Annotated in this window: 49 protein-coding genes, 5 tRNA genes and 1 pseudogene (2 of these 55 running past the window's edge); 37 read left to right on the forward strand and 18 right to left on the reverse strand. The window is 34.9% G+C overall.

Going from position 1 to position 57,671, the window contains the following annotated elements; all coding sequences use genetic code 11:
• Positions 1 to 505: the 5' portion of a 23S rRNA (uracil(1939)-C(5))-methyltransferase RlmD gene (rlmD, locus tag VB264_RS05805; RefSeq protein ID WP_323247572.1), read on the reverse strand. Its footprint begins 908 nt before the window's first position; the window shows 505 of its 1,413 coding nt (coding positions 1-505); its start codon is at positions 503 to 505; the stop codon falls past the left edge of the window.
• Positions 506 to 822: 317 nt separating this feature from the next.
• Between rlmD and VB264_RS05810 the strand changes: the two genes are divergently transcribed.
• A complete protein-coding gene (locus VB264_RS05810; RefSeq protein ID WP_323247574.1) occupies positions 823 to 1,632 on the forward strand; it encodes an SDR family oxidoreductase in 810 nt (269 codons plus the stop codon).
• 56 nt (positions 1,633 to 1,688) lie between these two features.
• Here VB264_RS05810 and VB264_RS05815 read toward each other — a convergent pair whose 3' ends face one another.
• The gene (locus VB264_RS05815) at positions 1,689 to 2,426 is read right to left on the reverse strand and encodes a hypothetical protein (RefSeq protein ID WP_323247576.1); all 738 of its coding nucleotides are present in this window, start codon (positions 2,424 to 2,426) and stop codon (positions 1,689 to 1,691) included.
• Positions 2,427 to 2,519: 93 nt separating this feature from the next.
• Between VB264_RS05815 and VB264_RS05820 the strand changes: the two genes are divergently transcribed.
• The 20 genes from VB264_RS05820 (at position 2,520) to VB264_RS05915 (ending at position 24,331) form a co-directional block, all read left to right on the forward strand.
• Positions 2,520 to 2,592, forward strand: a tRNA-Lys gene (locus tag VB264_RS05820).
• A gap of 69 nt (positions 2,593 to 2,661) precedes the next feature.
• Positions 2,662 to 2,734, forward strand: a tRNA-Lys gene (locus tag VB264_RS05825).
• A gap of 71 nt (positions 2,735 to 2,805) precedes the next feature.
• Positions 2,806 to 2,878 (forward strand) — tRNA-Lys (locus VB264_RS05830).
• A 69-nt stretch (positions 2,879 to 2,947) separates the two neighbouring features.
• Positions 2,948 to 3,020: transfer RNA gene (locus tag VB264_RS05835), tRNA-Lys, on the forward strand.
• A 375-nt stretch (positions 3,021 to 3,395) separates the two neighbouring features.
• Positions 3,396 to 6,398: a type I restriction endonuclease subunit R gene (locus VB264_RS05840; protein ID WP_323247578.1), complete on the forward strand. Its 3,003-nt coding sequence runs from the start codon at positions 3,396 to 3,398 to the stop codon at positions 6,396 to 6,398.
• Between the two features lie 10 nt (positions 6,399 to 6,408).
• On the forward strand, positions 6,409 to 7,440 hold the full coding sequence (locus tag VB264_RS05845) for a PDDEXK nuclease domain-containing protein (protein ID WP_323247580.1): 1,032 nt from the start codon (positions 6,409 to 6,411) through the stop codon (positions 7,438 to 7,440).
• On the forward strand, positions 7,433 to 8,683 hold the full coding sequence (locus tag VB264_RS05850) for a restriction endonuclease subunit S (RefSeq protein WP_323247582.1): 1,251 nt from the start codon (positions 7,433 to 7,435) through the stop codon (positions 8,681 to 8,683). Before VB264_RS05845 ends, VB264_RS05850 begins: the two co-directional genes overlap by 8 nt.
• A 158-nt stretch (positions 8,684 to 8,841) precedes the next feature.
• Positions 8,842 to 10,491 (forward strand): type I restriction-modification system subunit M, encoded by a 1,650-nt coding sequence (locus VB264_RS05855; RefSeq protein WP_323247583.1) that lies wholly within the window; start codon positions 8,842 to 8,844, stop codon positions 10,489 to 10,491.
• 230 nt (positions 10,492 to 10,721) lie between these two features.
• Positions 10,722 to 10,907 carry a DUF2188 domain-containing protein gene (locus VB264_RS05860; protein WP_323247585.1) on the forward strand — a complete coding sequence of 62 codons (186 nt, stop codon included), beginning with the start codon at positions 10,722 to 10,724 and terminating at the stop codon, positions 10,905 to 10,907.
• Positions 10,908 to 11,090: 183 nt separating this feature from the next.
• Entirely contained in the window at positions 11,091 to 14,327 is a 3,237-nt protein-coding gene (locus tag VB264_RS05865) for a PAS domain S-box protein (RefSeq protein WP_323247586.1), read from the forward strand.
• Positions 14,328 to 14,800: 473 nt separating this feature from the next.
• Entirely contained in the window at positions 14,801 to 15,700 is a 900-nt protein-coding gene (locus tag VB264_RS05870) for a LytR/AlgR family response regulator transcription factor (protein WP_323247588.1), read from the forward strand.
• A gap of 122 nt (positions 15,701 to 15,822) precedes the next feature.
• The gene (locus VB264_RS05875; protein WP_323247590.1) at positions 15,823 to 16,965 is read left to right on the forward strand and encodes an acyltransferase; all 1,143 of its coding nucleotides are present in this window, start codon (positions 15,823 to 15,825) and stop codon (positions 16,963 to 16,965) included.
• Positions 16,966 to 17,081: 116 nt separating this feature from the next.
• Positions 17,082 to 17,942 carry a helix-turn-helix domain-containing protein gene (locus VB264_RS05880; RefSeq protein WP_323247592.1) on the forward strand — a complete coding sequence of 287 codons (861 nt, stop codon included), beginning with the start codon at positions 17,082 to 17,084 and terminating at the stop codon, positions 17,940 to 17,942.
• An 86-nt stretch (positions 17,943 to 18,028) separates the two neighbouring features.
• Positions 18,029 to 18,937 carry an NAD(P)/FAD-dependent oxidoreductase gene (locus tag VB264_RS05885; RefSeq protein ID WP_323247594.1) on the forward strand — a complete coding sequence of 303 codons (909 nt, stop codon included), beginning with the start codon at positions 18,029 to 18,031 and terminating at the stop codon, positions 18,935 to 18,937.
• Positions 18,938 to 18,951: 14 nt separating this feature from the next.
• On the forward strand, positions 18,952 to 19,545 hold the full coding sequence (locus tag VB264_RS05890) for a short chain dehydrogenase (protein ID WP_323247596.1): 594 nt from the start codon (positions 18,952 to 18,954) through the stop codon (positions 19,543 to 19,545).
• 253 nt (positions 19,546 to 19,798) lie between these two features.
• Entirely contained in the window at positions 19,799 to 20,821 is a 1,023-nt protein-coding gene (locus VB264_RS05895; protein ID WP_323247598.1) for a sensor histidine kinase, read from the forward strand.
• A complete protein-coding gene (locus VB264_RS05900; RefSeq protein WP_323247599.1) occupies positions 20,818 to 21,597 on the forward strand; it encodes a LytR/AlgR family response regulator transcription factor in 780 nt (259 codons plus the stop codon). Before VB264_RS05895 ends, VB264_RS05900 begins: the two co-directional genes overlap by 4 nt.
• 162 nt (positions 21,598 to 21,759) lie before the next feature.
• A complete protein-coding gene (locus tag VB264_RS05905; protein ID WP_323247601.1) occupies positions 21,760 to 22,152 on the forward strand; it encodes a hypothetical protein in 393 nt (130 codons plus the stop codon).
• A gap of 46 nt (positions 22,153 to 22,198) precedes the next feature.
• Positions 22,199 to 23,248: an alpha/beta hydrolase gene (locus VB264_RS05910; protein WP_323247602.1), complete on the forward strand. Its 1,050-nt coding sequence runs from the start codon at positions 22,199 to 22,201 to the stop codon at positions 23,246 to 23,248.
• Between the two features lie 18 nt (positions 23,249 to 23,266).
• Positions 23,267 to 24,331 (forward strand): serine hydrolase domain-containing protein, encoded by a 1,065-nt coding sequence (locus VB264_RS05915; protein ID WP_323247604.1) that lies wholly within the window; start codon positions 23,267 to 23,269, stop codon positions 24,329 to 24,331.
• A gap of 1 nt (position 24,332) precedes the next feature.
• On the opposite strand, the gene VB264_RS05920 is transcribed toward VB264_RS05915, so the two are convergent.
• The 4 genes and pseudogenes from VB264_RS05920 to VB264_RS05935 all read right to left on the reverse strand — a co-directional run bounded on the left by VB264_RS05920 (position 24,333) and on the right by VB264_RS05935 (position 27,046).
• Positions 24,333 to 25,580 carry a Na+/H+ antiporter gene (locus VB264_RS05920; protein ID WP_323247606.1) on the reverse strand — a complete coding sequence of 416 codons (1,248 nt, stop codon included), beginning with the start codon at positions 25,578 to 25,580 and terminating at the stop codon, positions 24,333 to 24,335.
• A 113-nt stretch (positions 25,581 to 25,693) separates the two neighbouring features.
• Positions 25,694 to 26,021, reverse strand: a pseudogene (locus VB264_RS05925) (DMT family transporter).
• A 141-nt stretch (positions 26,022 to 26,162) separates the two neighbouring features.
• Positions 26,163 to 26,588, reverse strand: a complete 426-nt coding sequence (locus VB264_RS05930; protein ID WP_309916507.1) for an organic hydroperoxide resistance protein — start codon at positions 26,586 to 26,588, stop codon at positions 26,163 to 26,165.
• Between the two features lie 23 nt (positions 26,589 to 26,611).
• Positions 26,612 to 27,046 (reverse strand): MarR family winged helix-turn-helix transcriptional regulator, encoded by a 435-nt coding sequence (locus VB264_RS05935; RefSeq protein WP_323247609.1) that lies wholly within the window; start codon positions 27,044 to 27,046, stop codon positions 26,612 to 26,614.
• A 172-nt stretch (positions 27,047 to 27,218) separates the two neighbouring features.
• On the opposite strand from VB264_RS05935, the gene VB264_RS05940 reads away from it, so the two are divergent.
• Positions 27,219 to 28,217: a phosphotransferase enzyme family protein gene (locus VB264_RS05940; RefSeq protein ID WP_323247611.1), complete on the forward strand. Its 999-nt coding sequence runs from the start codon at positions 27,219 to 27,221 to the stop codon at positions 28,215 to 28,217.
• 187 nt (positions 28,218 to 28,404) lie between these two features.
• Here the strand turns inward: VB264_RS05940 and VB264_RS05945 are convergent, their stop codons facing one another.
• Positions 28,405 to 28,704 carry a thioredoxin family protein gene (locus VB264_RS05945; RefSeq protein ID WP_309916497.1) on the reverse strand — a complete coding sequence of 100 codons (300 nt, stop codon included), beginning with the start codon at positions 28,702 to 28,704 and terminating at the stop codon, positions 28,405 to 28,407.
• Between the two features lie 260 nt (positions 28,705 to 28,964).
• Here VB264_RS05945 and VB264_RS05950 point away from each other — a divergent pair, with 260 nt between their 5' ends.
• Together VB264_RS05950 and VB264_RS05955 are read left to right on the forward strand one after the other, a co-directional pair.
• Positions 28,965 to 29,567 (forward strand): TetR/AcrR family transcriptional regulator, encoded by a 603-nt coding sequence (locus VB264_RS05950; RefSeq protein ID WP_323247613.1) that lies wholly within the window; start codon positions 28,965 to 28,967, stop codon positions 29,565 to 29,567.
• A 78-nt stretch (positions 29,568 to 29,645) separates the two neighbouring features.
• Positions 29,646 to 30,395, forward strand: coding sequence for an SDR family oxidoreductase (locus tag VB264_RS05955; RefSeq protein WP_323247614.1), 750 nt, complete (start codon positions 29,646 to 29,648; stop codon positions 30,393 to 30,395).
• A 94-nt stretch (positions 30,396 to 30,489) separates the two neighbouring features.
• On the opposite strand, the gene VB264_RS05960 is transcribed toward VB264_RS05955, so the two are convergent.
• Positions 30,490 to 30,870, reverse strand: a complete 381-nt coding sequence (locus tag VB264_RS05960; protein ID WP_323247615.1) for a winged helix-turn-helix transcriptional regulator — start codon at positions 30,868 to 30,870, stop codon at positions 30,490 to 30,492.
• Positions 30,871 to 31,000: 130 nt separating this feature from the next.
• Between VB264_RS05960 and VB264_RS05965 the strand changes: the two genes are divergently transcribed.
• A complete protein-coding gene (locus VB264_RS05965) occupies positions 31,001 to 31,360 on the forward strand; it encodes a DoxX family protein (protein WP_323247617.1) in 360 nt (119 codons plus the stop codon).
• A gap of 238 nt (positions 31,361 to 31,598) precedes the next feature.
• Here the strand turns inward: VB264_RS05965 and VB264_RS05970 are convergent, their stop codons facing one another.
• From VB264_RS05970 to VB264_RS05980, 3 genes are all read right to left on the reverse strand, one after another.
• Positions 31,599 to 33,950, reverse strand: coding sequence for a M1 family metallopeptidase (locus VB264_RS05970; protein WP_407654645.1), 2,352 nt, complete (start codon positions 33,948 to 33,950; stop codon positions 31,599 to 31,601).
• A 152-nt stretch (positions 33,951 to 34,102) separates the two neighbouring features.
• A complete protein-coding gene (gene holA / locus VB264_RS05975; RefSeq protein WP_323247618.1) occupies positions 34,103 to 35,122 on the reverse strand; it encodes a DNA polymerase III subunit delta in 1,020 nt (339 codons plus the stop codon).
• Positions 35,109 to 35,720 carry an acyl carrier protein phosphodiesterase gene (locus VB264_RS05980; protein ID WP_323247620.1) on the reverse strand — a complete coding sequence of 204 codons (612 nt, stop codon included), beginning with the start codon at positions 35,718 to 35,720 and terminating at the stop codon, positions 35,109 to 35,111. Before VB264_RS05980 ends, holA begins: the two co-directional genes overlap by 14 nt.
• 108 nt (positions 35,721 to 35,828) lie before the next feature.
• Here VB264_RS05980 and VB264_RS05985 point away from each other — a divergent pair, with 108 nt between their 5' ends.
• Positions 35,829 to 36,341, forward strand: a complete 513-nt coding sequence (locus tag VB264_RS05985) for an FKBP-type peptidyl-prolyl cis-trans isomerase (RefSeq protein ID WP_323247622.1) — start codon at positions 35,829 to 35,831, stop codon at positions 36,339 to 36,341.
• A gap of 143 nt (positions 36,342 to 36,484) precedes the next feature.
• Complete coding sequence (locus VB264_RS05990; RefSeq protein WP_309916470.1) at positions 36,485 to 36,943, forward strand: deoxycytidylate deaminase; 459 nt, start codon at positions 36,485 to 36,487, stop codon at positions 36,941 to 36,943.
• A 177-nt stretch (positions 36,944 to 37,120) separates the two neighbouring features.
• Here VB264_RS05990 and VB264_RS05995 read toward each other — a convergent pair whose 3' ends face one another.
• From VB264_RS05995 to VB264_RS06015, 5 genes are all read right to left on the reverse strand, one after another.
• Positions 37,121 to 37,984 carry a sigma-70 family RNA polymerase sigma factor gene (locus tag VB264_RS05995; protein ID WP_109744482.1) on the reverse strand — a complete coding sequence of 288 codons (864 nt, stop codon included), beginning with the start codon at positions 37,982 to 37,984 and terminating at the stop codon, positions 37,121 to 37,123.
• A 150-nt stretch (positions 37,985 to 38,134) separates the two neighbouring features.
• Entirely contained in the window at positions 38,135 to 40,264 is a 2,130-nt protein-coding gene (pnp, locus tag VB264_RS06000; RefSeq protein ID WP_323247625.1) for a polyribonucleotide nucleotidyltransferase, read from the reverse strand.
• A gap of 223 nt (positions 40,265 to 40,487) precedes the next feature.
• Positions 40,488 to 40,763, reverse strand: a complete 276-nt coding sequence (rpsO, locus tag VB264_RS06005) for a 30S ribosomal protein S15 (RefSeq protein WP_184135770.1) — start codon at positions 40,761 to 40,763, stop codon at positions 40,488 to 40,490.
• A 73-nt stretch (positions 40,764 to 40,836) separates the two neighbouring features.
• Positions 40,837 to 42,324 (reverse strand): LptF/LptG family permease, encoded by a 1,488-nt coding sequence (locus tag VB264_RS06010; RefSeq protein WP_323247627.1) that lies wholly within the window; start codon positions 42,322 to 42,324, stop codon positions 40,837 to 40,839.
• A gap of 112 nt (positions 42,325 to 42,436) precedes the next feature.
• Complete coding sequence (locus VB264_RS06015; protein ID WP_309916462.1) at positions 42,437 to 42,829, reverse strand: START-like domain-containing protein; 393 nt, start codon at positions 42,827 to 42,829, stop codon at positions 42,437 to 42,439.
• A gap of 329 nt (positions 42,830 to 43,158) precedes the next feature.
• Between VB264_RS06015 and VB264_RS06020 the strand changes: the two genes are divergently transcribed.
• Together VB264_RS06020 and menD are read left to right on the forward strand one after the other, a co-directional pair.
• Positions 43,159 to 43,232, forward strand: a tRNA-Met gene (locus VB264_RS06020).
• Between the two features lie 88 nt (positions 43,233 to 43,320).
• A complete protein-coding gene (gene menD / locus VB264_RS06025) occupies positions 43,321 to 45,039 on the forward strand; it encodes a 2-succinyl-5-enolpyruvyl-6-hydroxy-3-cyclohexene-1-carboxylic-acid synthase (protein ID WP_323247629.1) in 1,719 nt (572 codons plus the stop codon).
• 276 nt (positions 45,040 to 45,315) lie between these two features.
• Here menD and VB264_RS06030 read toward each other — a convergent pair whose 3' ends face one another.
• A complete protein-coding gene (locus tag VB264_RS06030) occupies positions 45,316 to 46,218 on the reverse strand; it encodes a tetratricopeptide repeat protein (protein ID WP_323247630.1) in 903 nt (300 codons plus the stop codon).
• 202 nt (positions 46,219 to 46,420) lie between these two features.
• On the opposite strand from VB264_RS06030, the gene VB264_RS06035 reads away from it, so the two are divergent.
• Positions 46,421 to 46,858, forward strand: coding sequence for a peptidylprolyl isomerase (locus VB264_RS06035; protein WP_323247632.1), 438 nt, complete (start codon positions 46,421 to 46,423; stop codon positions 46,856 to 46,858).
• A gap of 31 nt (positions 46,859 to 46,889) precedes the next feature.
• Complete coding sequence (locus tag VB264_RS06040) at positions 46,890 to 47,132, forward strand: hypothetical protein (RefSeq protein ID WP_323247633.1); 243 nt, start codon at positions 46,890 to 46,892, stop codon at positions 47,130 to 47,132.
• Between the two features lie 72 nt (positions 47,133 to 47,204).
• Here VB264_RS06040 and VB264_RS06045 read toward each other — a convergent pair whose 3' ends face one another.
• Complete coding sequence (locus VB264_RS06045) at positions 47,205 to 49,016, reverse strand: M61 family metallopeptidase (protein ID WP_323247635.1); 1,812 nt, start codon at positions 49,014 to 49,016, stop codon at positions 47,205 to 47,207.
• A 224-nt stretch (positions 49,017 to 49,240) separates the two neighbouring features.
• Here VB264_RS06045 and VB264_RS06050 point away from each other — a divergent pair, with 224 nt between their 5' ends.
• The 6 genes from VB264_RS06050 to trmB form a co-directional block, all read left to right on the forward strand.
• Positions 49,241 to 52,264: a tetratricopeptide repeat protein gene (locus tag VB264_RS06050; protein WP_323247637.1), complete on the forward strand. Its 3,024-nt coding sequence runs from the start codon at positions 49,241 to 49,243 to the stop codon at positions 52,262 to 52,264.
• Between the two features lie 63 nt (positions 52,265 to 52,327).
• Positions 52,328 to 54,019 (forward strand): TonB-dependent receptor, encoded by a 1,692-nt coding sequence (locus VB264_RS06055; RefSeq protein WP_323247639.1) that lies wholly within the window; start codon positions 52,328 to 52,330, stop codon positions 54,017 to 54,019.
• Between the two features lie 48 nt (positions 54,020 to 54,067).
• Positions 54,068 to 55,147: an HU domain-containing protein gene (locus VB264_RS06060; RefSeq protein ID WP_323247641.1), complete on the forward strand. Its 1,080-nt coding sequence runs from the start codon at positions 54,068 to 54,070 to the stop codon at positions 55,145 to 55,147.
• Positions 55,148 to 55,183: 36 nt separating this feature from the next.
• Positions 55,184 to 56,158 (forward strand): energy transducer TonB, encoded by a 975-nt coding sequence (locus tag VB264_RS06065; protein WP_323247643.1) that lies wholly within the window; start codon positions 55,184 to 55,186, stop codon positions 56,156 to 56,158.
• A 138-nt stretch (positions 56,159 to 56,296) separates the two neighbouring features.
• Positions 56,297 to 57,589, forward strand: coding sequence for a bifunctional folylpolyglutamate synthase/dihydrofolate synthase (locus tag VB264_RS06070; RefSeq protein WP_323247645.1), 1,293 nt, complete (start codon positions 56,297 to 56,299; stop codon positions 57,587 to 57,589).
• A gap of 48 nt (positions 57,590 to 57,637) precedes the next feature.
• Positions 57,638 to 57,671, forward strand: partial view of a tRNA (guanosine(46)-N7)-methyltransferase TrmB gene (gene trmB, locus VB264_RS06075; protein ID WP_323247647.1) — the 5' portion only. The gene runs 620 nt beyond the window's last position; only the first 34 of its 654 coding nucleotides appear in the window; the start codon lies at positions 57,638 to 57,640; its stop codon lies off the right edge, out of view.

The raw sequence follows: 57,671 nt of genomic DNA on the forward strand, positions 1-57,671 counted from the left end.
AACGCTTAGGGATATGAAAGCCTAAAGCATTTCTTGAGAAAGACTCTCCCGAATTAATCTGTTCTTGTGTTAACCATCTGTTTTGCGAGAAGGTATATTCAAGCTTATTACGATAATAAAATTTTTCAGCAGAGGGAAAAATAGGCTTAATTTCAGGTAAATCTACTTTCGCAATTCTTTCTAAGGCATCTACTACTTGTTTGTATTTGAAGTCTAATTGTATTTGATAATCAATGTGTTGCCATTTACAACCACCACATGTACCAAAATGAGAACAAATTGTTTGGGTACGGTAATGTGAGTTGGGACGAATGTTAAAAGCCACCGCCTCCATGAAGCTTTTCTTCGATTTCAATACTCTTAAATCAGCATAATCTCCCGGTGCTACAGGCCCTTCAATAAAAATTACTTTATCTTCAATTCTACTGATACACTTTGCTTCAGAAGCAAAGTTTTCAATTAATACATTTTCAAAAATGATATTTTCTTTATTTTTCTTTTTCATACTTTGCAAAAATACGAAGTATTGAAATTATTATTGACAATCAGCAAGGAGTTTTCAGAAACTTAGTTGAATTTTGTAGTATTAAGGACAAGTATTATAAATGTTTATCAATGAAGCTGTTTAAACTTTCGGTTTCTGTGGTGAAAGTATTGTCTTTTAGAATAGCTTGTTTCAAAATTTGGGAAGCATAGCATCGCTACGTTGAGTAAATTTTGGAACAAGCTATTCTAAAAGACTTAGTTTAACCCGAAAGGAAAAGTTTAAACAACTTCAATAACATTTATACCATTTTAAGAAACGTCGCAACAAATTTTATTATGAAAGGTAAGGTTGTTATTATTACAGGGGCATCATCTGGTATCGGAAAAGCAATGGCATTTGCTTTTGGTCGTGAAGGTGCAAAAATTGTTATTACAGGTAGAAAACAAGAGGCACTTTTAGCAACAAGTCAAGCGCTTACAGCAAGTGGAATCGAAAATTTACCCATTGTTTCTGATGTAAGTATTGAAAGCGACAATCAAGATGTTGTTGAGAAAACAATTGCTGCTTATGGTAAAATTGATATTTTAATCAATAATGCAGGCGTATCCATGAGAGCCATGTTTGAAGACTGCGATACTGAGGTTATCAGAAAAGTAATGGATATTAACTTTTTTGGAACAGTCTATATTACAAAATATGCTTTACCATATATCAAAGCAACGAAAGGCTCAATCGTAGGAATTTCTTCCATTGCAGGATATAGAGGTTTGCCAGTAAGGGTTGGCTATTCAGCATCTAAATTTGCGTTGAATGGTTTTCTAGAAGGACTTCGCACAGAGCTTTTACACTCAGGCGTACACGTTTTAACAGCTTGCCCAGGTTTTACGGCTTCTAATATCAGGGTAGCATCCTTAGGAGCAGACGGAAACTCGAAAGGAGAATCTATGCGTGATGAAGGGAATATGATGAGTTCGGAAGAAGTAGCTGATAGAATTTTATATGCTGTAAAACATCGTAAAAGAGATTTAGTTTTAACATTACAAGGGAAATTTACAGTGTTTATCAATAAATGGTTGCCATCGTTAACTGATAATTTAGTGTTTAATGCTTTGGCTAAAGAAAAAGATTCTCCATTGAAAAAATAAAGCTAAAAAGGCTAATTCTGAGCAGAATTAGCCTTTTTAGAAAATTAACCGAATGTTCATTCTACTAGCCAAATGTCACTTTCTTTTAAATACAGGAATTTGTCGTTCCAATATACACGTTTCCAAATATCATTTCCTCCGATTAAGTTCAAACGATGACCTCTATCTATGATAGACACCACTGGCGCTACGGCCGAGGGTTCAGCTCTTAACAAAACGCCATCTCTTTTAATAATGCCTTGATGGTATTTATCAGGTAGATTTAATAATATACCAATGCCGATGATGTAAATCAGTAAAAATATTTTTTGACCCAGAGGAATATGATTGTTTTTGTATCTCTTGGTAAACAACACAAAGAAAATATAAATACTTAACACAAGCATGGTACCAATCAAGAAACCAGAATACTGTTTATAAAATAGGATAAGGAAATTAAAATCATTCAATTCATATCCTTTTAATTCATGAAGCTGTGCTATTTCATTGAGTTTTGATAAAATCTTCTCGTTGGGGTCTTGTTGATAGGCCTTGTTTAGGTAATACAGTGTTTTTAAAAAATCTCCTTTTTTTTCTTTTAAAAAGGCCAATTTTAAAAATAATGCAGTTGAAGGTTTTTCGATTGAAGGCAAAAGTTGTTCATAAATTCCCTCTGACTGAGAGAAATTATCAGCTTTATACAGTGAGTCTGCTTTTTTCAGTGTTGCTACATTGCTTTGAGAATAAGCTAGTTGTAGAAATGCTAAAGAAAAACATAAAAAAAATATGACTTTTTTTAGATAGTATGCTTGCATTGTATTCTTAATAATCGTAGTTTTGCACCGCAATTAAGGGAAACAATATGACAAAAACAAAAGATGTTTAGTCTGTTTCTTAAAATAGCAAATGATTCCGTAGCTCAGTTGGTAGAGCAATACACTTTTAATGTATGGGTCCTGGGTTCGAGTCCCAGCGGGATCACAAAGGAAAAAGCCATCGCTTTTGCTAAAGCGATGGCTTTTTTTACCCAAAAAAATAATTTTAATTACCGATTCCGTAGCTCAGTTGGTAGAGCAATACACTTTTAATGTATGGGTCCTGGGTTCGAGTCCCAGCGGGATCACAAAGATTACCAGTGGTAATCTTTCCTTCGTGCCAGAGCGCACATTTTATATATACAAACTTCGGTTTGAAGATTCCGTAGCTCAGTTGGTAGAGCAATACACTTTTAATGTATGGGTCCTGGGTTCGAGTCCCAGCGGGATCACAAGGTTACCAGTGGTAATCTTCCTTCGTGCCAGCGCGCACATTTTATATATACAAACTTCGGTTTGAAGATTCCGTAGCTCAGTTGGTAGAGCAATACACTTTTAATGTATGGGTCCTGGGTTCGAGTCCCAGCGGGATCACAGAAGCTACTAATTTTAAAAATAATACTTACCTCATTTTTAACTTATTGGTATTATCACTTCTTATGGGCTGAATTATTCAATTGCCTTCCCTAGCCCTTAATCTTTCGATTCTTGAAAATCATTGTCTGCCATCTCTCTATTAGTATTTTTTATAAGTACATTTTGCTATATTTGACACTATGTATTTAATTAACCAATGACTGAGCTGAATTAAACAATTATGATATTTTCCAAACTTGGCTTACAAAAGTGAGACAAAGACTATCACATAATTAATTGAGAAGCTCTAAATATTTGACAACCAAACATTAAAGGTTTGAATCAAATAACAGAAGTTCTGGACGTTAACACCAAAGATGTACTGCAACAGAAATGAGTAAAGAAAACCTAATAGAAGACAACCTAATCGAGCAACTGAAAGGGCTGAAATACATTCATCGGCACGACATAATTGATAGAAAAAGCCTTGAGCAAAATTTCAAAACTAAGTTTGAAGCCCTTAATCGTGTTCGTTTGTCTGAAAACGAATTTTTAAGACTTAGGGAAGAAATCATTGAAACGGATGTGTTCAAAGCTTCTAAACTTTTACGTGAAAGACAATACTTTCAACGTGAAGACGGAACGCCTTTGCATTACACTTTGGTCAATAACAAAGAATGGTGTAAAAATGACTTTGAAGTTATCAGTCAATTACGAATTAATTCTGAAAATAGTCATCAACGATATGACATCATTTTATTGATTAATGGTTTACCTGTGGTGCAAATCGAGCTGAAAAATTCGGGTATTTCACCACGTGTGGCCATGCAACAAATTGTAGATTACAAAAACGAACCGGGCAACGGTTACGGTAATTCTCTTCTTTGCTATATGCAGTTGTTTATCGTGAGCAACAGAACCAACACTTATTATTTTGCAAATAACAAGAATCAGCATTTTGCCTTTAATGCAGACGAACAGTTTTTGCCCATTTATCAATTGTCAGACGAAAACAACAAGAAAATTACCCACCTTGATTTGTTTACTGAAAAATTCCTAACGAAGTGTACTTTGGGCAGTATGATAAGTAAGTATATGGTTTTGGTTGAAAGTGAGCAAAAGTTGCTTGTTATGCGACCTTACCAAATTTATGCTGTCAAAGCGATTATCAACTGTATCCAACAAAATAGAGGCAATGGGTATATTTGGCATACGACAGGAAGTGGCAAAACGTTGACATCATTTAAGGCTTCAACCCTCCTAAAAGACAATCCTGAAATTGATAAATGCTTGTTCGTGGTTGACCGTAAAGACCTCGACAGACAAACTCGGGAGGAGTTCAATAAATTTCAGGAAGGAAGTGTGGAAGAAAACACCAATACTGAGACTTTGGTGAGACGTTTACTTTCTAGTGATTATGCTGATAAAGTGATTGTTACCACCATTCAAAAATTGGGTTTAGCTTTAGATGGCTCACAAAATAAAAACTACAAAGAGCGATTAGAACCTTTAAGAAAAAAACGTATCGTTTTCATCTTTGATGAGTGCCACCGCTCTCAATTTGGCGACAACCATAAAGCAATTAAAGAGTTTTTTCCTAATGCCCAGTTATTTGGTTTTACTGGTACGCCTATTTTTGAAAAAAATGCAACGTACATCCAACGAAACGGTGAAGAGGCTAAATATAAAGAAACAAAAGATATATTCGAAAAGCAATTACACGCTTATACCATCACTCATGCCATTGAAGATAAAAATGTTCTAAAATTTCACATCGACTACTTCAAAGGAAAAGGAGAAAACAATCCAAAGTCAAGTGAATCCCTTACCCAAAAAGCTATCGTGGAAGCAATTTTAGACAAACACGATGCAGCTACCAATTCAAGAAAGTTTAATGCCGTCTTAGCAACAGCTAATATCAATAATGCTATTGAGTACTATCAATTGTTTAAGGAAATTCAGAAAAAGAAGCAATCTGAGCATCCTAATTATATCCCTTTAAATATCGCTTGCGTGTTCTCGCCACCTGCTCAGTTGATGGCAAAACAAGAAAGCCAACAAAGTCAGAAAAATTCTGCTGACATTAAGCAATTACAGGAGGATTTGGTACAAGAACGTGAGGATAACAAACAAAACCCTGAAGAGAAGAAAAAAGCATTAACAGAAATTATTGAGGACTATAATCAACAATTTAAAACTAACCACAGCATCAACGAATTTGATTTGTATTACCAAGATGTGCAAAAGCGTATTAAAGACCAGAAATGGACTAACAAAGAACTTTCGCACAGTGAAAAACTTGATGTTACAATAGTGGTTGATATGTTGCTTACTGGGTTTGACAGTAAATACTTGAATACGTTGTATGTTGACAAGAATTTGAAATACCACGGCTTAATTCAAGCATTTTCAAGAACTAATCGTGTACTAAACGATACTAAACCTTACGGTAATATTTTAGATTTTCGTTCTCAGCAAGATGCCGTTAATGATGCTATTACGCTTTTCTCGGGTGAGGACGATGGTAAAGCTAATCAAATTTGGTTAGTTGATACTGCACCAGTGGTGATTGAAAAATACCAAAAAGCAGTAGAAGCTTTAGGCGTATTTATGCAGGGACATAACTTGGTAAACGAGCCACAGGATGTATATAACCTGAAAGGCGACGCAGCACGGATTTCATTTGTGAAAAACTTTAAAGAGGTGCAAAGGTTGAAAACCCAGCTTGACCAATACACTGATATAACAGAACAGCAAAAAACAACCATTGAAGCTATTTTGCCAACAGAAACCTTGCAGGAGTTTAGAAGTTCGTACATAGAAACTGCCAAACAATTAAGGGAAATACAACAAAAAAATGATGAAAACACACCGCCCGAAATTCAACAATTGGATTTTGAATTTGTATTGTTTGCCTCTGCTATAATTGATTATGACTACATCATGAATTTGATTGCAGATAATACACAAAGAAAACCTTCTAGGCAGAGAATGACCAAAGCACAGGTAATTAGCTTGCTGAGTGCTAATGCCAACTTGATGGACGAACAAGAAAATTTAACCGAGTACATCAATAGTTTAGATTGGAACAGTGGACAGGATGTAGAATCGCTTCGAAAAGGCTACGAAAATTTTAAAGACGAAAAATACAACAAAGAACTGGCAACTATTGCACACAAACACGGCTTGCAAACGGCTGACCTGAAAAGCTTTGTAGAAAAAATATTAAGTCGAATGATTTTTGATGGTGAAAAACTCACTGACCTTTTAGCACCTCTGGAGTTGAGCTGGAAAGCACGTAGAGTAAAAGAATTGGAACTAATGGCAGATTTAGTACCACAATTAAAAAAATTAGCTCAAGGCATAGAAATCGGCGGTTTATCTGCTTATGAATAGAATTTTAGACATGAGTAACAAACCTCAAACAAGTATAAACGATTCTGATTATACCGAGATTTTACATCAGGCCATCAGTCAAATAAAGACTGCCCGAACCCTGATTGCAAAACAGGTAAACAGTAGCACCAATTCTGTGTATTGGAATTTGGGCAAATTACTCTTTGAAAAGCAATTAGAAGAAGGCTACGGCAGTGGCGTTGTAAAACAACTCTCTGTAGATTTAAAATACGAATTCCCAGATATGGGCTTGTCGCCTCGTAATTTATGGAATATGAAACTGTTTTATGAGCGTTATTATCAGGCAGACCAAAAACTGCTACAAGCCGTAGCAGTTTTGCCTTGGGGACACAATTTGCTGTTAATTAACAAAGTTCAGTCGCTTGAAGCCGTTGCATATTACGCCAATGAAGCCGTAACCAAAGGTTGGAGCAGGGATATATTGCTCAACGCCATAAAAATGGACAGTTATGCCTATGCCCAAAAACAAATCAAATCGCATAATTTTAACGAAACGCTTCCCGCCATTGATGCCGATTATGCAAACGAAGTATTTAAAGATACTTATAATCTTGGTTTCTTAGGAATAACCGAACACGTTAAAGAATTAGGTTTAGAAAAACGATTAGTAGAAAAAATTAAATCGTTTATATTGGAATTAGGCAAAGGGTTTTCGTTTATAGGCAACCAATACCGCTTGGAATACAACCACAAAGAATACTTTGTGGATATGCTTTTTTTCCATAGAGGACTACAGTCTTTGGTGGCTATTGAATTAAAAATTGGAAGCTTTAAAGCCGAATATGTGGGAAAAATGAACCTCTATCTTTCACTTTTAGATAAATTAGAAAAAGGAGATAATGAAAACCCATCTATAGGTATTATTCTTTGTGCCGACAAAGACCATTTAGATGTGGAAATTGCATTGCAAGACATTAACAAACCTATTGGGGTAGCCGAATACCAATTACTGCTACCGAAAAATGAATTACAAGCCTTAGTGCTGAACGAAATAAACGCCACAGAATTAGAAAATGAGTAAAGATAAATTAATGCCAGAATTGAGGTTTCCAGAGTTTGTGAAAGATGAGGAGTGGAAGGAGAAGAAGTTGGGAGATGTTACAGAAAATGTAATGTATGGCATGAATGCTGCATCTGTTGAATATGATGGAGAAAATAAATACATAAGAATTACAGATATTGATGAAAGCACTAGATTGTTTTTGCCTAATCCTTTAACATCTCCAGACGGTCAATTAGATGAAAAATACCTTGTAAATGTAGGTGATTTGCTTTTTACCAGAACAGGAGCAAGTGTTGGAAAATCTTATTTACATCAAAGTGAAAATGAGAAAATTTATTTCGCTGGTTTCTTAATTCGGTTTGCAATAAAGAAGCAAGTTCCATATTTCATTTATGCACAAACTTTAACAGAAAAATATCAAAAATGGGTTTCAAATACCTCCACACGTTCAGGACAACCAGGAATAAATGCAGAAGAATATAAATCATATTCAATTATTCTTCCCTCCACACTTGAAGAACAACAAAAAATCGCTTCCTGCCTTTCTTCCTTAGATGAAGTAATTACAGCCCAAAGCCAAAAATTAGTGTTACTCAAAGAACACAAAAAAGGCTTGATGCAAAACCTTTTTCCACAAGAAGGTGAGACAGTGCCTAAGCATCGGTTTCCTGAATTTAAAAATGATGTGGAATGGGTGGAGAAGAAGTTAGGGGATATTGCCGAAATAATTACTGGCAGTACGCCAAGCACCAACGAACCCGCTTATTATGGAGGAGATAAAATGTTTGTTTCGCCTGCGGATATAAGTGATAAAAGAATTGTCGGTCAAACGAAAACTACATTAACAGATTTGGGATTTACAAAGACGAGACAAATTAAAGCAGGAAGTGTTCTGTTCGTTTGTATAGGTTCTACAATAGGAAAAGTTGCTCAAAACAAATTCAATTGTGCTACTAACCAACAATTAAATTCATTAGTCGCTTTTAATGACTATTCTAGTGATTTTTTATATTCTTTACTTGATGCAAATTCATCAGAAATAGCTTCAGTTGCAGGAAATCATGCTGTTCCTATTATCAACAAATCGACTTTTTCTGAAATTAAATTACCTTTTCCCTCTTCACTCGAAGAGCAACAAAAAATTGCCTCTTGCCTTTCCTCTTTAGATGAATTAATCACAGCACAGGCAGAAAAAATAGAACAGTTAAAACTACATAAACAAGGATTGATGCAAGGGTTGTTTCCAAAAATCGGAAAATAGAAGATGATATACGGTATATTACGCCCCAACGGGGCTTCTAGCCACATAAGTCCTTCACCATAGATAAGCCCTTCGCAAGGGCACAGCCCACAGCCAAGCCCTGCAAGGGCGTACTATCTTAATGAAGGGTAATAGCCCTTCGAAATTAAATCAAAAAAATGACACAAAAAGACCAACAACAATTAGGGAAAACCCTTTGGGATATAGCAGACAATTTACGTGGGGCCATGAATGCGGATGATTTTAGGGATTATATGCTTTCATTCCTCTTCCTTAGATACTTATCATATAATTACGAAGAAGCTGCCAAAAAGGAACTGGGTTCGGATTATCCAGATAATACGCCTCCAGATGTAATGTCGCAGATAAAGGTCAATTCACCTTTACAGATTTGGTATGCAGAAAATAAAGAAGATATACCTGAATTTGAAAAACAGATGCGTAGAAAGGTGCATTATGTAATTCAGCCAGAACACCTATGGAGCAACATTACAGAATTAGCACGAACCCAGAATGATGAATTATTATTAACCCTCGAAGCTGGTTTTAATTATATCGAAAATGAGTCATTTGAAGGTTCATTTCAGGGCTTGTTTTCTGAAATCAATTTAAACTCTGAAAAACTTGGTAAAACAGCCATAGAACGAAATAAAAAACTTTGTATTATCATTCAGAAAATTGCTGATGGTATTACAGATTTTTCTACTGATTCTGATACACTTGGCGATGCTTATGAATATTTGATTGGTCAGTTTGCGGCTGGCTCAGGCAAAAAAGCAGGTGAGTTTTATACACCACAACAAATTTCTACCATTTTATCAGAAATTGTAACCTTAGATAGTCAAGAGCCAAAGACAGGAAAGAAGAAAAAACTAAATAAGGTATTAGATATGGCTTGTGGTTCGGGTTCATTGTTGCTCAATGTAAGAAAACGAATCAAAGACAGTGATGGAAGTGTGGGCAAAATATATGGACAAGAAAAGAACATTACTACCTACAACCTTGCCCGAATGAATATGCTTTTACACGGTATGAAAGATACCGAGTTTGAAATATTTCATGGAGATACCCTTGAGAATAACTGGGATATACTCAATGAGATGAATCCGAGTAAAAAAGTTGAATTTGATGCCATTGTAGCTAATCCACCGTTTAGTTTAAGATGGGAACCCAATGATACCTTAGCGGATGATTTTCGTTTCAAAAGCTATGGTTTAGCACCCAAATCAGCAGCAGACTTTGCTTTCTTATTACACGGCTTTCACTTCTTGGGAAAAGAAGGAACAATGGCTATCATCCTACCACACGGAGTATTATTCCGTGGTGGAGCTGAAGAACGAATCAGAACCAAGTTGCTAAAAGATAATAACATAGATACTGTAATTGGCTTACCCTCAAACTTATTTTATTCCACAGGGATTCCAGTTTGTATTTTGGTTTTGAAGAAATGTAAAAAGCACGATGATGTATTATTTATCAATGCGAGTGAAAATTTTGAGAAAGGGAAAAGACAAAATACGCTAAGAGAAGGTGAAAATGGAGAACCAAACGATATTCAAAAAATTATAGAAACCTACCAGTTCAGACCCGAACATATTGAAAGATATGCACGAAGGGTATCAATGGATGAAATCGAAAATAATGGATACAATCTGAATATCTCTCGTTATGTAAGTACATCAATAGACGAAGTGCAAATTAGCTTAGATGACGTAAATGCCAAACTAATGGAGATAAACAAAAGCATAGAAATAAATACAGCTAAACACAATGAATTTTTGAAAGAATTGGGACTAAATCAAATTTAAAGAAAATAATTCTCCACAAAAAGAAGCGATGAATCTATAATATCACAGATTCATCGCTTTTTTTGTGCATGGTAGTATTCTATCTGGTATGATTTTTTAATGTTTTTATTTTAGTTTTTTTAATCAAAACACCATTGAGAGGACTATCTTCTGATATTATAAAGAGGAGAGGTCTCTAGTGTTTTCGTATAAAAGATAGGGTTGATTGTTTCACTAAAAACATAAATAATATGCCATGGACTAAGAGCGATTATCCGCCATCATACAAAAACCAACCTAAGAAAGTTAGGGACAAAGCCGTTGAGATAGCCAATGAGGTATTAAAGGACGGTGCCGAAGAAGGGCTTGCTATTGCTACGGGATTGAAAAAAGCCCGAGAAGTTTTAGCAAAAAAAGAAGATTCGCACAAGCAATAGAAAAAATAAGGATGTTATTGCCTATAGCTATAATTTGATGATATATCGCTTGAATTAACTAAAGACAATATTCAACATGAATATGTTTGATGTCGGAATTGTTGTATTTTTAGCTAAATTTATTTTCATTCTTTTTGTAAAGGGCAAGGCATTCGTCATATCCTCTTAATTCAACCTTAATTCTTGGAAATTAAAAATACTACCGACGACTATTTCTTCCTTGAAAACGGTGGCGAAGCTGCCGAAATCATTAGGAATTTAGACTGGTCTTCAAATATTCTAGGACGACCTGAAACATGGCCTGAAAATTTGAAGAATACTTTGGCTACATTATTGCCATCCAAATTCCCGATGTTTCTTTGGTGGGGCAATGACCTAATCCAGTTTTATAATGATGCCTATAGACCAAGCTTTGGAGATCAGGGGAAACACCCTAAAGCTATGGGACAAAGAGCGGAAGATTGCTGGCCTGAGATATGGGATTTTCTTGCTCCGCATATTTCTAATATATTAGCTACTGGCGAAAGTGTCTGGTATGAAAATATGTTATTGCCTATACATCGAAATGGTAAACTTGAGGATGTGTATTGGACATTCAGTTATAGTCCAGTAAGAGGAGACGACCGTCAGATTGAGGGTATTTTGGTAGTTTGTAATGAAACAACCAATACTGTAAACCATAACAAACAGCTTCAAAATAGTAAGGATGAACTATTATTCGCTATTGAAGCAGCCGAACTTGGCACTTTTGACCTTAATCCAGTCACTAATAAATTTTCAGCAAATAACCGCCTTAAAAGTTGGTTCGGATTACAGCCCGATGATGAGATTGCCCTAAATATAGCAACAGACGTAATAGCAGAAGCTGATCGTGATAATGTGATAAAAGCGATAGGGGATGCCTTAAAATTTGAATTAGGGGGGAAGTATGAAATAGAATATACGATTATTCACCCTATCACAAAAGAAGAAAAAATAGTGCGTGCCAAAGGACGCGCTTGGTTTAATGAGAATAAAGAAGCCTATCGTTTTAACGGAATTTTGCAGGACATCACAGAACATAAAAAGGCTAATGATGAAATTTTGAGGTCAAGACAGTTGACTGACCTCACCCTACATAATATGGGTATGGGCCTTTTTAATGTTGATTTTGCTACTAATAATATAGAATATTCTCCTGAATTTGCTGCTCTTATATCTGGTTCAAAAATTAAAGATTTATCACGGATGGATTTTGTTAAATATATCCATCCTGATGATTTAGGGTTGCGTCTTGAAGCTATTGAGCAAGGATTAACAACTGGTAAATTTTATTATACCCCACGAGTAATTTGGGACGACGGAAGTATTCATCATATTGCCATTTCTGGAGCTAGGATTGTTGACGCTAAGGGCAATCCCAAGATATTCTCAGGAACAGGCATAGATATTACAGAACGAGAAAGAAGTCGTGTAGCATTACAGCAAGCAGAGCATAGACTGGAACAAACAAAGCGTGAAGCAAATGCTATGTTCAGAAATGTGACTGATAGTTCACCTACTGGACTTTGGCTAGCTGATAAACAAGGTATGTTGACCTACTTGAATAACACTTTGGTAGAGTGGACAGGCATGCCTTATTCAGAATTGTTGGGGATAGGCTGGACAAACGCTATCATTGAAGAAGACAGACAAATGGCAGCGGAAGTCTTTGAGGAAGCTGTGAATTCGCTATCGCATTATGATGTGCTTTTTAGGATTAAGAAAGCTACTGGGAAAATAGTATGGTGTCGTGCAGCAGGAGACCCATTTTTTGATGAGAGTGGCAAGTATGCTGGCTATGCAGGATTTTGTATGGACATGGATGAAATCATCGCAAGCAGAAAAGCACTTACGGAAAGCGAAGAACGTTTTAGCCTCATGATTAAGCAAGCTCCTGTAGGAATATGCCTTTTTACAGGATTGGATATGAAAATTGAGATTGCGAATGATATCATGATTGGATATTGGGGGAAAGACAGAACTATCATGGGTAAACCGCTTGAAATAGCCATCCCCGAATTAGTTGGTCAGCCATTTCTCTCATTATTGCAGGAAGTTTACTTAACAGGCGTGCCTTATGAAGCTGTTTCTACCCCAGCACGCCTTGAAGTAGATGGGAAATTAAGTACATTTTATTTTGATTTTACCTATAAGCCAATCAGGGATATTCATGGAAATATTTATGGTATTATGGATATTGCCGTTGATGTAACTGAACGGGTTTTAGCCTCACAAAAATTAGATGATACACGTATTGCCTTAGCGGGTGCTATTGAATTGGCCGAACTAGCAACATGGCAACTTGATATTAGAAATAAAGCATTTTCTTATTCAAAAAGGTTTATGGATTGGCTAGGCTTCACTGAAGATACCAAAACGATGGATGAAGCTTATAATCCATTGCCTAATGATTACAGAAAATTAGTCAGTGATGCAATCCAAGCTGCTATAATGCCAGGTTCTTCGGGAATTTATGATAATGAGCATCCAATTATCAACAGCGTTACGGGGCAGGTAAGGATTATTCATGCAACGGCAAGGGTATTTTATAATAGTGATGGTATGCCAGCGTATTTAAGTGGCACAGCCCAAGACGTAACAAAAGAAAGAAAATTACAAGAAGAACTAACATTTAAAATCAGAAAAAGTACGGCAGAATTACGCCAAGCAAATGCAGAATTAGAGATAAATAATAAAGAATTGCAACAGTTTGCTTACATTGCCTCGCATGATTTGCAAGAACCTGTTCGGAAAATATCGGTCTTCATTCAGATGCTTGAAAATTATATCACATCTGACCCAGAAAAGGTAAAAATATACATTGAAAAAATAAGTAATTCAGCAAAACGCATGTCAACATTGATTAAAGATGTGCTTGGTTTTTCTGAATTAGCTAATAGTACCAAAGTAATTGAAATTGTAGATTTGGAGGAGGTAATGGAGAATATCTTGAGTGATTTTGACTTGACAATTGAACAAAAAGAAGCTACTATCATCTACCAAAATTTACCAAAATTAAAAGCTATTCCATTACAAATGGGGCAGTTGTTTGGCAATTTAATATCTAATGCTTTGAAATATTCTCGTCAGGATGTTAAGCCTGTCATTAAGGTTATCAGTAGCAAGCTTAATGACAACGATAAAAAACTATTTTCTATCGATAATTCATTAGATTATTATAAAATTGAGGTTATCGATAATGGAATAGGTTTTAATCAAAAGTATGCAGAGCAGATTTTTAATATTTTTCAACGATTACATGGCAAAAATGAATTCGCAGGTACTGGTATCGGGCTGGCAATGTGTCGAAAAATTGTACAAAATCATAATGGAGATATTAAGGCATTTTCGGAGGAAGGAAAAGGAACAACATTTGTTCTTGTGATACCAGAAGAATAAAACAAGTAATTTTCGACCCATACATTCCTATTTTATATTAGATAACAAATGATGAAGACTGTCTTTTTGATTGATGATGATTTAGATGAACGTGAAATATTTCAGGAGTCTTTATAGGTACTTAACCTATATGTTTAGTATAGTAATATATGAATTTTGAGGAGGCTACAAATAAATACGGTTTTCAGTAACATTTTTTAATAACTTGATTTTTAGCGCAGTATAAATTTCTTAGACATATTCCCTTAAAATATACTTTTAGGAACGAGTTTTTTGTAATTTTAATGCTGAAGCTGTTTAAGCTTTCCGTTTCTTAGGTGAAAGTATTGTATTTTTGGATTGCTTTTTTCAAAATTTGGGAAGCATAGCATCGCTATGTTGAGTAAATTTTGGAACAAGCTATTCTAAAAGACTTAGTTTAACCCGAAAGGGAAAGTTTAAACAGCTTCGCTTAATAAAAATACTTGTTATCCATGGAATTGTATGTAAATCGGGAACATTTACTAAAGGAGATTGAATATCCAGCTAGGTTCAAGGCTGAAAACCTATTCAAAAGTTCGGCAATTATCTTTGTTAGCCTCCTTGTGTTTCTTTTATTGTTCAAGCCCTTTGGCATGTATGCCCCTGAATATAAAATAAACTATTTTTTTATCTGTAGTCTTCATGCATTATGCCCTGCCTTAATCGTTTTCATTTATTTTTCTATACTCAATTTTTTTACACAAAGAAAACAACACTGGACTTTGCTAGAGGAATATTCACAGATAGGTGTTGTCCTAATTTTGACAGGTATTACCAGTTTTTTAATACGAGATTTAATCTACAACAACCCTGATAACTGGTCTTTCAATTACCTTTGGGAAGAAATTAGAAACTGCTTTATTGCAGGAATATTCTTTTATTTTTTTCTGAGATTAGTTAGCTTCTATCTTCAATCAAAGAAAGGCTCGCCATTCGTACTTCAGTTTATCCCACTTTGCGTTGACCCTCCCAAAAAAGAGATTGAGGCTACCCTTTTTATCAATACACAAGTTAAACAAGATGACTTTAGCTTAAATATAGATGATTTATTATTCGTAAAAGCTGATGGAAATTATATTGAATTAACCAGCGCAATTGATAATCAAATAGTGATAGAATTAAAAAGAATTTCTCTGACACAATTTGAAACTCAACTTTCAGGCTATCCACATTTTTTCAGGTGCCACAGAGCTTATTTAGTAAATATGTTCAAGGTCGAAAAAGTTTCGGGAAACTCTCAAGGGTATTTATTATCCTTTCATGAAACCAGCGAAAAGATTCCTGTGTCTAGGAAACAGCTAGATAGTTTTAATCACTGTTATGAACAACTCAGGCAGCAAAATGTAGCTTAAACTTGTTGTTCATCACAAAGCTAGTTACTGATAACAGATTGCACTGAGAACTGGTTTTAGTATTGTAGGTTTGTTGCAAGTAGCCGATAGTCGGATACGAAACAATTATAAACCAATCAATCATGTCTTCTCAAATTTCAACTGCTAAGCCATCAAACAAACTATTATACATAGACAATATAAAACTACTATTAACCATATTAGTGGTGCTCCATCATACTTGCGTTACGTATGGTGCTCCGGGCGGGTGGTATTATATTGAAAAAACTACTCATTTGGGTGCTCTCATACCCCTAACGATGTTTGTGAGTATAAATCAATCTTATTTCATGGGCTTTTTCTTCATGCTTGCGGCCTATTTTACTGGTACATCCTATGCCCGAAAAGGTGCTGCTAGGTTTATAGCTGACCGTCTGTTTAGACTAGGCATTCCTTTGTTGTTTTACTCATTTGTTTTTTCTCCCTTCCTCTGCTATTTGGTTTATTATTTTGGAAAAGAACAACACATTACTTATTGGCAATATCTTCAAGGTTACGATAACTGGATAGATTTTGGAGTAATGTGGTTTGTAGTGGCATTACTGTTGTTCTCCTTAGGGTATGTCTTTATAAAAAGCCTTTTTAACATTAATATTAGCAGACCTTTACCAACACCGACTGCATATACGATACTCTTGCTAGCAACGGTAGTAGGCATTATTAGTTTCATAGTCAGAATCATTTTTCCAGTTGGCTGGGTTCTTAAACCACTAGGTTTTCAATTAGGGCATTTCCCGCAGTATATTGTATTTTTTATCATTGGATTATTGGCGGCTAAGAACAATTGGTTTGACCAACTTTCAGAAAAAACTAGCAAGCAACTTGCTTTATCCATAAGATGGTGCTTATTATTTTTTCCTATGTTTTATCTGATACGAGTAAAGCTGGATATGCCTATTGCTTGGTACTCTGGGGGATTTCACTGGCAGTCATTATTATATGCAGTATGGGAACAATTGATTGGTATTTCTATACTGACAGTATTACTCATTTATGGAAAAAAGCGTTGGAATACAACGTCAGTATTACTGAGTAAATTATCACGGAGCAGTTTTGCGGTATATATTTTTCATCCGCTCGTTATTATCGGTTTATCATTAGCCGTAAGAAATTGGACTATTGACCCATCCATAAAATGTTTGATTATAGCACCCATAGCCGTATTAGGTAGTTTTGCATTAGGGTCTCTTATTTTATTGATTCCTGGTGTTAAAAAAGTGATTTAAGGCGTAGGCTAGCATTTATAATATGAATCAAGGTGGTTTTCTAAACTATTAACATATCAATCAATTGATTTTACTTACCTTTAAGGTCTCGTCTAATAAAATATCTTCTACGGCGGATGGAAAAAATACCCATAAGACATATCAAAGTAAGTAAAAAAGAACCAGATTTATCTGAAGCGTTTACCATTCGGGATATTGATAGTTTACTTGCTGAGACCGATATGGTGCAAGAACTTCATAGACATGATTTTTTTTATCTATTGATTGTAAAAGAAGGCACTGGTAATCATAATATTGACTTCACATCTTACAACGTTTCTGATTATTCTGTTTCCCTTATGCGACCAGGACAGGTACACCAACTAGTTTTGGAAGCAGGAAGTACGGGTTATTTAATACAATTTAGAAAGGATTTTTATTCTCCACATGACAAATCAGTAAGCCAACTATTACGCAAGACGAGTAATATTAATCACTATCAATTTGATTCGAATAAATTTCAGAAGTTAAGTGCCATATTATCTAATATCTTTCAAGAATATACCGACAAACAAGAAAAGTATCTGGAAGTAATTAAAGCCAATATGGATATTTTCTTTATTGAGCTTATTCGAAAACATGGTAGTAATCCAATACAAGAGAAAGCGAACCTTTATATAGAAGCACAACTTGAAGCGTTTTTAAGCCATTTAGAGACGCATGTTTTCAGCCACAAACAGGTGTCTGAATATGCGGCTTTACTAAATCTCTCTACTTTCCAGTTGAATGCTATCACTAAGACATCTTTAGGGAAGACGTGTTCAGAAGTGATAAATGAATACATTATATTGGAATCTAAAAGATATCTTCTTGCCACTTCTAATCAAATCACTCAAATAGCTTATTATTTAGGCTATGAAGATGTTTCATACTTTATCAGATTCTTCAAAAAGCATACTGGATATACTCCTGATGCTTTTAGACACAACTTTAAATAAATCCCATAGAACTACATTTTTGTCCTATCTTCTCCATCTGGATTGAAACTACCTTTGCAAAGAACAAAATTAGATTCTTTAAGGCAATGATAGATAATAAAAATTTTGACGTAATAATTGTTGGAGGAAGTTATGCTGGGCTAGCAGCAGGTATGGCTTTGGGCAGAGCATTAAAGCAGGTATTGATAATTGATAGCGGATTACCTTGCAACAGACAAACGCCACACTCACATAATTTTCTAACGCAAGATGGTAAAACACCTCAAGAAATTAGTGTACTAGCTAAAAAACAGGTAGAACGCTATGACACTGTTACATTCTTTAATGGTTTGGCAACACAAGGAGTCAAAACCAAGAATGGTTTTGATATTCAAGTAGCCTCAGGAGAAATATTTCATGCTGGCAAATTGATTTTTGCCACGGGTATCAAGGATATAATGCCTGCTATTGATGGTTTATCAGCATGTTGGGGAATATCAGTGATTCACTGTCCGTACTGTCATGGATATGAGGTGAAAGGCGAAAAAACAGGGATTTTAGGAAATGGTGAATATGGCTTTGAGTTTTCTGCCCTTATTTCAAATTGGACAAAGGACTTAACATTATTTACTAACGGAGTCTCTACGCTAACAAACGAACAAAGGGAGAAATTGGGAAAACACCACATTGAAATTGTAGAAACACCTATTGAAAAATTAGAACATTCTAATGGATACCTGCAAAACCTCCACCTCAAAGACGGAACCAAAACTGCTATTAAAGCTCTCTATACGCGCACTGCCTTTGAACAACACTGTCAGATTCCCACCATGTTGGGATGTGATTTAACAGAGGAGGGATATATTAAAATAGATACTTTTCATAAAACCACGATTGAAGGTGTTTTTGCGTGTGGTGATAATGTAACTCGAATGCGCACAGTAGCGAATGCTGTCGCAATGGGAACTACTACAGGAGGAATGGTTAATAGAGAAATTATTTTTGAAAATTTTTAGAGAATTTAAAGCAGATGAAAATTATTATAGTAGGTGCTACAGGCACCATGGGAAAACACTTGGTAAGTGTATTAGAGAAGGAACATGAAATAATAAAAGTGGGTGCGCACGGTGGAGATATTATCACAGACATAACTTCTACGGAATCAATCGAAAATATGTTTAAACAAGTTGGCTCTTTCGATGCCTTGATTTCAACAGCTGGACCAACGTATGTAGGACCTTGGAAAAAGATGACTGATAAGGAGTTCCGTAAAGGATTAGAAGGAAAATTGATGGGGCAAATCAATTTGGTACTAATCGGACAGCACTTTATAAAGCCCAAAGGTTCATTCACTTTAATCTCAGGGGCTTTAACGCATGAACCACAATTGAATTTTGCCAATGCATCAGCCGCCAATGGTGCAGTTGAAGCTTTTGTGAGAGCCGCCGCCATTGAATTAGAAAATGGCGTTAGGATAAATGCGGTCAGCCCTACAGTTATTGAAGCTTCACCTCAATATTTTCCATTTTTCCCCGGAGAGATTCCCGTAACGATGAAACAACTTGAATATGGCTTTCGCAAAAGTGTGTTTGGAGCTAATACTGGGCAGATTATAAAGCCTTAATGATTTTTGCTAAGTATTGTTTTGTATAAAATTGAGTTTAAGTCATCTCATACGCAATTTGTAGTGGCTTATTAAGATAAATATCCTATTAATAGACTAATATTCTGGATTTGGAATACTAGTCTATTATCCTTTGAAAATGAATAGTTTGATATTAAAATTCACCCCCTTCCTTCGTATACTTCACTGTCTAAATTATCAGCTTTATACCATCTTGTCTATTCAGCTAATGAAATATTTCTTAATTTAGAATATGGATAAGCATGAAAGACGTATTTGTATATATAGTTCCTTATTGATAGTATTGGTTGTAAATTCACCAAGACTATTGGCTTTGAGAGAGAACGGTATTATAGCACGTTACTGGCAATTTGATTTGGTCGAGTACAGCTTTCAATTTTTGTATAATCTATTATTTTGTTTAATATTATTTTATATAAACCTTTCAAAAGATAAAAGTTTAGCCTTGTACTTGCTAAAGAAAAGATACAGCCTTTATTTCTTGGCTAACATAATTGTTATTCTACTCTTTATAATCATTGGAAGTTTTATCCAAGCTAATCTATTTTTCGAAAATCATTTACCAGGAGTGGTGGTCAGAGGTTATTTTGTACGTTTATTGTTTAGTGCTGTGCTAATAGGTATTATTATTAGAATACTACTATTACTACGAGAAAGTAAACTTAAAGAGAAAGAAAATGAGCAATTAAAGCGTTTTTATCTGGAAGCACAATTACAATTATTAAAAGAACAATTGAATCCTCATTTGCTATTTAATTCCCTGAGTAGCTTGTCTGGAATTGTACGAGAAGACCCTAAACTAGCGCAGTTTTATATCATACATCTTTCTAAAGTATTTAGGAACGCCTTAGAAAAGTCAGGTACGATGTTGGTTTCACTAGCAGAAGAACTAAGGATACTTAAATCTTATGAAGAGCTTTTAAAAATGCGTTATGAGAAAGCATTTCACTTTGTGATTACGATTGATGAACATTATCTTAATTTTACTTTGCCACACTTATCCCTTCAGCCTTTATTAGAAAATGCCATCAAGCATAATGCTGTCAGTATAGAAAGACCTTTGGTTATAACAATTTATGTGGAGGACGAATGGCTAGTAGTTAGTAATAATTTACAAGAAATAATCTCGCCTGAGAATAGTACTGGGATTGGTCTGGTTAATCTTAACGAACGCTTTCGTTTGCTTAAGCTTAAAGAGATTGACATAAAAAAAACAAAAGACACATTTTTAGTTAAATTACCGTTAATACTATGAATCCGTTACGTATAGTTATCATAGAAGATGAACCTGTTACAGCCCGTAACTTAGCACATATATTGCTAAGCATAGATATTAATATTAATATCGTGGATATGCTTAAAGGGGTAAATGAATCAATAGCTTGGTTTACGTTAAATCAAACTAATTATGACCTTGTTTTGATGGATATTAGGCTTGCAGATGGGTTATCGTTCGATATTTTTAAAAAAGTAACCATTAATAAGCCCGTTGTATTTGTGACAGCTTATCATGATTATGCTATTGAGGCATTTAAAAATAATGGGATAGATTACATTCTGAAACCGTTTGATGAACAAGAAATAAAGCGTGCATTAGATAAATATAATAACCTTGTTAGAGCGTATAGTGAGGAGTCTGAAACCATCAAGTTTACAAAATTGCTAGAGGAATTTAAGGTGGGTATTAAGTCTTACAAAAGGTCATTCTTGGTAAACTATCGGGATAAATTAGTTCCTTTAGAGACGACCAAGATTGCTTGGTTTTATACGGCAAATGAGATTGTTTATGGACATACTGCCGACGGTCAGCAATATATTATGGATTTTACGTTGGAGCAACTAGAAGAGCAAGTAGACCCTGCATTATTCTTTAGAGCAAATAGACAGTTTATTATTAATCGTACAGCTATCAAAGAAATAGATTTTTATTTTAATGGACGCTTTTCTGTTAAAATAAATCCAGCACCACTAGATCGGGTGCTAATTAGCAAAGCACGTGTACCAGCGTTCAAAAGTTGGATGAATCGATAAAACATTTCACCTGCTAATTTTCCAGTCTTACCTTATTTTTAGCCCATCCTTTATTTTTCTTTATCAAATTTGTAACGTAATGGTTAGTGCATAAGGTCTTTATAAAACCTATGTTATGTAGCATTATTGTGATAATAAATAATATCAAAAAATAGAAATTTCATGAAAATTAGGAAAATTACTTCAGGGCTAGTTATCGTATTAACCCTGTTATTCTTTAGCCAGCTGACTACAGCACAAAATACGTCTGTTATAAAAAATACGAGTCCCGAAGAAAGAGCAGAGCTTCTTACAGACTTGATGAAAAGCAAGCTTGGTCTTGATTCAGTACAGAGTATTAAAGTACAAGCTATAAATCAGAAATACGCACTTAAAAATGAGCCAATCTTAAAAAGTAATGCGGGTAAGTTTTCAAAATTCAAGCAAATAAAAAAACTACAGAAAGAAAAAGATGAAGAACTAAAAAAAGTATTCACTACCGAGCAGTTTAAGCAATATCAGACTTTTGAAGCTGAAATGAAGCATAAAATTAAAGATAGGATAAAACAGCGATAAGCTTGATAAAACAATTTTTGCAATAAAATTAAAAAGCTCTAAAAAAATGGGAAATATTTTATTTAAAATAAGTATCTTATTGATTCTGGCAGTTGCTTGTTCACAACATGATGGTACAGATATGGTAGAACCTGTTGTTGATAACCTTCAAGGACCTATTTCTAGACCAGTTTCAGGCTATGGAGCAGATGGTACGAATAAAGTAGCTGAAATAGACTTTCCTAATCCGCAATATGCAGGAACAAAAGTAACAATATTTTATCCTGAGGGTATTACTTCACCTAGACCAACAATATTTTATTCACATCCTTATGGAGGTGAAAACAAAGAATACAACAGAGGTTTATTTGAGTTTATCGCCAAAAAGGGATATGTTGTTGTATTTGTACCTTATTCCACTGCATCTGGTGTGGGAATCGATTATCGTTACAATACTTTATGGTTGGGCTTTTTAAAAGCAGTAACAGATTATCCAAATATTATTGATACTAAAAAGGTCGGTTTTATGGGACATTCATTTGGTGGAGGAGCATCTATTGGATTGGGATATAAGGCTTTTGTAGAAAAAGGATGGGGTGAAAACGGACGATTCCTCTTTACAATGGCACCGTGGTACAGCTTTCAAATTACCTCAGAACAGTTGAAAAGTTTTCCAACGAATACGAAAATGATAACGCAGGTATATGATGAAGACATCTTTAATGATCATAGAATGGCGATTGATATTTTTAAGAACAATAATATTACTAATGCAGAAAAAGACTTTTATTATCTCAAATCTTCGACTGTAGCAGGTTATTACTACTCAACAGGACATAACCTCCCAAATAGCCGTTCTGCTTATGACGCCTATGATTATTATGGAGTATATCGCATATTAGATGCCATGATTGATTATAGTTTTAATAATAGTCTGTCAGGTAAAAATGTAGCATTAGGCAATGGTTCTATAGAACAGATAACAATGCCTAGCTATAAGGCAGAAATGATGACACCATTGGAGGTATCTGATAATCCGACACCCAAATATGCTCAAAGTAAATATGAGTTTCAGTGTAGAAGCCTTGATAACCCTAGAGTTTTAAATTGTGATTGAGTAAATAATTTTGGAATAATGAAAAAAATAGGATTAATACTGTCGTTATTAATAGTGTTTGTAAACAGCTATGCACAACAGTCTTTTGAAAAGGTAGATAAATGGCTTGATGATAATGTGGCAAGCATGGGTGGGCGACTGATGTTAGTTGTTTACAAAGATGGAAAGACTGTTTATAGCCATTCTGTAAACCAAATGAATAATAAACAGCGGATGTTAGTGACGTTTATTGCTAGAAGACAAGGTAAAACAGTAGATTTTGATGATTTTACTGAAACGTCTAAACTACAAATTGCTAGTTGTAGTAAATGGTTAAGTGCCGCATTAGTGATGACGTTTGTAGATGAAGGTAAATTAAAACTGACGGATACTGTAGGTAGATTCTTGCCTGTTCTTTCAAGAAATGGGAAGGGTAATATTACCATTAGCGAATGCCTATCACACATGACAGCTATTCAATCCCCCGATTTGAGAGAGAATCTAAGAGAAATGAGACAGATTAATAGCATGGATGAAGCGATAGCTCAAATAGCACAATATCCTATGGAAGGTACTCATGGTAAGGTTTTTCGTTACAGTAATACTGGTTTACAAATAGCAGGGGCGGTCATTGAAAAAATTAGTGGTAAGAGTTTTGAAACTTTGTTTGCAGAAAGAATTGCCAAACCTTTGGAGATGAAGAATACAGATTTTGGTATAGGTAAGGTAGCTTTACCTGCTGGTGGGGCAAGTAGCACGCCTAATGATTACATGAATTTCTTAATCATGATATTGAACAAAGGGACATTTAATGGCAAAAGAATCCTTTCTGAGAATAGTATTGCTGAAATGCAAGTAAACAGAGTTACTGCCGATGTTAAAGTTGCTTATTCACCAGCAGAAGCGGGAACATTAAGTTATGGTTATGGTGAATGGCTGATGGGAAATAACATTGTTAGTAGCCCAGGGCTATTTGGAAGTTTTCCGTGGGTGAATAACGATAAAAAATATTGTGCATTTTTAATGGCTTTTTACCTTAAACCAGACGGCAGACAAAAGAAATATGCAACACTGAAAAAAGTAGTGGAGGAGGAGCTTAAATAAACTACTCCTTCCTATTTAACCGTTTTACAATCCACGGCAAAGTAAGCCCCTGACCAAGAATGGTGAATAAAACCATTGCGACGGAAATGAAAATAATGGTATTCCGCATCGGAAAAGGTTGACCATTTTCAAGGGTTACGGGTAATGCTAAGGCAATTGCAAGGGATACGATGCCACGCATGCCAGACCAACTGATAATGATACTATTATTCAAATCTAGTAGTGCATCAAAAGTTACTTTGCCACGTTTGTCTCTGAAACCTCGTTGTAAATTAATTTTCTGTAAAAATACGCGAGCCATCCTGATTAATAAGGCTACTACTGTAATCAAAAAAGCATAACCAATATTAGGGAGAATCTGGGTTTTATCGATACTCGTTAAAACAATAGGAAACTGTATGCCTATTAGGATAAATATTAGCCCGTTCAATAAGAAGATATTTATCTCCCAAAAATTTAATGATTGTTGTTTTAATTCTTTAGGGAATTTTGCTCTGCTCAGTCTCGCCATGCTTAAACCTAAAATTACGACTGCAATTACACCAGAAACATGAATTTCCTCCGCTAAAAGATAAGTAACAAAAGGCATTAATACCATAAGACTGATAATGGCTAAGTGATTTTGTCGAAACCAACGGAGTGTATAAGCTAAGATTACACCCATCACTAAGCCTATGGCTAGGCCGCCTAATAACAATATGATAAATTCTAAGGTAGCTTTCCACCAGACAAAAGCAACACCTGTAACCGATGCTACCGCAAAACGATAAGCTACTAAGGCTGATGCATCATTCACTAAGCTTTCGCCTTCTAAGATAGTCGTCGTTTTGTGTGAAAGTCCCAATCCCTTTGTAATGCCTATAGCAGCTACTGCATCAGTAGCCGAAAGGATAGCACCTAAAACAAAAGCTACCGACCAGCTCATCCCTGGAATGCAGTAACGTCCGATAACAGCAATGCCCAAAGTAGTAAGAAATACCAATCCTATGGCTAAAGCACTGATTGTTTGTGCATGCGTTTTGAATTCTTTGAAAGAAATGTTGAAAGCAGCATCGTATAGGAGTGGAGGAAGAAATATTAGCATAATAATTTCAGGGTTAATCTCTATATTAGGAATAGAAGGAATGAATCCTATGGCCATGCCCACAGTAATAAGTACGATAGGGTTTGGCAATTTTATCTTCTCTGCGATGGCAGTAAAGACAATCATGAGGGCTAATATAAAAATAACGATGCTATAATTCTCCATGGTTAGGTTTGCTTATTGAAGTAAGGATAAACCCACTTTGTATAAAGAGGATTTATAAAAGGTAATGATTATAGGACTTTAATATTGCGAATCATTACCAATTTGATGATAATTTAATGAGATATTGATTTTAAACCAACTATTGAACCAATAAGCGTGATAATAAAGAAAACCCTCCAAAAATTGATTGGTTCTTTGAAAACTAATATTCCTATTAATACAAGTACCTACTGCACCAATGCCTGTCCATACAGCATAGGCCGTTCCGATGGGTAGCGTTTGTGTTGCTTTGATTAATAATAACATACTAGAGGTTAACGCTACTAAAAATCCAGCATACCACCAATAAGCTTCATTACCTGTTACCAATTTAGCTTTTCCTAAGCAAAAAGCAAATGCTACTTCAAACAACCCCGCAATAATTAAAATAATCCAGTTCATGATTTTTTTTTCTACAAAATTCATAAATAATAAGATACCTTTGGTCAATTAGTAGATGATTGTTTATATTCTTTTAAAAACAATACAGCCTGCCAAATTGATATTTAGCAGGCTGTATTTAGATGTGATTGAAGGGGGCAATTACCCTTCTGTCGTTACAGTTAATGTCACTTCGATATTTCCTCTCGTAGCATTCGAATATGGACATACCTGATGAGCTTGTTTAACCAATTCCTCAGCCTGTGCTTGTTCCACACCTGGTACATTGACAAAAAGCTCTACTGATAAGCCAAAACCTCCATTTTCAATTTTACCAATACTTACTGCTGCTTTAACAGATGTTTCACCGGTAACGGCTTTAGACATCTTAATAACCAATTTAAGGGCACTATCGAAACATGCTGAGTATCCAGCCGCAAAAAGTTGTTCAGGGTTAGTATAGTTATCATTGGCACCTCCTAATGCTTTAGGCATACGAACTTCTAAATCCAAAATTCCGTCAGAACTTTTTACGTTGCCATTTCTTCCGCCAGTAGCAGTAGCTACGGCTGTATACAATTTTTCCATTGTTATCGTTTTGTTGATTTATATTAAATATTTTTTAATTCTTTTACTTCTAATAGCTTATCGATTTGGGCTTTCAACATTAAAAATTGTTCTTCATCCGTCTCCAACTCTTTTATTAATGTATAGGGTAGCAATAATGCTTGTTCTTTAAGGTCCTTTCCTTTTTCAGTGATGGTAATGTCAACTAATCTTTCATCTACCCCAGAGCGGTTTTTAGTGACTAAGCCATTTTCAATCAATCGTTTAAGCAAAGGGGTTAGTGTGCCACTATCTAGCCATAGTTTTTTCCCTAATTCTTTTACCGTTACTTGATGGTGTTCCCACAAAACTAGCATCACTAAGTACTGTGGGTAAGTCAATCCCATTTTTTCAAGATGTGGACGATAAAGAGAGGTAATATGCCTTGATAGCGCATACACTGGAAAGCATACTTGATTTTCGAGCTTTAAAATATCCATCGCTGTATTATTTATTGTGTAAAATTAAATTGTACACAATTAAATAGCAAGCAATTTGGTGATTATTTTAAAAACAAATGAAAAGTTTTTAATTTTGAGGAGGTATTTGATGTTTTTATACATAAAATATAATGTTTTACTTACCTTTGCACCCCTTCAAAAAAAACTTACAATGAACGCTATTTTCCCCACCCAGTACTCAGCAGTTTCAACAAAAGCCTTGAATGCATTCCTTAATGAAAAATATGGCTTTAATATGTTTTGTCGCTTATTGATTAGGAATGTCAGCGATACCTATCTGTTAGAAGATGATACCAAGAAGTATATCTTCAAGATTTATCGAAATACGCATAGGAGTCTGGATGAAATTAAAGCAGAAGTAGAACTGCTTTATCATTTAAAAAACAATGGGGCAAAAGTGGCCTATCCAATCCCCGATCAGAAAGGGAAAGATATTCAAGCATTTAATGTAGCGGAGGGAATAAGGTATGGCGTTTTATTCTACTTTGCACCCGGAAAACCTGTTTTTGATTTAAGTACTGAGCAATTATTGACTGTTGGGAGAGAAATGGCAGTGAACCATAATATTAGCTCGAAAGTAGCCTTAAGTTATGAACGAGAGACTTTAGATATTAACTCTACGTTACTTACTCCTTTAGAAGTGATTAAGCCCGCTTTTAAAGATTTACCAGAGGAATATGAATACCTGAGAGAGACAAGCCTTAAAGTAATTGATAAACTGAATCAGTTTGATACCAAAGATTTCGGTTATGGATATTGTCATTACGATTATTTACCTAAAAACTTTCATTTTGATGAACATGACAATATCACTTTCTTTGATTTTGATTTTTTCGCAAAAGGTTTTTTAGTAAATGACGTTATGACATTTTTTGTGCACTTTTTCTTACATGTACATTATAAAGCCATCACTCAGGAACAAGCAGATGCTGATTTCAAGACTTTTATTAAAGGCTACCGAGAAAACAGAGCATTATCAGAGGAGGAAATAGCGATGATTCCGTATTTAGGCTATATGTTCTGGATGTATTTTTTTCAATATCATTTCGAACACTTTGAAGACTGGTCGAATTTCTTTTTTACCCATAAATTCATCAAGGAAAGGGTAGGGCTTATCAAAAAATGGGTTGATACTTTTTGTAAATTTTAAATAAAATTATGATTGTACAAATCTTTATTTTATTGGGGTGCGACTACATCTGTGATGTTTCCATCCTTATCACTAACGAGGGAATTAGGTCCCTCGTTAGTGATAAATAAACTGATTATCAATTATTTATATAATTGTGAGTAATCGTTAGTACTTAAGTCACACCCTAATGAAAGGTAATACTGATTTACCAAATACTTCTAACAGCCTGTTTAGCTTTCGCCAAAGTAATCATCCCAGTGTGACGCCACTTTTGTTTGCCATTTTTAAAGGCAATCAGCGTAGGCACTGCTGTTATATTATACTTCTTCCTTAAAACTGGATTTTTATCAATGTCAATTTTTATAATTGAAACTTCCTCATCTAGTTCATCAACTAACTGACTTAAAATGGGTGTTATTTTTTTACATGGAACACACCATTCTGCCGAAAAGTCAATAATAACTGGCGTTGAGGAGGCTATTAGTTCTTCGAATGTACCTGTCATTTTATTTTAATATTTTATACTGAAATTAATAAACAGCTTTATCTATAGATAGAGTTCATTATCTGTTTAATTTATCAAGAGAAACTGTTTTACAAAATTAGTCTATTCTTAGCATTGTTGTCATTGAACTAGTTCAAGAAAAATAATTTATAAATTATTTCAATAAAGTTTTGTTTTCAATATACCGATTGGTATATTTGTGTCGTCGATTTAACAATCGAATATTTTTTCTAAAATGAAATACCAAACAGTATATAGAAATGGCTTTTATTCCAAGATCAGAAAAAACTAGGGCTTTTATTATTGAAACTACCGCAGGTATTTTTAATAAAAAAGGGTATGCGGGAACTTCAATGTCTGATTTAACAGAAGCAACAAAGCTGACCAAAGGGAGTATTTATGGTAATTTCGAAAACAAAGAAGAAGTAGCTTTAGCAGCCTTTGAATATAACCTATCTAAAAGGAATCAATTGATTACTCAGCAATTAGAAGCATCTAACACTAATTATGATAAACTGATGGCATTCCCTGCTATCTATAGTAGTGCAGAGATGGCTTGTTTTCTAGAAGATGGGGGGTGTCCTTTGTTAAATACGGGTGTAGAAGCTGACGATGCAAATGAACTTTTCAGAATCAAAGTAGCTGAAGGTGTAACACGTTGGAAGCAATCATTAGAAAATATTATTACGGCTGGTATCGAAGCCCAAGAGTTTAGCGCTAATACTGAAATCAGTAAAACTGCTACATCCATCATCGCTTTAATACAAGGGGGCGTTTTTTTAACAAAAACCACTAAAAATCCATTGCTATTAAATCAATCACTGGAGACAATTAAAGAAATCATTCAAAAAATAACCTTGTAGTAAGGTATTTTTTTTGATAATAAATATACCGATTGGTATATGATAATTTTAAAAAATAACAAATAATCAAATACAATAATGAAAACTCAAAACAACACAATTTTAATTACTGGCGGTAGTGCTGGTATTGGCTTTGAAATGGCTAAATTATTTTCTCAGCATGGAAATAAAGTGATAATTACAGGAAGAAACGCTGAGCGTTTGAACAAAGCAGCAGCGCAATTAGAAAATGTTACTTCTTTTGTGTCTGATGTTACGAGTGCAGAAGATACTGAGCAATTGGTAGCAATACTGAAAAAAGATTTCCCTAGCCTGAATATTGTCATTAACAATGTTGGATTCGCACATGTATATAATCTGATTGATACCAATGTCAATGTTTTTGAAAAATCACAGGAAGAAATAAATACCAATTATTTATCGATTGTCAGATTAAATGAAAAGTTATTGCCACTTTTAACTCAAAATGGAGATTCAGCCATCGTCAATGTATCTTCTATCGTAGCTTTTGCACCTGCGTTCTCTATCCCAAGTTATTCTGTTTCTAAAGCAGCTTTGCATTCATATAGCAAAATCTTACGTTACACGCTGGCTAAATCTACTAATGTTAAAGTATTTGAATTGATGCCTCCTTTGGTTGACACTGATTTTTCAACTGAGATTGGTGGAAGTAACGGTATCAAACCTAATGTAGTAGCAGAAAGATTGTTTGAAGGTTTGAAAAATGATGAATACGAAATTCATGTAGGCTTCACAGCAGATTTTTACCAATTGTATCTATCATCACCTGAAAAAGCCTTAGAAGCATTGAATTCGCAAAACGCTTAGAATAATATTTTGATAATAAGTGGATTATCAGATATTTCTAGTGAGGGACTTAAGTACCTCACTAGAAATATTAAACTTAATACCCTGCCTGCTATTAAGACATTATTTTTTTACGATGCTCAATTCCCCAATTTATCATTTCGATAATTAAGCCATTAAGGCTTTGTCCATATTCAGTTATTTCATACATCACTGTTATGGGTTTTGTGTTACAAACTGTTCGGGTAATTAACTGATGACTTTCCAGATTTTGAAGTTCTTTGGATAGCATTTTAGACCCAATACCATCCACATGCCTTAATAAATCCATAAATCTTTTTTTGCCGTCAAAACTAAGCGTAGCAATGATTTGAATTTTCCATTTACCTGCTAGCAATTCCATTACATCTCGGGCAGCTAAAATACCTTGCGTATGGTCTTGAGCACAGCTTTTTTCAATAGCTTCTTTTATTTCTTCTTGGCTCTTCAGTTTCATGATACAAAGTTATGGCTTATGATTTCATAATGAATGTTAGTTTCTTCAAAGAAACTACTTTCCTTTAGGGAACTAATAGTAAATAACGCAAAAAATTATTTGAATTTTGTCAAAACAAAATGTTAAATAGATGAAAAAAGAAAAAATAATTTATTGGATAAGCACAGGTTTAATTTCAGCGGCCATGCTTATGAGCAGTTTTATGTATTTGAGTAAAAACCCTGAACTGCTTGCAAATTTTAAATTGTTGGGATATCCAGCATACTTTATCCCAATGTTAGGAACTGCCAAATTGTTGGGCGCTATCAGTTTGCTGAATCCTTGGTTTCCGAAGCTAAGAGAATGGGCTTATGCTGGTTTTACATTCACTTTTATCGGTGCTATTTGGTCGCATATTGCTACCAACACGCCTTTTATTCCTGCATTAGTACTATTAGTCATATTAGGTGTTTCGTATTTTTTTAATACAAAGAGCGAGAAAGTAGCTTAATTGATATTTAAGTAATAACAGTAAATTGAGTATTTTATTTAACTCTCTGTAGCGGTAACCCTTGCGGTTACCGTTTCGTTTAACAAAGCACCGGTTCAATAAACGGTAACCGCAAGGGTTACCGCTACAAGTAATTTTTTAGTAGCATTAAATGCTTAATCACGATTACTTCATAAAAAAATCCCGAGTTGTTAACAACTCGGGATTTTTTTATGAAGCATTTGAAAGCTATATTTTATTAGTTTTTAGCCCCTTGAATAGCTCCACTTTGTGCTTGTTTTTGCAATTGCATAGGATTTGACTGAGCTTGACGGCTTTGTTTAAATACTTGAAAACGAGTTGGTTCTTCTGGTTCTCTTGGAAAAACATTGCTTTTTGTATCAATATCAGCAATTTCAAAGAAAGGATCTAGTGTCCATTTTGTTACTTTTTTATCAGTAGGAATCACTTTTTTAATTTCCTTATCATTCAAACGCCAAATTTCGGCTGGGTATCTAAATACTTCGCTAGTACCATCTTCATAATTTGCTTTTACGATTACTGGCATTGGCAAACCTCCAACGTTTTTAACATTTAATACATAAAAGTTTTTATTACCCTGTACCAAACCTTTCTCTTCATCGCTCAAGCCTGCTGTAGCTTGTTCAAATCTCTTTTTCTCAGCTTCAGTAGTCGTGTATTTGTCATAACTATTGTAGAAATCTCTCATGTCTGGATTTTCTTCTACAACTGTTTTAGGAATATCTGTTTTGTTACGGATATTGCTCATTGTCTGGCGTTTAGCTTGGTCGTCAGCTTTAGCTTTTTCTGCTTTCTTTTCTGGCGAAACATTATCTATCCCAAACCATTCTACATTCTCAAGCGATAAATCTACTGGCTCAACACCATAGAACCAACCTTTCCAGAACCAATCTAAGTCCACACCCGAAGCATCTTCCATCGTGCGGAAGAAATCTTGAGGAGTAGGGTGTTTAAATGCCCAACGACGTGCATATTCTTTGAAAGCAGCATCAAATAACTCTCTGCCCATTACGGTCTCACGCAAGATGTTTAATGCCGTTGCGGGCTTTGTATAAGCGTTTGGTCCAAAGCCCATGATATTATCCGAACTCGACATAATTGGCACTTGCTGACTTTTGTCGGTACGCATATAACCTACAATGTCCTGAGGCTCGCCCGAAGCATCAAAATTTCTATCCCATTCTTTTTCAGCCAATTGTTCACAGAAAGTATTCAACCCTTCATCCATCCAAGACCATTGTCTTTCATCTGAATTTACAATCATCGGGAAGAAGTTGTGACCTACTTCATGAATTACTACGCCAATCAAGAAATCTTTTGTTCCTTGTGAATAAGTCCCGTCAGCTTCTGGTCTGGCACCGTTGAAAGAAATCATCGGATATTCCATACCGCCTACTGGGCCATGTACTGACTGCGCTACTGGATAAGTATAAGCGATTGTTCTTTTTGAATAAGAACGAAGCGTATGAGCAACCAACATTGTTGAATACTGTCCCCAGAGTGGATTAGCTTCTTTAGGGTAAGCCGACATTGCCCAAACTTTCTTTCCTTCAATGTTTACCTGCATAGCATCCCAAATGAATTTTCTTGAACCTGCAAAAGCAAAATCTCTCACATTTTGTGCTGCGAAGACCCACGTTTTATTTCCTGTTGGTTTAGCTTTTTCGGCAGCAACAGCCTCATCTTGTGTGACAATCAAAACAGGACGAGTAGCAGTTTTTGCTTGTTCTAATCTTTTGGCTTGAGTAGCACTAATTACTTGTGCAGCATTTTGTAATTCACCTGTTCCCAAAATAACGAAATCGTTAGGAGCGGTGATACTTACCTTATAATCTCCAAAAGGAACAGTAAATTCGCCTTGTCCTAAGAATTGCTTATGTTGCCAACCGTTTATATCATCATAAACGCACATTCTTGGAAACCACTGAGCCAATTCGTATAAATAATTTCCATCTTTTGGAAAATATTCATAACCACTTCTTGCACGAGTAGCGATGGCATCTGTAATGTTGAAATTCCAATCAATTGAGAAAGAAAAAGCAGCACCGGACTTCAACGGTACTGGCAAGTCGATTCTCATCATCGTTTCATTGATGGTATATTTTAAAGCATTACCCGCTTTGTCTTTTACCGCGGTAATTTTATAACCATATTCCTTTGGAGCTACTCCAGCAACACTATTTAATCTTGCAAAAGAAGTACCCTTGTCGGTTAAGGTTGATGTTTGCGAAAGTTGGGCAATACCACCTTTTTTGAAGTTGTTTTGGTCTAATTGAACCCACAAATAACCTAGCTCGTCTGGAGAAAAGTTTTTGTAAGTAATTACTTCAGAGGCGGTCATTGATTGATTCTGGTCATTCAATTCGGCTTTGATGTCATAATCAGCACGGTTTTGCCAATAACTTTTTCCTGGAGCACCAGATGCCGCTCTGTATGAATTGGGAGTTGGCAGTATATTCCCGAGTTGCTCGAAACGATTATTGCCATTGTACTGACCTGCTTGCTGTGCCAAAGCTTGTATGCTACAAGCAATCAGCATCAAACAGGGAGATAGGAATCTTTTAGTCATGATTGATAGTTTGAGTGAATGAATAATTTGAACGAATTTAATGAAAAAGAAAATTGAATCTTATTTTTTTAGACGTTTGATAGGCTAATACGTCTTTAACTTGACAAAATAGCTTACTTTTGAGCTGATTGAGAATACTTGTATTCTCAATTTTAATGTAAAATCTTAAACGTTATTTCTCGCAACGCTTCTCCGTCGGTCATTGAGCCACTGTCAATTCCTTTTGATTTTAAATCCAATTTCTTAATCTCACTAATAATATAGACAACCTTTGACAGATTATAATTTCTAATCGCCAAAGAGTAATCTTTTGTGAAAAATGGATTTACGCCTAATACGCTTGCTAAACCTTTTTCAGACTTATCAGGTGTAACGTGGGTAAGCAATACTTTTGAAAAGAAATTAAAAAGCATCATGACAATAGGAGCAAGCGGATTGTCTTTAGGATTGGCAGCAAAAAAGTTGACAATTTGATTGGCTTTTAATACATCACGAGTAATTAACGCTTTTTGAAATTCAAAATAGTTATATTCTTTGCTAATGCCCACAAATTTCTCAACGACATGCGCATTGATTTCTTCATCTACACGAAGGTTCAATACAATTTTGTTGATTTCGGATGCCAAACGTTTTAAATCATTGCCAACGTTTTCAATTAACATCTCAATCGCTTTCCTGCTGATTTTCAATCCCTGTTCATGGCAATACTCTAATATCCAGTCTGGAATTTTATTATCATACAGCTTTTTAGAAGGCATCACCACACCATTTTTATCAAAGGCCTTTATCCATGCTTTCCTTTCATCTACTGAATCTTTAAACATCAAAATAAGGATAGTAGAGTCAAGTGGTTTTTGAGCATAGGCTTCCAAGGCTACTTGCATTTCTTTTTGCTCTAATCCTTGAATACCCTGTGCTTCCTTCACCAGAATCAACTGTCTGTCAGACATCATCGGAAAACGCTTGGCATACGATAATAAGGAAGGTACATTCAAGTCTTTTCCAAATAATACAAATTGGTTAAAACTTTTATCACCATTTCCTAAAGCATGTTCTTCTAAATAATCAGCCACTTTATCTATATAATAGGGCTCATCACCATGCAGTAAATACAGCGGTGCGTAAGTCTTTTTCTTTAATTCCTTTAATACTTCAGTACTAGATTTTGGCATTCTGTTGTTTTGCTAAAATATTTTGACAATATACGATGAGTTCGGGGAAGAAAACTTGAAATTCTTCCAAATATAAATCATAATCTCTTTTTAAATCTTCAGTTGCATTTTCAATGCCCGATTCAAAATGTAGCCTTTTTGAAATCCCTTTCAACGACCATTCAATTCCCTGATAAGTAGCATATCCACTGAACCAGTCTGTCGTTACCATCGAATTAATCATCCTATCCATCTTGGCAGGCATATCTCTTTTTCGAGCGGTAATTAACGCATAAAATGCTTTACTATACTCAAGTAAGGATAAAGGCGAATAATGTTGAAATGTTTTCGCTAAAAGGTGGTCGTAAAATACATCTACCACGATACCAGCACATTTATGATATTTAGGCTGAAGCCTCTGAATACTTTTTCTAACAATAGGGTGTGCATCAGTAAACGAATCTATTGCTCTATGCAAAATAATCCCATTTTTAATCGCTTCATTGATGAAAGAATTCTGCTCATTATCAAGGTTTCCTTTGATAAAATCGCCCATGAGATTCCCGATTTTTATATCATCATCATCGCCAGATAGAAAAGTATGTGCTAAAAAATTCAACTTTTATGTTTTTTTTATTGTTCTGAGACCATAAAGTTAAGGAAAAACCCTTACGTTTGTGGCAAATACGGGTTCCTCAACGAAAACACTATCAAAAAAATTAGTACAATGCAAATTTCAAATGAAAAGGTTGTTACCTTAACATACGAGCTAACAGTTACAGATGCTGATGGCGTAAAAGATTTAATAGAGACTGTAGAGCAAGAAGACCCAATGGTTTTTATTCAAGGTTTAAGCGGTTTACCAGAAGCTTTTGAAGAAAAAATTCAGGGACTTACTGCGGGTGATAGCTTTGAGTTTTCAATTCCTGCTGAGGAAGGGTATGGTGAATACGACCCTTCGGCCGTTGTAGAGTTACCAAAAGAGATTTTCAAAGTTGATGGCGAATATGTAGAAGAAATGTTAGAAGTTGGTAATTTCTTACCAATGACTGATGATGCTGGTAATCGTTTAAATGGAAAAATTATTGCTGTTGAAGATACTTTAGTAAGAATGGATTTTAATCACCCTTTGGTTGATAAAGAAATGTTTTTCAAAGGAACAATCGTTGCAGTAAGAGAAGCTACTCAGTCGGAACTAGACCATGGGCATGTACATGGTGACGGCGGAGTACATCATTAAGAGTTTATGAGTTGAAAGTAAATGAGTTTAAAGTATTAGCGTTCATACTGGTGAATTTCGCTTTTATGAAATTTTGTACTTTAGACTCATTTACTTTCAACTCATAAACTTAATACCTTACCACTCATAAACTTTTAAAACGTATGCAGAAACCTGCTTTTGATGATATTTTTATGGATTTGGCGGTTAACTTAGCCAAACGTTCTCATTGTGTGAAAGCACAAGTAGGAGCAGTGCTCACTAAAGATACTCGTATTATTTCAATAGGATATAATGGCCCGCCTGCGGGAACACATAACTGTGATATAGAATTTCCGATAGACGGTTGTGAGCGAGATTCAAAAGGAAGTTGTTCATTAGCCTTGCATGCGGAACAAAATGCTATTTTGTATGCAGTAAAAAATGGCTCAAGCATTGAAGGTTCAACAATTTATGTAACCTTGTCTCCGTGCATTGCCTGTGCAAGAATAATTTTTACCATGAAGGTCGCTAGAGTAATTTACCTTAACTCTTATGCCGAATATAAAGGAATCCCTAAAGATGAAGGAGTGGAGTTTTTAAAGAAATTTGGTGTTGAAGTGGTGAGGTATAGAAAAGACTAGAGGACTTTAAGACTAAAGGACTTAAGGATTAGAAAAGACTGGAGGACTTAAGGATTAGAAAAGACTGGAGGACTTAAAGACTGGAGGATTTAAAAGACTATAAAAGATTGAAGGACTTAATAACTCAAAGAATAAAATCTTAAAGTCATTAAGTCCTCCAGTCTTAAATCCAAAAGTCTACCCAAGATAAGTTTTCAACGCTTTACTTCTAGAAGTATGTCTTAATCTACGAATTGCTTTTTCTTTGATTTGTCTAACACGTTCACGTGTTAAATTGAATTTCTCTCCGATTTCTTCTAACGTCATAGCGTGTTCGCCATTCAAGCCGAAATACAAAGTAACTACATCTGCTTCACGTTGTGTTAAAGTAGACAAAGCTCTTTGAACTTCGCGACGAAGCGAATCATTAATTAATCCTGAATCTGGTTTATCTTCACCGTCATTTTCCAAAACATCCAACAGTGAATTTTCTTCACCTTGTACGAATGGTGCATCCATCGAAACGTGACGACCCGAAATTTTTAAAGTATCAACAACTTCACCTGTTGAGATTTCTAATACTTCCGCTAATTCTTCAGGAGTAGGCTCGCGCTCAAACTTCTGTTCTAATTCAGAAAAAGTTTTAGAAATTTTATTAAGAGAACCAACGCGGTTAAGCGGTAAACGTACAATACGAGATTGCTCAGCTAAAGCTTGCAAAATTGACTGACGAATCCACCAAACAGCATAAGAGATAAATTTAAAACCACGAGTTTCATCAAAACGTTGAGCAGCCTTAATCAAACCTAGGTTTCCTTCGTTAATTAAGTCACCTAAGCTAAGCCCTTGATTTTGATATTGTTTTGCTACGGATACCACAAAACGAAGGTTTGCCTTCGTTAGTCTTTCTAATGAAAGTTGATCCCCGTCACGAATTTTCTGAGCTAAAATAACCTCCTCCTCTGGTGTCAATAAATCCACCTTGCCAATCTCTTGTAAATATTTATCAAGTGACTGACTCTCTCTGTTAGTAATTTGCTTACTAATTTTTAGCTGTCTCATATTATCCTTGTTATATTTTTAAATGGTTAACAAATCCAAATGTTAAAAACCAAACAATTATATAAAGACAAAATGTTCAGAATATAATCGTTTGGTAAGATATATTTTTTAGTTCGTTATCAAAAGAACGTAATAAAATGCGGATTTGTTCTAATTCTTTTCTGGTTTTGGTAAAAGAGCTTTACGTGATAAGCGGAACTTGCCAGTTTTCTTATCAACTTCAATCAATTTTACTTTTACTTGTTCTCCGATTTGTAGTACACCTTCCACTGTTTCTAAACGTTCCCATTTGATTTCAGAGATATGTAATAAACCATCTTTGCCAGGTAAAAACTCAACAAATGCACCAAATGGCATAATTGACTTTACAATACCATCGTAAACTTCGCCTTCTTCAGGAATCATAACAATTCCTTTAACCATAGCAACAGCTTTGTCCATCGACTCTTTGTTTGAAGAGAATATAGAAACATAACCACCATCCGGTTTTTCTTCAATCGTTACCGTTGCGCCAGATTGTTTTTGAATATCTTGAACAATTTTACCACCTGGTCCGATTACTGCTCCAATTTGGTCTTTCAAAATTTTGATAACCATCGCTCTTGGCGTATGAGGCTTCATTTCAGGTCTAGTTGCTTGGATAGCTTCCTTCATTTTACCCAAAATGTGTAAACGTCCACGTTTTGCTTGATCCAACGCTTCCGCTAATACTTCATAAGAAAGTCCATCTACTTTGATATCCATCTGACAAGCAGTGATACCATTTTCAGTACCTGTTACTTTGAAGTCCATATCTCCTAAGTGATCTTCATCACCTAAAATATCAGAAAGAACTGCATATTTACCAGTTTTAGGATCAGAAATCAAGCCCATAGCAATACCAGAAACAGGAGCTTTGATTTTTACACCAGCATCCATTAATGCTAAAGTACCAGCACAAACAGTAGCCATTGATGAAGAACCATTTGATTCTAAAATATCAGAAACTACACGGATTGTATATGGATTGTCTGCATCAGCAGGTAATACTTTTTTGATTGCACGCATCGCTAAGTTACCATGACCAATTTCACGACGACCAGGACCTCTGTTTGGTTTTACTTCACCTGTAGAGAAACCAGGGAAGTTATAATGCAACATAAAACGATTGTAACCAGATGTCATTGCTTGGTCAACGATTTGTTCATCTAGTTTCGTTCCTAATGTTACAGTAGTAAGCGACTGTGTTTCACCACGAGTAAATACAGCCGAACCGTGTGGAGAAGGTAAATAATCAACTTCGCAAGTAATTTGACGAATTTCATCTAATTGACGTCCATCCAAACGATAACGTTCGATTAATACTAATTGACGAGCCGCTTCTTTTTCAATATCATGGAAATACCATTTTGCTAACGTTTTGTTAACAGTGTTATCTTCAGGTAATGATGTAAAGTATTCCTCTTCAATAGCTTTGAAAGAATCTTTACGACCACTTTTACTTGGGTTTGCTAATTTTACAGCGTCATAAAACTTCGTAAAATAAGTATCCCAAAGGAATTTTCTCAATTCTTCGTCATGCGTTTCATGATTGTATTCACGCTTAGCAGTTTTACCTGTTTCAGCCGTTAATTCAATCAAGGCAGCACATTGAACTCTGATAGCATCATGCGCAATTTTCAAGGCAGCAAGCATGTCAGTTTCAGAAATTTCATTTCCTTCACCTTCAACCATCAAAATGTCGTTAACATTTGCAGCAACTAATAATTCTAGTTCTGCATTAGCAATTTGAGAAGTAAGAGGGTTGACAACAAATTCGCCATTGATTTTGGCAATACGAACCTCAGAGATTGGTCCGTTGAATGGAATATCAGACACTGCAAGGGCAGCGGCAGCTGCTAAACCTGCAAAAGCATCTGGCGTAATCTCAGCATCTGCTGAAATCATCGTAATCATTACTTGAGTATCAGCGTGGTAGTCAGATGGAAAAGTAGGGCGTAAAGCTCTATCTACTAAACGACTCACCAAAATTTCATAGTCTGAAAGTCTTGATTCTCTGCGTAAAAATCCTCCAGGGATTTTACCAGCCGAAGCAAATTTTTCTTGATAATCAACTGATAGGGGTAAAAAATCTGTACCTTCTTTCGCTGTTTGGCTAGATACCACAGTTGCCAAAAGCATCATGTTTCCGCTTCTCACGACCACAGACCCGTCTGCCTGTTTTGCGAGTTTACCTGTTTCGATGGTAACTTCTTTACCATCGGGCATTATTATTTTCTTCGTAATTACGTTAAAAGACATATTTTTTGATTAATTACCTTGATTGATTAATAGTTTAACGTACCAAACAAGGTTTTTGTTGGATGTTGATTCGCAAATTCTTCTGTTCGTCAATGTTTAATTTATCCTTAAAATTGTTTAGAGAAACTACTTTACTGACGAACCACCAAAAAATTGACGAGTACCCAAAGAGAGGAAATGTAAGCAGGGAATCTTTTTCAAGACTCCCTGCTTTGAAAGAAAATTACTTTCTAATGCCGAGTTCAGCAATGATAGCACGGTAACGAGTAATGTCTGTCTTGATTAAGTAATCTAACAAACTTCTACGCTTTCCAACCAACTTTAAAAGACCCATACGAGTAGAGTGATCCTTTTTGTTTTTCTTTAAGTGTTCTGTCAAATGAGAGATTCTGAAAGTAAACAAAGCGATTTGCGACTCTGCAGAACCAGTATCAATTTTTGACTTCTCATGTCCACGAGATTCGAAAATCCCCTGCTTTACTTCTGAAGTTAAATACATCTTCAACCAGTTTAAATTGTTATAAAATATGAAAACGTGCAAAAATAACGTTTTTTCTTGCTATTAACAAATCTTAACTGTAATTATTGAAAAATCTCTTTGAAAACTTTGCTTTTTTAAGCTTTTCTTTCAGTTGATTAAAATAAACAATATAAGCATCACTTTCAAATAGTCGAGAATCGTTTTTGGCTTTGTTTAAAAAATACAATCCAATTAGGAACAATACAGTGTTTGAAATCCAAGCACCTATCTGTACGATTACCCTGCTTTCTTTGGCTGCTTTGTCGCCCTGCTGCGTCATTACATACATCAATATAAAAAATACGATGGCAATAACGACTGGTAACCCAAAACCACCCTTTTTAATAATACCACCCAAGGGCGCCCCAATCAAAAACATGACAAAAACGGCAAAAGCATTCGTGAATTTATGATGCCATTCAAGATTCGTTTTTCTTAAGTCCTCATCCTTAGCCGTTAATGTAGAGACATTACTTTCAGCAAAACTCAGGGCATTGTTAACCTGCGAAATAGCGAAATCAAGACTTTGATAAGGGTTAGCTGTATGAAGATCTCGCTTTTTTATGAGAGAGTCTATCGAACTCATCTTCATTTTTTTGAGTTTCTTCTGGTCTTCGTTTAATAATGGTGGAAATTTGTTCATCTCAAACAAATAATACGACCGTGCATTGTCATAAAAATTGCCTCTTATTCGGTTAAAGTCCTTTTTGAGCGAATCAGCATCTTTGGCTAATTCCCCATAACTTCTCATCATTTGATAATGCTTAAACTGTTCTTCTTCGGTTTTGTGCATATCAAAAGCCGCTAAGCTCATCACTACCTTACTTTTCCGAAAAGCATGCGTAACCATATCAGTCTGATTTGTATTGCTTGTTTTGTCAGCATCTTCTACATAATCGTTACCATTAAAAAGCTCAAAAATCAAATATTGTTTATCCATGATGGTGTACATCAATGCAGAATCGGCCAATGTTAGGTGTTTGTTCCCATCGTTTTTGGTATGGTCGAATATAACGATATTCTTTAAAGTCTTGTTGTCAGGGTATTTTTTTGAGACTTTTATGCTGTAGCCAGGCAAATCATTATAGAAAATACCTTCTTTGATATTTAAAGTGGTTTTCGTTGTTTTAATATCATATAGTAAACGATACCCTTTTAGGTTTGCCCAAGGCAAGGCAACATTATTGAACCAAAAAGCAAACAGACTAATCAACACCGTGACAATAAACATTGGTTGCATGGCTCGAGTAATTGAAATCCCTGCACTTTTGATAGCTGTTAATTCAAAAAACTCGCCTAATTTTCCATAAGTCATTAATGTAGAAAGAAGCATCGCTAAAGGCAATGCTATCGGAATGGTAATTAAGCTGAAATAAAAGAAAAGTTCGAAATACACTTCAACCCCTAAATCTTTACCAAAAAGGTCAGCGAAGTATACTAAGATAAGTCTCATCAAGAAAATGAAAATTACTACGGCTAGTGTTAATACAAATGGTTGCCAAAAGGACTTAATGATAAGTTTATCAAGTTTCTTAATCATATAATATAATTAAAACGCTCGTATTTCATTAAAGAAACACGAGCGTTGAATGCGCTCTGTTAAGGAAACGCAAAATTAAATATTTTTGAGTTGATACGCTTGTTAAATAAGCTTAATTGCCAACAATTTCTTTGAGCTTATAAATTAAATCTTCCCACAGTTCATTTAATTCGCTTTCATCTGTATTATCAGAATAGTCAACAATTTTTAAATAAGTAGAGCCTGTTAAGTCACTTACTTCCATTTTGAACTCAATATAATTATGGTCTCTGTCTTCAGGGCTACTGGGTAAAAAATCAAATTTGGCCGATTTATTTAACCTCAATTGTGAAAGCTTTGCAATATGACTATCGCCATCCCAAGAAAAATCAAATGTTGAACTGTCTTTCAAGGTCACTTTCTCTGCAAACCACTGTTGTAAGCCAGACGCTGAGCTAATGTAAGGAAAAAGTACCTTAGGAGAGGCTCTCAATTCAAATTCTACAATAAATTTATGTTTGCTCATAATCCTAACATTTAAAGGTAATTAAATCACAAAATTACTCGACGAAACAATTTGTGAAGATAGATGTCGAGTAATTGACTCCCGAAACTCTGTTTTGGCAAAGGTATAAATGTTAGAGAAATACGCAAGCTTTTTTTTTAATTTCAAAAAATTTACTTTTTCTTCGCTAAAAAATGTATTACGTTTCATTGTTGATTCTCAATTATTTATACGACATTTTGAGGAATTAATGATGAAGTTAAAAAAATAATTTGAATAAAAAATGAAAGTATTTCTAAAATACCTTTGCATTTGAATGCAAAACCACTAATTTTGCACCACAATACGACAGCGGGATAGCTCAGATGGTTAGAGCGTAGGATTCATAACCCTAAGGTCGGCAGTTCGATCCTGCTTCCCGCTACTTATTTAAAGCGTAATTAATTGAAATTCAATTGGTTACGCTTTTTCTTTTTTATCAATATTTAGTGTTTACTAATCTGTAAGTATCTATGCTTTTGCAACCGATTGTAAATCTTGTAGAAATTCTTTCAAGAAAAGGTGTTCATCATGCCATTATTTCACCCGGTTCACGGAATGCTCCATTAACAATTGCTTTGGTGCGTCATCCTGCTATTGAAACATTGTCGATTTCTGATGAACGTTCCGCTGCTTTTATTGCGTTGGGGATGGCTCAAAACCTTAGAAAACCCGTAGCTATTTGTTGCACTTCGGGCTCAGCAGCTTATAATTACGCGCCCGCAGTGGCCGAGGCTTTTTTTCAAGAAGTTCCTTTGATTATTTTGACAGCTGATAGACCCAAAGAGTGGATTCATCAACATGACGGGCAAACAATCTATCAAACAGATATTTTTGGCAAGCACGTAAAGCAAAGCTTTGAAATAGGGGCTGATTACAGCCATCCAGATGCTATCTGGCATATCGAACGAACAGTTAATCATGCCGTAAATCTGGCCAATACTTTTCCTAAAGGACCAGTTCATATTAATATTCCGCTAAGAGAGCCTTTTTATCCACTTGAAAATGAAGTAGTTGTCTCCGATGGTAATGTGAGAGTAATAGAAAGGGTTGAAACATCTAATGTTCTCTCAAACGAGGTATGGGCTAATCTTTTAGCAAGTATTGAGCAATATGATAAGGTATTGATAGCAGGCGGGCAAAATGAATTTGACCCTGATTTAACAAATATATTAGCGAAGCTACAAGACGAATTTAATTTCCCTGTAGTTGGAGACTCCATCTCAAATTTGAAATTCAACTTGATTTCTAATCAGGATGTTTTCCTACAGCAAGATGCTGAAAATTTAGCACCAGAGCTATTAATTACCTTTGGAAAATCCTTTATTTCAAAAAGTTTTAAAACCTTTTTGAGAAAAAATAAGGCTATCGAACATTGGCACTTAAGTTTAGATAATCACCTGATTGATACCTTTCAATCGTTGACCAAAATACTTCCTGTTCAACCGCTGTATTTCTTTTCCAAACTATTAGAGGAAATAGATTTCTCTCAATTCAAAAACGGAGATGATGAAGAAAGAAGTAGTGATTATTTGGACGCATGGAAAAGAAATAGCTTCAAGGCAAACAATTATCTTGAGCATTTTTTCTTAGAAAACTTCCATCAACATCAGTTAAATGAATTTTATGCCATCAAGAAACTATTAGATGCCTTACCTGCTGATAGTCAACTACATTTGGCTAATTCCATGTCAGTCAGATATGCCAATTATATAGGAACTGACCCAACTAAGAAAATAGAAATATTTGCCAATAGAGGAACAAGCGGGATTGATGGTTGTGTAAGTACTGCTGTTGGTGCTGCCCTGACTACTACCAAACGTGTGTATCTATTAATAGGGGATTTAGCTTTTTTCTACGATAGAAATGCCCTATGGAATCGTTATATGCCTGATAACCTTAATATTATTTTGATGAACAATCATGGTGGTGGAATTTTCAGAATAATTGACGGCCCAAGTAAACAGGCTGAGTTAGATGATTATTTTGAAACAGTTCAATCATACACCGCTGAAAAAATAGCCTCTGAAGCGAATCTTGAATATTTTAATGCAAAGACCGTCGAAGAGTTTCATCAATTGTCAATAGCTTTTCTTCAACCAAATGGAAAATCAAAAATCTTCGAAATAGAAACAGATAGTAAATACAATACTGAGATATTCAAGAAATTTAAAGCAGGCTTTGCGCTTTAAGTTAAACTAAGCATGAGTCATCCCGAATTTTAAAATCATAAAAAAGCGGTTGAAATTAGTTTTTCGACCGCTTTTTTGTGATTGATGAACAACGAATTCCTACTGTTTGAGCGGAGCGAGTCGGTTCGCCGATGCGATTAGGAATTCTTGATTTTTTTGCGTCCGCCGCTGCGGTTACTTTTTGCATCAAGGCAAAAAGTAAGGTCGAGAATAAATTCAAAAGTCTTTGAAATCTTCTGAAACGTATTATTTTATTAGAAATTGGGGATAAGCATGTTATTTAATATCAATACTATTATCCAATTTCTTAGCCTCTTGAAATTTCACTAAAGCCTCTTTCTCATTACCAATTTTTTTAAAGTAATAACCTAAATTTCTGAGCGTATAGGCATTTTGCGGATTAATTCTTAACGAACGCTCTAGCGTTTCTTTGGCTTGGTCTAGCTTACCAATTTGCAGTAAAATATAGCCATAGTTGTTTAAATAAATCGCATCAGTCGGTTTTAAAGCAATGGCTTGTTCTGAGAATACTTTGGCTTCTTGAAATTTTTGTTCTTCCGACAGGATAAATGCCAAGTTGTTTAAAGCGAAATCTTGTTTAGGATTAATCGAAATCGCTTTTTGAAAATCCTTCTTGGCTAAATCATATTGTTTGTTCTCAAAATAAATAAAACCGTGGTTCGAATACGCCTCAGCATTATTAGGGTTAATCCTAATTGCTTTTTCATAATCGGCCGTTGCTCCAGCAGCATTATTAAGTTGTACTTTTACATTCCCTAAGCTCACAAAATAAAAAGAGGAATCTTTAAAAGGCACAGCAATTTTCTCTAAATCAACTAAGCTATTTTGAAAATCTCCTTTTTGAAAAAATACTTCTGAACGATTGTAATAAGCTTCCCAATATTTTTTGTCGATATCAATGGCTTTATCCAAATCTGTTAAAGCTTCATCCAATTCATCAAGCTTTTGATGGGCCAAGGCCCTGTTATTATAAGCATCAGCAAAATCTGGATTTTTAATAATGGCTTCGTCAAACCAATGAATAGCCTCTTGATATTCCTTATCTTTTAATTTATAATTCCCCCTTTTGAAGAATTTGATAGCCTCTTCTTTTTTATCTGCACCGCAAGAAAAAAGTAAAATGCCCGAGAGTATCAATAATAATGCTTTGTTTTTCACTGATTTTAAATGTTTTATGTAAATAATTGTCTTTGAAGGTTCAGTTTTGCTTGATGAAGTCCCTCGTAAAATTACTAGAAATTGTTGGAATGGACTCTAAAATTAGACAAGACTCCTGTCTGAACTATGACATTAACACTTTTGTTTCTAATTTTGTAAGGACAGTTCGCTGTCTTGATTTAAACTTTAAAAAAATATTGCAATGATTAAAGCTGAAATGCTAACCGACAAAGGTTTGATGGTGATAGAATTTTATGAGCAAGATGCTCCAATCCATGTTAAAAACTTTGTTGATTTATCAAAAAGTGGATTTTACGATGGCGTAACATTTCATAGAGTTTTACCTGATTTTGTGATTCAAGGTGGAGACCCAACTGGAACAGGTGGTGGTGGCCCTGGCTATACTATTCCTTGCGAATTGACAGGAAATAACCAATATCACGACCGTGGTGTTTTATCAATGGCTCACCGTGGTAGAAATACTGGAGGTTCACAGTTCTTTATTTGTCATAGCCGTAAAAATACTGCTCACCTAGACCGTAACCATACTTGTTTCGGTAAAGTAGTAGAAGGTTTAGAAGTAATAGATGCTATTCGTCAAGGAGATGCCATCCAGAAAATTACTATTATAGAAGAATAGGTCAGTCTCACACAATTTAAATTAATCTGATATGTATTTTATTGGCGAGTTAAAAGGTTCCAGTCCTGATTTGAAAATTTCATTATATAAATGGAATTCAAAGTTTTTTGTAAAGTTCGAAACACCAGATTTAGAACAAGTTTACAAAATATCAGAGATGGACGTTTCTGAAGATGAAGTTCGAGCAATGGTTAACGAGGCCTTCATTGAAAAAATTATCACCCGTTTTAAAGAAATGTATCAAGATTTAGGAGAATTAATGGGAGATTATTAGCGTTAGCATCATAAAAAAGGGAATAAACAAATAAGTTTATTCCCTTTTTTAATAATCGTTTGTGAGAGTTGTTTACAAAAACAACCATTTTTTATAAAGTGCTTTTTGTTCCTCTGTTTGGGTAGGAAGAGCTTCAAGAACGAAATTTTTAGTAGGATTTCTCTGAATCTTAATCGAGTAGGTTTTTTCTAAACCATCTCTTCTTACTTTTACAGCCATAAGGTCTCCAATTTTCTTGTTACTGATAGCTTTTAAAACCTCATCAGATTTTGAAATAGTCAGTCCGTCAATCTGTAAAATTTCATCATTAACGTTTAATCCGTCGATATATGCAGGTGATTCTTTTATCACTCCAGTGATTTTCAAACCACTAGCTGCTCTAAATTCAGCCCCTAAATATGGCTCATTTTTTTCAGCATTTTTATCAACCAGCGTCATGCCCACGGCAGACAAATAGGTATTATAAGAAATAGCCTCTGTTCCAAAAATATATTTTTGGAAAAAATCATCCATTTTTTTGCCAGCAACCGCTTCTACTGTTTTTTGAAATTCTTCATCTGTAAAACCTCTGCCAAGTTTTTTGTAATATTCATTGTACAAAGCCTTCATTACATCATCAAGGTTTTTAGCACCTTTGGTAGATTCTAAAATAGCTAGATTCAAAACACCACCCAATACAGCTCCTTTGTCATAATAAGAAATAGTACTGTTGCGAGAGTTTTCGTTTTGACGATAATACTTTATCCATGCATCCCAACTTGATTCTGCTACCGATTGAACCTTATTACCTGGCTGATTTTCGATGGTATTGATTTCAGAAGCATAGGCACTCATATATTCCTCTGGCGTGTTCAAATTAGCCTTACGCAAAATGTAAGTAGCATAAAAACTAGTACAACCTTCTGAAAACCATAGCATGTGCGTATAATTTTCATTTTCATAATCAAACGGTCCGAGTGCTTTTGGACGAATACGTTTTACATTCCATAAATGAAAATATTCATGTGCTATCAAATTTAACAACCCCTGATAACGTTTTGGATCTGAATAGCTACTTCTTGATGTTTGGCAAGTAGTAGAATTAAGGTGTTCTAAACCACCTCCGCCAGCAGCTAAATTATGAATCAAGAAAGTATAGTCTTTACAAGGATGCTCACCAACAACAGACATAGCAGCTTCACAAACTTTTTTGAAATCAGCGGTAACTTTAGCATCATCAAATTTTGCTTCTCCATACATAGCAATTTTGTGCGGAACTCCACTTACATCAAACGAAAGTACTTTCTGCGTTCCAATTTCAATAGGTGAGTCAATCAAAATGTCAAGATTATCCGCTTGGTAAGTAAATGTACCAATATTTTTCAAGCCTGTTGAAACGCTCGTCCAGCCTTCATAAGGTTTAATTATCAGGGTTGATGGAACTTGTTTCCAAGCATTAACGTATAAGAATACACTTGCAGGATTTAAATACCCGTGTGAATCGTCTAAGAAAGATGTTCTAACCGACAATTCATAGGCATATACTTTATAAGAAATGCTTACTTCACTGGTATTTTTATCAATCAGTACGCGCCAAGTATTTTTATTGATTTTATCAGCTTTTAAAAGACTCGTTTTGCTAGTAGCCTTAACACTTTCTACATTTTTAGCATATTCACGAATCAAGTAAGAACCTGGTGTCCAAACGGCCATTTTAAAATCGATATAACCTTGAGCCTTAGTTTTTAAATCAAGATTAGACACTTTCATACTCACATTAAAATAATGAGAAGAAGGTTGTTCCATGGAAAGGGCATACTCAATTTTAGGCTGACTTATAGGGGTCTGAGCCCTCAGGAATTGGCAAATGAGTAGGAATACGGCTAATATTGATTTTTTTTTCATAATTTAATGTTTGCTATGAACGTTTTAAAATTAAATAATACTTTACGATGAAAAACTCTTTGTAGATTGATAATTTTACTTGATTATACTAAACTTATAAGCTTCGAAGAATTTCACAAACGTCAAAAGTAACAATCCATAGCTTGTTTAACAAATTATTTTCTATCTAAAAATAATCATATTTGCTTTTTTTGATAGAATAAACACCCTAAAAATCATCTCTAATGAAAAGATTAACTTCGTTAGTAATCTCAACACTCCTTTTTTCATTCTTTGCTTTCAATACCGCTGTTTTAGCACAAAGCACATTAAGTTATTCAGATATCTCTGTTCATTTTAGAAATGGACAAGAACATTTTGAATCAAAGAATTATGAAGCATGTAGAGCAGAACTAACCCAATACCTCGAAGCAGACAGAACCTTTTTGGAAAAAGAAGACGCCAACAAAGTGTGGGCAGAATATTATTTAGTAAAATGTAGTTTGTATTTAAATTATTCGGATACTGAATTATTAGCCAATCGATTTGTAAGAAATTATCCTGAACACCCTATTGCAGGAACACTTTTTACCGAAATAGGTAATTATTTTTATGAGCAAGGTGATTATACTCGTGCCATAGACTATTTATCGAAAAGCCCAAAATCAAATGAAGAAGCACAATTTCGTTTAGGAATTTCGCATTTTACCCTTCAAAATTATAATGAAGCCCTTGTTATTTTTGATAGCATCAAAGGTGGGCAAGGACAATACGCACCTTCGGCTTCGTATTATGCCGGCGTAATTAATTTCAGGGCTAAAAAATATGAAGAAGCTATTTTTGATTTTAAACAAGCCGAACTTTCTACTTCTTATTTCTCTGAAATTCCAAGTTGGCTAGCGCATAGTTATTACCGGCAAGGAAAATTTACTGAAATGTTAGCTTATACAGAGCCATTATTAAAAGAGAAAAATTCTGGAAAAAAACTAGATGATGTGGCGTTGTTGAGTGCAGAAGTATATTTTCAGCAAGCAGAATATGCCAAAGCAGCCAATTATTATACGATATACAAAAACTACAAGTCGCAAGGGATGCCCATAACGATTGCCTATCGTTATGGATACAGTCTTTATAAAACGGACCAGTTTGCACCAGCAAGTGAGCAATTAAAAAATGTAGCTGCTAAAGGCGATACCCTTGGACAATATGCCGCCTATATTTTAGGGATTTGTTATTTAAAAGCCAATAATCCCAATTATGCATTAGGAGCCTTTGACCAAGCGAGAAAGACCAACTTCAATAAAACCGTTACGGAAGATGCTGACTTCAACTATGGAAAAGTATTACTTGATTTACAACGAGGAGCAGAGTCTATCAAAGCCTTTGAAAGCTTTTTAGCAAAATATCCAAATTCTAAATACGAAGACGAAGCCAATGAATTAGTCAGTGAAGCCTATTTATATTCCAATAATTATCAGGCAGCACTCGCCTACATAGAAGGATTGAAGAAGCGAACGCCAAGAACCAATGCCGCTTATCAAAGGATTTCGTTTAATCAAGCTGTAAAATTCTATAATGACGAGCGTTATGCAGAAGCACTTCCTTATTTTGAAAAATCATTATTAACACCTGAGAACCTAGAAACCAAATATGCTGCTAATTTTTGGAAAGCAGAAGCATTATCGGCAGAAAAAAGATATGCAGAGGCTATCCCTTTATACCAGTCATTGATTGCAACTTCTGACCCTTCTGTAAGTAGTTTAGCTGAACTTCAAAGTAAGAGCAAATATTCATTGGCTTACTGCTATTATAATAATAAAGAATACGACAAAGCGAATAAGGTTTTTAAAGATTATGCAGACCAGATGAAATCCTCTGGCGACTCACAATCTTATCAAGATGCCTTGATTCGTTTGGGAGATACTTATTTTGCATCTAAAAACTACGACCAAGCGATTTATTATTATGATCAAGCCATTACTGGTAATCGCTCTGACCGCGACTATGCTACTTTCCAAAAAGGGTTAGTATTAGCCTTGAAAGGCAATGAAGCGGGAGCAAAGGCAGCTTTCCAAAAAGTACAAACGGATTATCCACAGTCACTTTATTTTGACAATGCCTTGTATCAAGAAGCCAATTTAGAGTTTGTCGCTGGAAGATACATCCCTGCCATTACAAGATTCACGCAGTTGATTAATAATAAGCCACAGAGCAGATTAATTCCAAATGCTTTATTAAAACGTGCAGCAGCCTTTGCCAACACGGCCAATCATGAAGCCTCTATTTTGGATTATAAGAGTATCTTGAAAAACTTCCCAACACTTTCACAAAGTAAAGATGCTTTGACGGGCGTGCAAGAAGAATTAAATGAAGTAGGTCGTCCAGAAGAATTTTCAGCAATTTTAGCGGATTACCAAAGAACAAATCCTACCGATAATTCAGTGGTAGGTTTAGAGTATGAAACTGCTAAACGTCTTTTTTATGCGGATAAATTTGATAAAGCTATCATCGCATTGAGCGAATACGTGCGTAAAAACCCAACCAGCGTAGAATCGTATGAAGCTAAATACTTGATTGCTGAATCTTATTATAAATTGAACGACAAATACCAAGCGTTGAATTTTTATTATCAAGTAATAGCCGATAATAAATACAAATCAGTCAACAAAGCTTATGTAAAAGCGGCAGAATTAGAATTTAACGGTAATAATTTCAGCAGAGCCATTACGAATTACAGAAATATTTTAAGATTCGTAGGCGATAAAAAAGACCAACAAGCAGCTTTAATTGGTTTGATGGAATCTTATTATAAAATGTCTAGAGCAGACTCTACGCTATATTATGCCAATGAAGTAGCTAATACTCCCGACTTAGTATTAGGAGCAAAAAGCAAAGCAAGGCTGTATACTGGTAAAATTTACATGGATAGAAATGATTTTGTAAAGGCGACAGAATATTTCAACCAAACGATTCAAATTGCAAAAGACAATTATGGTGCTGAAGCGCAGTATTTGATTGCTAAAATTCTTTATACCCAAAGAAAATACAAAGAATCATCAGAAATGATTATTAGCAAATTCAGAACAGACTTTGCTGATGCTGCCGATAACATTGTTGGTAAAGCATATTTATTATTATCAGATGATTTTGTAGGTCTTGATAATATCGTTCAAGCACGTGCTACTTTAAACTCTATTATAGAGAACCTTCCCGACCAAACGATTGTAGCGGAAGCGAAAGTAAAATTAAAAGCTATCGAGAAACGATAGTACAGCACGTTATCACCATAATTTTTAATAAAATAGACTTAGGTAATTTAAACCTTTCTTACAATGCAAAATAGCTCATTCAATACCATATATACCCGACTCCCTTTATTACTAATTGCGCTTGGTTGTTCTTTACAAATGAAAGCCCAAAAGAAAGAAGGAGAAGTAAAAACAGATGAAATTGAGGTTTGGAAAGAGGCAAAAGTAAATTTGCCTCAAGCGAATAGAATTTTTGAAAAAATTTCTACCGCTAAAATAGATAATACCAAAAAGCCTATTCGATATGAATTTATTGAAAGAAGATTGCCCGTAGAGACGCCAGAATTTAGTCCTACTGTGACAATGCCTGATAAAGGAAGTACTAAAGAAAACGAATTTGCGGAAAGATATAATAATATAATCAGGGCTGGAATTGGTAATTATGGACATACCTTTTTAGAGGGACATGGAGGGTTTTCAACTGGCGAGGATAATTATCATGGCGTATACGTTAAGCATAATAGTTTTAGACTAGGCCCTATTGGTGCAAATTATTCTGGTCAATCTCAGAATTTAATCAAGGTTCATAGCCGAACTTCGTTCAGTTCAGTAAAACTAGCGGGTGCATTGGGTTGGGAAAGAAGAGGTTTTGATTATTATGCATATAACAACCAAACCAATTTTAATTTCCCTGAATCGCAAATTTTCAATTCATGGAACAAGTTTAATTTCACAGGTACAGTAAGTAATAATAACAAAAATGCGAAAGTAGATTACGTCCTTAACTCAAACCTATCGTATTTATTTACCCACTTAAAGGCCAATGAATTAGTTTGGAATGCGAATTTGAAAGGAGTATATCCCCTGACAGAACAACTATCAGCCTTGCTTGAAGGAAGTATCGTTATCGCACAACGCCAAGACTCACTTACTTTATACCGTAACCTGTATAAAGTAAAGCCAACCTTTCAATTTAAAAATGATTTATTTTCAATCACGGCGGGTTTGAATATTATCAATGACAGAGAAAAGAATACTTTTAATAACAGCTATTTATTCCCAATCGTAAAAATTGATGTGCAGCCTATTGAAGGTGTAAAAGTATTTGCAGGATATGAAGGAGATGTATATGCGAATAATCTTTCATCATTATTAACCGAAAATCAATGGCTAGGAAGATTCACACAATTAAGGAATACACGTAAAACGGCTGATTATTTTGCAGGAGCAAAAACTACTTTATCTAACGGGCTGTCGGTAGAAGCAAAAATTAGCTATGCTCGTTATAAAGATTTTTATGTATTCAATAGCAATTCAACAGATAGTACTCGCTTTGATGTGATGTATTCAAATGATACCACTATCGTAAAAGTAACGACTTTTTCAGGACAAGCCAGCTATCAAATTCCTGACGTTTGGAGGTCTAATTTTAAGTTTGATGTAAATGTGTACAGTGGCTTAGGGAATCTAGAAAACGCTTGGCATCGTCCTGCTTTCAATGCTACTTGGACGAACACATTTACTGTTAAAGATAAACTATTGTTAGCATCTGATTTTTACTTTATCACTGGACTAAAAGGGAAAAACTATGTGACAAATCGTGAAGTAAAGCTTAATTCGATTATCGACCTTAACTTAAAGGCGACCTATTTACTTTCTGAACATTTAGATTTATTCATTTCTGTGAATAATATTTTGAATAAAAGTTATCAGCGATACTTATATTATCCTACACAAGGGGTAAATTTTCTTGGTGGTCTGTCATATTCTTTCTAAATTCGTCCATAGAACATAAAAACCAATATTTGAATTCTTTTAAAATTTATGATAACAGTACAAAATCATATTAGAGAATTACTCTTTGAACAAGATTGTGTGGTAATCCCAGATTTTGGAGGATTCGTAACCAATTTTGATTGTGCCAAGGTTGATAAATTAGAACAATATATCAAGCCTGCACAAAAATGGTTGGCTTTCAATGGCTTACTAAAAAATGATGATGGTTTGTTGAGTAACTTTATTGCCAAGCATGAAGGAATAAGCCGTGAAGAAGCTACTCATAAAATTAAACTGTTTGTTGAAGAAGCCAAGAAAGGCATTCGTGTTGAGCAATACTTTCATATCAATGGAGTTGGTATGTTTACGCAAAATGAGGAAGGTAAAATTCAATTTCATGCTTCAGAACAAAGTAATTTTTTAGGGGAAAGTTTCGGATTAGAAAAAATATCTATCAAAAGAAGTAATATTACTCAGCCAATTATTAAAGTGGATACGCTGGTTAATAATACAGTGTCTCAGAAAACTATTCAACATGTTTTTGCTAGTAATGATCGTGATACATCAGCGATAGAGCTTAAAGTTATGGCTAATAGAGTATTGACTACTAAGGATAAAAAAAGAACTCCTGTATTGAAATTTTTAGTGGCTATGGTAGCTGCTTCATTGTTTGTCTCAGCTATTTATTTATATGATAATGAGAAAAACAGTTTAAGTTCTTTCAATCCATTTCAATTTTCGCAGAAACAACCTGCAGAGATGGAAGCTTACGCTGACCCCGTACCTGTGGATACAGCTACTCCTATGGCAGTAGTTCCAAAAGTAGATTCTTCTAAATTTGTGAAAATTATTCCTGCTGTTAAATCAATTGAAAAACCGATACTAAATGAAGATGAAAATCGTTTTTTTGTAATAACAGGAAGTTTTGGAGAAAAAGAGAATGCCGAAAATCAACTAGCATCATTGAAACGTAAAGGTTTCTCTCATGCTTCTATTTTAAAACCATCAAAAGGCGGTAAATTAATAAAAGTTTCTGCTGGCGGTTTTAATGATGAAGAATCAGCTAACGAAGAAGCTATCAAAGTTGCTAAAGCTATCAACCAAAATGCCTGGATATTTAAAAAGTAAGTTTGGTTATTCTATCAATCATTAGCTATTATATCAATGAACTCCTATCAACTCGAAGAAGAAGAAAGTAAAAATAGGCAGAGAGCGCTTATTATTACAATTATCATTAATGCTTTAATGTTTTACTTATTTTGGTACATTACGGTATGGACTAGTGAGGAGAACAAAAAAGAAGAATTAGTGGGTGATGGAGGTTTTGTCATGAATTTTGGGACAGATAAATCAGGAAGTGGAAAAGTTTATACAAAAAACAAAGCCAGTGATTTAAAAGAAGAAATAGAATCTAAAGCTTCGACTGAAACTAAGAAAATAGAAAAGGTAGTTCCAAAGCCTGTGATTCCTCCAGAAGTTGAAAAAGTAAAAACAGTTGTTAAGAAAGCTCCTAAAGAACCACCAGTAGTCAGTAGCAAAGTTACGAGCCCTGTAAAAGTGAAAGAGGAAGTAATAACTAAAGTTGAGAAAAAGGTTGCAACAAAACCAGCTGAAGTAAAGCCAACTCCTGCACCTGTTAAAGTCCCTGAGAAGAAAATTGATAATTCAGCACTGTTACCAACCAAGAAAGGAAATAGTTCTTCTAATGGTACTTCGGGAACAGAATCAAGACCAGGAGGAGCATCTGATGGAAATTCCAAAGGGAAGGGAAATCAAGGCCAGCCAGAAGGAAAAGTAGTAGAAGGAGGGGATTACACCAAACGACCAGCAGGAGATGGTAACGGTGGAACAGGAGGAAGCGGAAGCGGTGGAAGTTCCTTAAATTTAACAGGTTGGACATGGTTTAGTAAACCTGTTGTTGATGATGATTCAAACGATACAGGTATTATTCGATTCAAAATTAAAGTAGATTCTGATGGTGATGTAGTTGATATTAGTCTTGTCGAAAGCACAGTTAGTCCAACAGTCATGCAGAAATACAAAAGAACAGTTCAGAAGACGAAATTTAGACCGACAAGTGATGGAGATAGACCAGAATATTCCTCTGGAACAGTCACTTTCAAATTAAGTCCGAGATAATTTGAGATAATTATTGAAAAGTGTAAGTCGAAAGGCTTACACTTTTTTTCTTTTAAGAGCATCCATCAATTATCTTTGTTCATTAGATAATCAGGATAAATCATCAGGATTGCTCTTTAAACATCCGATTTTAATAAAATGACCTACGAAGAAACTATTCATTATTTATACCAACAACTACCCGTATTCCACAGAATAGGGAAGAAAGCTTTCAAGGCCAACTTAGATAATACCAATGCTATTTGTGCGCATTTAGGAAACCCTCATGAAAAATTTAAAACAATTCATATTGCAGGGACCAATGGAAAAGGAAGTACTTCACATTTTATCGCTGCTATTTTGCAAGTTGCGGGTTATAAAACAGGCTTATATACTTCGCCACATTTAAAATCATATACTGAACGCATTCGTATTAATGGAGCGCCAATAGCTGAAGAAGAAGTTGTTTCCTTCGTGGCAGAGAATCAGCGTTTTTTAGAGGATTTAAAGCCTTCTTTTTTTGAAATGAGCGTAGGTATGGCCTTTGACTATTTTGCCCGTCAACAGGTTGATATTGCAGTAATTGAAGTAGGTTTAGGTGGGCGATTAGATTCTACTAATATTATTCATCCAGAACTATCTGTCATCACAAACATTAGCTTTGATCATACGGATATTTTAGGAGATACCCTTGCTCTGATTGCTGGAGAAAAAGCTGGAATTATCAAAAGAAATACGCCCGTCGTTATAAGTGAGTATCAAGATGAAACCAAGGGCGTCTTTAATCAGAAAGCCTTAGCAGAAGGTGCCGATATCTTTTTTGCAGAAGATAGTTTTTCAATAAAATCATTTGATAACAACGGACTATCATTAACATTAGAAATTCTCAATAAAAAAACTAATTTATCTGAAACTTATATTTCTCAACTAAAGGGGAGTTATCAGTTAAAAAATATTTTAGGGGTATTACAAGCTGTTGAAATATTGAAACAACAAGGATTTGATATTTCAAACGAAGATGTTAAATATGGAATTGAAAATGTTGTTTCAATCACTGGATTAAAAGGGCGTTGGCAAGTATTAGCAGAAAACCCAACGATGATTTGTGATACAGCCCATAATTTAAGTGGCATTACTGAAGTACTATCAAGCATCGCAAAGATAAAATACAATAAGCTATGGATGATATTAGGCTTTGTTTCTGATAAAGATATTGAAGGCATTTTAGCGCTGTTACCTAAAGAAGCCACCTATATCTTTTGTCAAGCCAATGTCCCTAGAGCGTTAGAAGCCAACCTATTAAGTGAAAAAGCAATGCATTATAATTTGCACGGTTCTGTCATAGAAGATGTAAACAAAGCCATTGCTTTTGTTAAAAATCAGGCTTCAGCTAAAGATTTAATTTATGTTGGTGGAAGTACTTTTGTAGTAGCAGATATTGACGAGTTGTAATTTTAAGAGCGTAATTCAAATATTAAGAAAAAAATAAGTAGTAGATTAATGGGAAGGCAAAAAGCTAAAAGATTTGAGAGTA

The sequence above is a fragment of the Arcicella aquatica genome (assembly GCF_034928825.1).
Lineage (GTDB): Bacteria > Bacteroidota > Bacteroidia > Cytophagales > Spirosomataceae > Arcicella > Arcicella aquatica.

What these genes read in the sequence shown, in the direction of transcription:
- VB264_RS05810 (WP_323247574.1), top strand. Translation starts at nt 823, where the DNA reads ATGAAAGGTAAGGTTGTTATTATTACAGGGGCATCATCTGGTATCGGA.
- VB264_RS05885 (WP_323247594.1), top strand. Translation starts at nt 18,029, where the DNA reads ATGATAGATAATAAAAATTTTGACGTAATAATTGTTGGAGGAAGTTAT.
- VB264_RS05870 (WP_323247588.1), top strand. Translation starts at nt 14,801, where the DNA reads ATGGAATTGTATGTAAATCGGGAACATTTACTAAAGGAGATTGAATAT.
- VB264_RS05815 (WP_323247576.1), bottom strand. Translation starts at nt 2,426, where the DNA reads ATGCAAGCATACTATCTAAAAAAAGTCATATTTTTTTTATGTTTTTCT.
- VB264_RS05930 (WP_309916507.1), bottom strand. Translation starts at nt 26,588, where the DNA reads ATGGAAAAATTGTATACAGCCGTAGCTACTGCTACTGGCGGAAGAAAT.
- VB264_RS05915 (WP_323247604.1), top strand. Translation starts at nt 23,267, where the DNA reads ATGAAAAAAATAGGATTAATACTGTCGTTATTAATAGTGTTTGTAAAC.
- VB264_RS05910 (WP_323247602.1), top strand. Translation starts at nt 22,199, where the DNA reads ATGGGAAATATTTTATTTAAAATAAGTATCTTATTGATTCTGGCAGTT.
- VB264_RS05920 (WP_323247606.1), bottom strand. Translation starts at nt 25,580, where the DNA reads ATGGAGAATTATAGCATCGTTATTTTTATATTAGCCCTCATGATTGTC.
- VB264_RS05945 (WP_309916497.1), bottom strand. Translation starts at nt 28,704, where the DNA reads ATGACAGGTACATTCGAAGAACTAATAGCCTCCTCAACGCCAGTTATT.
- VB264_RS05875 (WP_323247590.1), top strand. Translation starts at nt 15,823, where the DNA reads ATGTCTTCTCAAATTTCAACTGCTAAGCCATCAAACAAACTATTATAC.
- VB264_RS05860 (WP_323247585.1), top strand. Translation starts at nt 10,722, where the DNA reads ATGCCATGGACTAAGAGCGATTATCCGCCATCATACAAAAACCAACCT.
- VB264_RS06045 (WP_323247635.1), bottom strand. Translation starts at nt 49,016, where the DNA reads ATGAAAAAAAAATCAATATTAGCCGTATTCCTACTCATTTGCCAATTC.
- VB264_RS05955 (WP_323247614.1), top strand. Translation starts at nt 29,646, where the DNA reads ATGAAAACTCAAAACAACACAATTTTAATTACTGGCGGTAGTGCTGGT.
- VB264_RS05970 (WP_407654645.1), bottom strand. Translation starts at nt 33,950, where the DNA reads ATGACTAAAAGATTCCTATCTCCCTGTTTGATGCTGATTGCTTGTAGC.
- menD (WP_323247629.1), top strand. Translation starts at nt 43,321, where the DNA reads ATGCTTTTGCAACCGATTGTAAATCTTGTAGAAATTCTTTCAAGAAAA.
- VB264_RS06065 (WP_323247643.1), top strand. Translation starts at nt 55,184, where the DNA reads ATGAACTCCTATCAACTCGAAGAAGAAGAAAGTAAAAATAGGCAGAGA.
- VB264_RS05950 (WP_323247613.1), top strand. Translation starts at nt 28,965, where the DNA reads ATGGCTTTTATTCCAAGATCAGAAAAAACTAGGGCTTTTATTATTGAA.
- VB264_RS06060 (WP_323247641.1), top strand. Translation starts at nt 54,068, where the DNA reads ATGATAACAGTACAAAATCATATTAGAGAATTACTCTTTGAACAAGAT.
- VB264_RS05840 (WP_323247578.1), top strand. Translation starts at nt 3,396, where the DNA reads ATGAGTAAAGAAAACCTAATAGAAGACAACCTAATCGAGCAACTGAAA.
- VB264_RS06070 (WP_323247645.1), top strand. Translation starts at nt 56,297, where the DNA reads ATGACCTACGAAGAAACTATTCATTATTTATACCAACAACTACCCGTA.
- VB264_RS05965 (WP_323247617.1), top strand. Translation starts at nt 31,001, where the DNA reads ATGAAAAAAGAAAAAATAATTTATTGGATAAGCACAGGTTTAATTTCA.
- VB264_RS05940 (WP_323247611.1), top strand. Translation starts at nt 27,219, where the DNA reads ATGAACGCTATTTTCCCCACCCAGTACTCAGCAGTTTCAACAAAAGCC.
- VB264_RS05845 (WP_323247580.1), top strand. Translation starts at nt 6,409, where the DNA reads ATGAGTAACAAACCTCAAACAAGTATAAACGATTCTGATTATACCGAG.
- pnp (WP_323247625.1), bottom strand. Translation starts at nt 40,264, where the DNA reads ATGTCTTTTAACGTAATTACGAAGAAAATAATAATGCCCGATGGTAAA.
- VB264_RS06015 (WP_309916462.1), bottom strand. Translation starts at nt 42,829, where the DNA reads ATGAGCAAACATAAATTTATTGTAGAATTTGAATTGAGAGCCTCTCCT.
- VB264_RS05850 (WP_323247582.1), top strand. Translation starts at nt 7,433, where the DNA reads ATGAGTAAAGATAAATTAATGCCAGAATTGAGGTTTCCAGAGTTTGTG.
- VB264_RS06055 (WP_323247639.1), top strand. Translation starts at nt 52,328, where the DNA reads ATGCAAAATAGCTCATTCAATACCATATATACCCGACTCCCTTTATTA.
- VB264_RS06050 (WP_323247637.1), top strand. Translation starts at nt 49,241, where the DNA reads ATGAAAAGATTAACTTCGTTAGTAATCTCAACACTCCTTTTTTCATTC.
- rpsO (WP_184135770.1), bottom strand. Translation starts at nt 40,763, where the DNA reads ATGTATTTAACTTCAGAAGTAAAGCAGGGGATTTTCGAATCTCGTGGA.
- VB264_RS05880 (WP_323247592.1), top strand. Translation starts at nt 17,082, where the DNA reads ATGGAAAAAATACCCATAAGACATATCAAAGTAAGTAAAAAAGAACCA.
- VB264_RS05895 (WP_323247598.1), top strand. Translation starts at nt 19,799, where the DNA reads ATGGATAAGCATGAAAGACGTATTTGTATATATAGTTCCTTATTGATA.
- VB264_RS05905 (WP_323247601.1), top strand. Translation starts at nt 21,760, where the DNA reads ATGAAAATTAGGAAAATTACTTCAGGGCTAGTTATCGTATTAACCCTG.
- VB264_RS05960 (WP_323247615.1), bottom strand. Translation starts at nt 30,870, where the DNA reads ATGAAACTGAAGAGCCAAGAAGAAATAAAAGAAGCTATTGAAAAAAGC.
- VB264_RS06035 (WP_323247632.1), top strand. Translation starts at nt 46,421, where the DNA reads ATGATTAAAGCTGAAATGCTAACCGACAAAGGTTTGATGGTGATAGAA.
- VB264_RS05995 (WP_109744482.1), bottom strand. Translation starts at nt 37,984, where the DNA reads ATGAGACAGCTAAAAATTAGTAAGCAAATTACTAACAGAGAGAGTCAG.
- VB264_RS05890 (WP_323247596.1), top strand. Translation starts at nt 18,952, where the DNA reads ATGAAAATTATTATAGTAGGTGCTACAGGCACCATGGGAAAACACTTG.
- VB264_RS05990 (WP_309916470.1), top strand. Translation starts at nt 36,485, where the DNA reads ATGCAGAAACCTGCTTTTGATGATATTTTTATGGATTTGGCGGTTAAC.
- VB264_RS05855 (WP_323247583.1), top strand. Translation starts at nt 8,842, where the DNA reads ATGACACAAAAAGACCAACAACAATTAGGGAAAACCCTTTGGGATATA.
- VB264_RS06010 (WP_323247627.1), bottom strand. Translation starts at nt 42,324, where the DNA reads ATGATTAAGAAACTTGATAAACTTATCATTAAGTCCTTTTGGCAACCA.
- VB264_RS05935 (WP_323247609.1), bottom strand. Translation starts at nt 27,046, where the DNA reads ATGGATATTTTAAAGCTCGAAAATCAAGTATGCTTTCCAGTGTATGCG.
- VB264_RS05900 (WP_323247599.1), top strand. Translation starts at nt 20,818, where the DNA reads ATGAATCCGTTACGTATAGTTATCATAGAAGATGAACCTGTTACAGCC.
- VB264_RS06040 (WP_323247633.1), top strand. Translation starts at nt 46,890, where the DNA reads ATGTATTTTATTGGCGAGTTAAAAGGTTCCAGTCCTGATTTGAAAATT.
- VB264_RS05985 (WP_323247622.1), top strand. Translation starts at nt 35,829, where the DNA reads ATGCAAATTTCAAATGAAAAGGTTGTTACCTTAACATACGAGCTAACA.
- holA (WP_323247618.1), bottom strand. Translation starts at nt 35,122, where the DNA reads ATGCCAAAATCTAGTACTGAAGTATTAAAGGAATTAAAGAAAAAGACT.